General features: G+C 68.8%; 50 protein-coding genes, 1 tRNA gene and 1 other RNA gene (1 of these 52 only partly in view). 29 read left to right on the forward strand and 23 right to left on the reverse strand.

Going from position 1 to position 57,027, the window contains the following annotated elements; genetic code table 11:
* Positions 1 to 30 precede the first annotated feature (30 nt).
* From NNI01S_RS07490 to NNI01S_RS07510, 5 genes are all read left to right on the forward strand, one after another.
* Positions 31 to 1,803 carry a hydroxysqualene dehydroxylase gene (locus tag NNI01S_RS07490; protein ID WP_063018906.1) on the forward strand — a complete coding sequence of 591 codons (1,773 nt, stop codon included), beginning with the start codon at positions 31 to 33 and terminating at the stop codon, positions 1,801 to 1,803.
* A 76-nt stretch (positions 1,804 to 1,879) separates the two neighbouring features.
* Positions 1,880 to 2,521, forward strand: coding sequence for a pyridoxamine 5'-phosphate oxidase family protein (locus NNI01S_RS07495; RefSeq protein ID WP_063018908.1), 642 nt, complete (start codon positions 1,880 to 1,882; stop codon positions 2,519 to 2,521).
* A 65-nt stretch (positions 2,522 to 2,586) separates the two neighbouring features.
* Positions 2,587 to 3,825: a MurT ligase domain-containing protein gene (locus NNI01S_RS07500; protein WP_063018910.1), complete on the forward strand. Its 1,239-nt coding sequence runs from the start codon at positions 2,587 to 2,589 to the stop codon at positions 3,823 to 3,825.
* Positions 3,822 to 4,532 carry a type 1 glutamine amidotransferase gene (locus NNI01S_RS07505; RefSeq protein WP_063018912.1) on the forward strand — a complete coding sequence of 237 codons (711 nt, stop codon included), beginning with the start codon at positions 3,822 to 3,824 and terminating at the stop codon, positions 4,530 to 4,532. The genes NNI01S_RS07500 and NNI01S_RS07505 overlap by 4 nt, the downstream gene beginning before the upstream one ends.
* Positions 4,533 to 4,722: 190 nt before the next feature.
* Positions 4,723 to 5,445 (forward strand): HAD family hydrolase, encoded by a 723-nt coding sequence (locus NNI01S_RS07510; RefSeq protein ID WP_218019168.1) that lies wholly within the window; start codon positions 4,723 to 4,725, stop codon positions 5,443 to 5,445.
* Between the two features lie 137 nt (positions 5,446 to 5,582).
* Here NNI01S_RS07510 and NNI01S_RS07515 read toward each other — a convergent pair whose 3' ends face one another.
* A complete protein-coding gene (locus NNI01S_RS07515; RefSeq protein WP_063018914.1) occupies positions 5,583 to 6,521 on the reverse strand; it encodes a transglutaminase family protein in 939 nt (312 codons plus the stop codon).
* Positions 6,518 to 9,328: a circularly permuted type 2 ATP-grasp protein gene (locus tag NNI01S_RS07520; RefSeq protein ID WP_063019397.1), complete on the reverse strand. Its 2,811-nt coding sequence runs from the start codon at positions 9,326 to 9,328 to the stop codon at positions 6,518 to 6,520. The genes NNI01S_RS07515 and NNI01S_RS07520 overlap by 4 nt, the downstream gene beginning before the upstream one ends.
* 292 nt (positions 9,329 to 9,620) lie before the next feature.
* Here NNI01S_RS07520 and NNI01S_RS07525 point away from each other — a divergent pair, with 292 nt between their 5' ends.
* Positions 9,621 to 9,827: a hypothetical protein gene (locus tag NNI01S_RS07525; protein WP_063018916.1), complete on the forward strand. Its 207-nt coding sequence runs from the start codon at positions 9,621 to 9,623 to the stop codon at positions 9,825 to 9,827.
* Between the two features lie 22 nt (positions 9,828 to 9,849).
* Positions 9,850 to 10,494: a hypothetical protein gene (locus tag NNI01S_RS07530; RefSeq protein ID WP_063018918.1), complete on the forward strand. Its 645-nt coding sequence runs from the start codon at positions 9,850 to 9,852 to the stop codon at positions 10,492 to 10,494.
* Between the two features lie 6 nt (positions 10,495 to 10,500).
* On the opposite strand, the gene NNI01S_RS07535 is transcribed toward NNI01S_RS07530, so the two are convergent.
* The 3 genes from NNI01S_RS07535 to NNI01S_RS07545 all read right to left on the reverse strand — a co-directional run bounded on the left by NNI01S_RS07535 (position 10,501) and on the right by NNI01S_RS07545 (position 12,136).
* Positions 10,501 to 11,118: a LysE family translocator gene (locus NNI01S_RS07535; RefSeq protein ID WP_063018920.1), complete on the reverse strand. Its 618-nt coding sequence runs from the start codon at positions 11,116 to 11,118 to the stop codon at positions 10,501 to 10,503.
* Between the two features lie 63 nt (positions 11,119 to 11,181).
* Positions 11,182 to 11,790, reverse strand: a complete 609-nt coding sequence (gene recR, locus NNI01S_RS07540) for a recombination mediator RecR (RefSeq protein ID WP_063018922.1) — start codon at positions 11,788 to 11,790, stop codon at positions 11,182 to 11,184.
* 13 nt (positions 11,791 to 11,803) lie between these two features.
* Positions 11,804 to 12,136 carry a YbaB/EbfC family nucleoid-associated protein gene (locus NNI01S_RS07545; RefSeq protein ID WP_084488609.1) on the reverse strand — a complete coding sequence of 111 codons (333 nt, stop codon included), beginning with the start codon at positions 12,134 to 12,136 and terminating at the stop codon, positions 11,804 to 11,806.
* Between the two features lie 193 nt (positions 12,137 to 12,329).
* On the opposite strand from NNI01S_RS07545, the gene NNI01S_RS07550 reads away from it, so the two are divergent.
* The 3 genes from NNI01S_RS07550 to NNI01S_RS07560 are packed head-to-tail and all read left to right on the forward strand — an operon-like array spanning position 12,330 to position 14,198.
* A complete protein-coding gene (locus NNI01S_RS07550; RefSeq protein WP_063018926.1) occupies positions 12,330 to 12,974 on the forward strand; it encodes a hypothetical protein in 645 nt (214 codons plus the stop codon).
* Positions 12,975 to 13,025: 51 nt separating this feature from the next.
* A complete protein-coding gene (locus tag NNI01S_RS07555; protein ID WP_063018928.1) occupies positions 13,026 to 13,838 on the forward strand; it encodes a MerR family transcriptional regulator in 813 nt (270 codons plus the stop codon).
* Between the two features lie 12 nt (positions 13,839 to 13,850).
* Positions 13,851 to 14,198 (forward strand): VOC family protein, encoded by a 348-nt coding sequence (locus NNI01S_RS07560; protein ID WP_063018930.1) that lies wholly within the window; start codon positions 13,851 to 13,853, stop codon positions 14,196 to 14,198.
* A 53-nt stretch (positions 14,199 to 14,251) separates the two neighbouring features.
* Here the strand turns inward: NNI01S_RS07560 and NNI01S_RS07565 are convergent, their stop codons facing one another.
* Entirely contained in the window at positions 14,252 to 14,686 is a 435-nt protein-coding gene (locus tag NNI01S_RS07565) for an SRPBCC family protein (protein ID WP_063018932.1), read from the reverse strand.
* Between the two features lie 199 nt (positions 14,687 to 14,885).
* Here NNI01S_RS07565 and NNI01S_RS07570 point away from each other — a divergent pair, with 199 nt between their 5' ends.
* The gene (locus NNI01S_RS07570) at positions 14,886 to 16,328 is read left to right on the forward strand and encodes an FAD-binding oxidoreductase (RefSeq protein WP_063018934.1); all 1,443 of its coding nucleotides are present in this window, start codon (positions 14,886 to 14,888) and stop codon (positions 16,326 to 16,328) included.
* Entirely contained in the window at positions 16,325 to 17,641 is a 1,317-nt protein-coding gene (locus NNI01S_RS07575) for a class I SAM-dependent methyltransferase (RefSeq protein ID WP_063018937.1), read from the forward strand. Before NNI01S_RS07570 ends, NNI01S_RS07575 begins: the two co-directional genes overlap by 4 nt.
* Before the next feature lie 10 nt (positions 17,642 to 17,651).
* Here the strand turns inward: NNI01S_RS07575 and NNI01S_RS07580 are convergent, their stop codons facing one another.
* Complete coding sequence (locus NNI01S_RS07580) at positions 17,652 to 21,230, reverse strand: serine/threonine-protein kinase (protein ID WP_063018939.1); 3,579 nt, start codon at positions 21,228 to 21,230, stop codon at positions 17,652 to 17,654.
* Between the two features lie 398 nt (positions 21,231 to 21,628).
* Between NNI01S_RS07580 and NNI01S_RS07585 the strand changes: the two genes are divergently transcribed.
* Positions 21,629 to 22,111: a MarR family winged helix-turn-helix transcriptional regulator gene (locus NNI01S_RS07585; RefSeq protein ID WP_084488610.1), complete on the forward strand. Its 483-nt coding sequence runs from the start codon at positions 21,629 to 21,631 to the stop codon at positions 22,109 to 22,111.
* Here the strand turns inward: NNI01S_RS07585 and NNI01S_RS07590 are convergent.
* The 4 genes from NNI01S_RS07590 to NNI01S_RS36655 all read right to left on the reverse strand — a co-directional run bounded on the left by NNI01S_RS07590 (position 22,108) and on the right by NNI01S_RS36655 (position 30,080).
* Positions 22,108 to 23,205 (reverse strand): esterase-like activity of phytase family protein, encoded by a 1,098-nt coding sequence (locus NNI01S_RS07590; protein WP_063018941.1) that lies wholly within the window; start codon positions 23,203 to 23,205, stop codon positions 22,108 to 22,110. The genes NNI01S_RS07585 and NNI01S_RS07590 overlap by 4 nt on opposite strands.
* A gap of 114 nt (positions 23,206 to 23,319) precedes the next feature.
* Positions 23,320 to 25,470, reverse strand: a complete 2,151-nt coding sequence (locus NNI01S_RS07595; protein WP_063018944.1) for a 3-hydroxyacyl-CoA dehydrogenase NAD-binding domain-containing protein — start codon at positions 25,468 to 25,470, stop codon at positions 23,320 to 23,322.
* Positions 25,471 to 25,510: 40 nt separating this feature from the next.
* Positions 25,511 to 26,725 carry an acetyl-CoA C-acetyltransferase gene (locus tag NNI01S_RS07600; protein ID WP_063018946.1) on the reverse strand — a complete coding sequence of 405 codons (1,215 nt, stop codon included), beginning with the start codon at positions 26,723 to 26,725 and terminating at the stop codon, positions 25,511 to 25,513.
* Positions 26,726 to 27,014: 289 nt separating this feature from the next.
* Positions 27,015 to 30,080, reverse strand: a complete 3,066-nt coding sequence (locus NNI01S_RS36655; RefSeq protein ID WP_084488611.1) for a DNA polymerase III subunit gamma and tau — start codon at positions 30,078 to 30,080, stop codon at positions 27,015 to 27,017.
* A 451-nt stretch (positions 30,081 to 30,531) separates the two neighbouring features.
* Between NNI01S_RS36655 and NNI01S_RS07610 the strand changes: the two genes are divergently transcribed.
* From NNI01S_RS07610 to NNI01S_RS07625, 4 genes are all read left to right on the forward strand, one after another.
* Complete coding sequence (locus NNI01S_RS07610; protein ID WP_063018948.1) at positions 30,532 to 31,350, forward strand: hypothetical protein; 819 nt, start codon at positions 30,532 to 30,534, stop codon at positions 31,348 to 31,350.
* 80 nt (positions 31,351 to 31,430) lie between these two features.
* The gene (locus NNI01S_RS07615) at positions 31,431 to 33,677 is read left to right on the forward strand and encodes an MMPL family transporter (RefSeq protein WP_063018950.1); all 2,247 of its coding nucleotides are present in this window, start codon (positions 31,431 to 31,433) and stop codon (positions 33,675 to 33,677) included.
* Positions 33,674 to 34,363 (forward strand): TetR/AcrR family transcriptional regulator, encoded by a 690-nt coding sequence (locus NNI01S_RS07620; RefSeq protein ID WP_063018952.1) that lies wholly within the window; start codon positions 33,674 to 33,676, stop codon positions 34,361 to 34,363. Before NNI01S_RS07615 ends, NNI01S_RS07620 begins: the two co-directional genes overlap by 4 nt.
* Before the next feature lie 85 nt (positions 34,364 to 34,448).
* Positions 34,449 to 35,762: an ammonium transporter gene (locus NNI01S_RS07625; RefSeq protein WP_063018954.1), complete on the forward strand. Its 1,314-nt coding sequence runs from the start codon at positions 34,449 to 34,451 to the stop codon at positions 35,760 to 35,762.
* A gap of 139 nt (positions 35,763 to 35,901) precedes the next feature.
* On the opposite strand, the gene NNI01S_RS07630 is transcribed toward NNI01S_RS07625, so the two are convergent.
* On the reverse strand, positions 35,902 to 37,029 hold the full coding sequence (locus NNI01S_RS07630; protein ID WP_245676016.1) for a neutral zinc metallopeptidase: 1,128 nt from the start codon (positions 37,027 to 37,029) through the stop codon (positions 35,902 to 35,904).
* A gap of 76 nt (positions 37,030 to 37,105) precedes the next feature.
* Here NNI01S_RS07630 and NNI01S_RS07635 point away from each other — a divergent pair, with 76 nt between their 5' ends.
* Positions 37,106 to 38,737, forward strand: coding sequence for a DUF2207 family protein (locus tag NNI01S_RS07635; protein WP_063018958.1), 1,632 nt, complete (start codon positions 37,106 to 37,108; stop codon positions 38,735 to 38,737).
* 59 nt (positions 38,738 to 38,796) lie between these two features.
* Here the strand turns inward: NNI01S_RS07635 and NNI01S_RS07640 are convergent, their stop codons facing one another.
* The 3 genes from NNI01S_RS07640 to NNI01S_RS07650 all read right to left on the reverse strand — a co-directional run bounded on the left by NNI01S_RS07640 (position 38,797) and on the right by NNI01S_RS07650 (position 41,823).
* A complete protein-coding gene (locus tag NNI01S_RS07640; protein WP_063018960.1) occupies positions 38,797 to 40,071 on the reverse strand; it encodes an ROK family transcriptional regulator in 1,275 nt (424 codons plus the stop codon).
* A 340-nt stretch (positions 40,072 to 40,411) separates the two neighbouring features.
* Positions 40,412 to 41,122, reverse strand: a complete 711-nt coding sequence (locus tag NNI01S_RS07645; RefSeq protein ID WP_063018963.1) for a DUF8020 domain-containing protein — start codon at positions 41,120 to 41,122, stop codon at positions 40,412 to 40,414.
* A gap of 125 nt (positions 41,123 to 41,247) precedes the next feature.
* Entirely contained in the window at positions 41,248 to 41,823 is a 576-nt protein-coding gene (locus NNI01S_RS07650; RefSeq protein ID WP_063018965.1) for an HhH-GPD-type base excision DNA repair protein, read from the reverse strand.
* 228 nt (positions 41,824 to 42,051) lie between these two features.
* Here NNI01S_RS07650 and NNI01S_RS07655 point away from each other — a divergent pair, with 228 nt between their 5' ends.
* Positions 42,052 to 42,858 (forward strand): methyltransferase domain-containing protein, encoded by an 807-nt coding sequence (locus tag NNI01S_RS07655; RefSeq protein WP_063018967.1) that lies wholly within the window; start codon positions 42,052 to 42,054, stop codon positions 42,856 to 42,858.
* An 8-nt stretch (positions 42,859 to 42,866) separates the two neighbouring features.
* The gene (locus NNI01S_RS07660) at positions 42,867 to 43,307 is read left to right on the forward strand and encodes an SRPBCC family protein (RefSeq protein ID WP_063018969.1); all 441 of its coding nucleotides are present in this window, start codon (positions 42,867 to 42,869) and stop codon (positions 43,305 to 43,307) included.
* Between the two features lie 87 nt (positions 43,308 to 43,394).
* Here NNI01S_RS07660 and NNI01S_RS07665 read toward each other — a convergent pair whose 3' ends face one another.
* On the reverse strand, positions 43,395 to 44,684 hold the full coding sequence (locus NNI01S_RS07665) for an aspartate aminotransferase type Ic (protein WP_063018971.1): 1,290 nt from the start codon (positions 44,682 to 44,684) through the stop codon (positions 43,395 to 43,397).
* 224 nt (positions 44,685 to 44,908) lie between these two features.
* Positions 44,909 to 45,003, reverse strand: an RNA gene (gene ffs, locus NNI01S_RS07670) — signal recognition particle sRNA small type.
* A 127-nt stretch (positions 45,004 to 45,130) separates the two neighbouring features.
* Between ffs and NNI01S_RS07675 the strand changes: the two genes are divergently transcribed.
* A tRNA-Ser gene (locus NNI01S_RS07675) sits at positions 45,131 to 45,218 on the forward strand.
* Between the two features lie 104 nt (positions 45,219 to 45,322).
* Here NNI01S_RS07675 and NNI01S_RS07680 read toward each other — a convergent pair.
* Complete coding sequence (locus NNI01S_RS07680; RefSeq protein WP_063018973.1) at positions 45,323 to 45,946, reverse strand: hypothetical protein; 624 nt, start codon at positions 45,944 to 45,946, stop codon at positions 45,323 to 45,325.
* 117 nt (positions 45,947 to 46,063) lie between these two features.
* Between NNI01S_RS07680 and NNI01S_RS07685 the strand changes: the two genes are divergently transcribed.
* Both NNI01S_RS07685 and NNI01S_RS07690 read left to right on the forward strand, forming a co-directional pair.
* Complete coding sequence (locus NNI01S_RS07685) at positions 46,064 to 46,399, forward strand: hypothetical protein (RefSeq protein WP_245676018.1); 336 nt, start codon at positions 46,064 to 46,066, stop codon at positions 46,397 to 46,399.
* A gap of 100 nt (positions 46,400 to 46,499) precedes the next feature.
* On the forward strand, positions 46,500 to 47,138 hold the full coding sequence (locus tag NNI01S_RS07690; RefSeq protein WP_157114641.1) for a hypothetical protein: 639 nt from the start codon (positions 46,500 to 46,502) through the stop codon (positions 47,136 to 47,138).
* Between the two features lie 4 nt (positions 47,139 to 47,142).
* Here the strand turns inward: NNI01S_RS07690 and NNI01S_RS07695 are convergent, their stop codons facing one another.
* The gene (locus NNI01S_RS07695) at positions 47,143 to 48,864 is read right to left on the reverse strand and encodes a WS/DGAT/MGAT family O-acyltransferase (protein ID WP_157114642.1); all 1,722 of its coding nucleotides are present in this window, start codon (positions 48,862 to 48,864) and stop codon (positions 47,143 to 47,145) included.
* A gap of 163 nt (positions 48,865 to 49,027) precedes the next feature.
* Between NNI01S_RS07695 and qcrB the strand changes: the two genes are divergently transcribed.
* Positions 49,028 to 50,668 carry a cytochrome bc1 complex cytochrome b subunit gene (gene qcrB, locus NNI01S_RS07700; protein ID WP_063018981.1) on the forward strand — a complete coding sequence of 547 codons (1,641 nt, stop codon included), beginning with the start codon at positions 49,028 to 49,030 and terminating at the stop codon, positions 50,666 to 50,668.
* Between the two features lie 95 nt (positions 50,669 to 50,763).
* On the opposite strand, the gene NNI01S_RS33300 is transcribed toward qcrB, so the two are convergent.
* Positions 50,764 to 50,973 carry a DUF397 domain-containing protein gene (locus NNI01S_RS33300; protein ID WP_084488613.1) on the reverse strand — a complete coding sequence of 70 codons (210 nt, stop codon included), beginning with the start codon at positions 50,971 to 50,973 and terminating at the stop codon, positions 50,764 to 50,766.
* Positions 50,974 to 51,396: 423 nt separating this feature from the next.
* Between NNI01S_RS33300 and NNI01S_RS07705 the strand changes: the two genes are divergently transcribed.
* Genes NNI01S_RS07705 through NNI01S_RS07715 form a run of 3 tightly spaced genes read left to right on the forward strand, consistent with a single transcriptional unit; the run spans position 51,397 to position 53,582 of the window.
* A complete protein-coding gene (locus NNI01S_RS07705; RefSeq protein WP_063018983.1) occupies positions 51,397 to 51,879 on the forward strand; it encodes a DUF309 domain-containing protein in 483 nt (160 codons plus the stop codon).
* Positions 51,880 to 51,934: 55 nt separating this feature from the next.
* A complete protein-coding gene (gene gluQRS, locus NNI01S_RS07710; RefSeq protein ID WP_063018984.1) occupies positions 51,935 to 52,852 on the forward strand; it encodes a tRNA glutamyl-Q(34) synthetase GluQRS in 918 nt (305 codons plus the stop codon).
* Positions 52,853 to 52,898: 46 nt separating this feature from the next.
* On the forward strand, positions 52,899 to 53,582 hold the full coding sequence (locus NNI01S_RS07715) for an RDD family protein (protein ID WP_063018985.1): 684 nt from the start codon (positions 52,899 to 52,901) through the stop codon (positions 53,580 to 53,582).
* Between the two features lie 75 nt (positions 53,583 to 53,657).
* Here the strand turns inward: NNI01S_RS07715 and NNI01S_RS07720 are convergent, their stop codons facing one another.
* Complete coding sequence (locus NNI01S_RS07720; RefSeq protein WP_063018986.1) at positions 53,658 to 54,176, reverse strand: DUF4190 domain-containing protein; 519 nt, start codon at positions 54,174 to 54,176, stop codon at positions 53,658 to 53,660.
* A 29-nt stretch (positions 54,177 to 54,205) separates the two neighbouring features.
* Here NNI01S_RS07720 and NNI01S_RS07725 point away from each other — a divergent pair, with 29 nt between their 5' ends.
* Positions 54,206 to 54,985 carry a queuosine precursor transporter gene (locus NNI01S_RS07725; protein ID WP_157114643.1) on the forward strand — a complete coding sequence of 260 codons (780 nt, stop codon included), beginning with the start codon at positions 54,206 to 54,208 and terminating at the stop codon, positions 54,983 to 54,985.
* A gap of 115 nt (positions 54,986 to 55,100) precedes the next feature.
* On the opposite strand, the gene tgt is transcribed toward NNI01S_RS07725, so the two are convergent.
* Together tgt and NNI01S_RS07735 are read right to left on the reverse strand one after the other, a co-directional pair.
* Positions 55,101 to 56,336 (reverse strand): tRNA guanosine(34) transglycosylase Tgt, encoded by a 1,236-nt coding sequence (gene tgt / locus NNI01S_RS07730; RefSeq protein ID WP_063018987.1) that lies wholly within the window; start codon positions 56,334 to 56,336, stop codon positions 55,101 to 55,103.
* Between the two features lie 69 nt (positions 56,337 to 56,405).
* Complete coding sequence (locus tag NNI01S_RS07735; RefSeq protein WP_063018989.1) at positions 56,406 to 56,873, reverse strand: MarR family winged helix-turn-helix transcriptional regulator; 468 nt, start codon at positions 56,871 to 56,873, stop codon at positions 56,406 to 56,408.
* A 62-nt stretch (positions 56,874 to 56,935) separates the two neighbouring features.
* Here NNI01S_RS07735 and NNI01S_RS07740 point away from each other — a divergent pair, with 62 nt between their 5' ends.
* A protein-coding gene (locus NNI01S_RS07740) for an SgcJ/EcaC family oxidoreductase (RefSeq protein ID WP_063018991.1) crosses the window boundary here: on the forward strand, positions 56,936 to 57,027 show its start. It continues 415 nt past the right edge of the window; only the first 92 of its 507 coding nucleotides appear in the window; the start codon lies at positions 56,936 to 56,938; its stop codon lies off the right edge, out of view.

Below are 57,027 nucleotides of genomic sequence, written 5' to 3' on the forward strand. Positions count from 1 at the left end.
TGGTCCCGGTTCTAGGCGGCAGAGCGGCGCATGGCAGAAAATCGATGGACCGTATCGCGAAGAGCACTGCTTCGTAACACGGTCGCGGCAGGGGTGGCAGCGGGAGCGCTGACGGCGGGCGCGTTACGACCGACGCAGGCCGCGGCGAATCCCGGCGGGAGACGGGTCGCGGTACTCGGCGGCGGCGTCGCCGGACTCACGGCCGCGCATGAGCTCGCGGAACGCGGATTCCAGGTCACCGTCTACGAGAAGCGCGCGTGGGGCGGCAAAGCACGCAGCGTCGGCGTGCCGGGCACCGGAGCGGGAGGACGACCGGACCTGCCCGGCGAACACGGCTTCCGCTTCTTCCCCGGCTTCTACCAGCACGTGCCGGACACCATGCGCCGAATCCCGTTCCTGGGCAACGCGAACGGAGTGTGGGACAACCTGGTGGCGGTGCCGGAAGCCCGCTTCGCCCGGCGCGGCGGCGACGACTTCCGCGTTCCACTCGGTCCGCGCGCACGCTCCGAATTCTCCGCAGCCAGTTTCCGCGAGACGCTCGGCGCGGCGCTGTCCACCGCGCTGAAGATGCCCCCGGACGAGGGGATCTACTTCGCCGAGCGCCTGCTCGTCTTCAACACCAGCTGCGACGCCCGCCGCCTCGGCCAGTGGGAGCGCACCTCCTGGCACGACTACGTCGGCGGTCACGCCCGCTCACACGAGTTCCGCGCCCTGCTCTCGCGCACGCTGACCAGCATCATGGTCGCCGCCAAGGAGAACGTGGCGAGCGTGCGCACCATCGGCACGATGGGCGAGCAGTTCCTCGGCAATCCGATGGAGATCGGCAACGACGGCGGCCTGGACCGCGTGCTCAACGGCCCGACCAACGCGGTATGGATCGAGCCGTGGTTGCGGCGCATCCGCGAACTCGGAGCGGAATTCGTGCTCGGCGCCGAAGTGCGCGAACTGGAGGTACGCGACCGCAGGATCGTCGCGGCCCGCGTCGTGGACGAGACCGGCGCGCAGCGCATGGTCGAGGCGGACTATTTCGTGGTCGCGCTGCCCGCCGAACGGGCGCGCACCCTGTGGTCGCCGCAAGTCCTCGCCGTACAGCCCGAACTGGCGGGGATGGACCACCTCGTCACCGACTGGATGAACGGCATCCAGTTCTATCTGCGCAGGCCGGCCGACATCTCGCGCGGCCACACCGCATATATCGACGCGCCATGGTCGCTCACCTCGATCAGCCAGAACCAGCTGTGGCGGCGCAAGCTGACCGAGTTCGGGGACGGCGGGGTGCAGGACTGCCTGTCGGTGGACATCTCCGACTGGAACACCCCGGGCATCGTGTTCGGCAAGCCGGCCAAGGAGTGCACCCACGAGGAGATCGCGCGCGAGGCGTGGGCGCAGATCCGGGCGCACCTCGACGATCGCGGCGAGGTGCTGGGCGACGCCGACCTGCATTCCTGGTTCCTCGACCCGGGCATCACCTGGCAGGAGGGACAGCGGCGCAATGCCAACGCCGACCCGCTGCTGATCAACACCGCCGGGTCGTGGGAGTACCGTCCGCAGGCGCACGGAGCGCTGGAGAACCTCTTTCTGGCGGGCGATTACGTACGCACGAACATCGATCTGGCCACCATGGAGGGCGCCAACGAGTCCGCGCGGGCCGCGGTGAACGCGCTGCTGGACGTGGCTGGCTCGAACGCCGAGCGCTGCCGCACGTACACCCTCTACCGCGCCCCCGAACTCGAACCGCTGCGCCGGCTCGATGCCGACCGGTACGCGGCCGGGCAGCCGAATATGTTCGACGTACCGGTCTGAACGAATGTGATCGATCTCCTCTCGCCCGAACGGAATTCGATCGTCATCCCAGCGGGCGCGGTGCTTGAATCGAATCATGGGCGAGCGCACCACTCCGAACGTGATCACGGACCCGGCAGATCTGCGGGCATTGCTCGGCGAGGTGGCGCCCCGCGTCGCCACCAAAGAGCGCGCCGCGCTGCACGCCCGGGACCGGGAGTGGATCGCCACCTCCCCGTTCCTGGTGATGAGCACCAGCGACGCGCACGGAAACTGCGACGCCTCCCCGAAGGGCGATCCGGCGGGCTTCGTGCGGGTGCTCGACGACACCACCCTCGCCATCCCGGAGCGCCCCGGTAACCGGCGCGCCGACGGCTACCTCAACATCCTGGCCAACCCGCACATCGGCCTGTTGTTCGTGATCCCGGGCCGGCGCGAAACGCTGCGGATCAACGGCCGCGCGCGGCTGGTGCGCGACGCGCCGTACTTCGACGACATGGTGGTGCGCGGGCACCGCCCGATCCTCGCCGTCGAGGTGGACATCGACCAGATCTTCTTCCACTGCGCCAAGGCGTTCATGCGCAGCCACCTCTGGGAGCCCGACCAGTGGCCGGAGGATGCTTTGCCGAGCCCTGCCCGCCTGGTCAAAGAGGTGCAGACGAACGTCACCGAGACGGTGGAGGAGCTCGAGCGCTACTACGCGCCGGAGAACTACGCGGCCAAGCTCTACCAGGGGTGAGCCGCGTGGCCCACGCCACCCGACCGCGGCGCGCCGCGATCGCGGCGCGAACATAGACTCGCGACGTGGCAGACATATCGGTGCGCGGACGGCTCGCGCTGGCGGCGGCGGCCGCGGCGTCCTGGGCCTCGCAGAAGGCGGGCCGCGGCAAAGGCTCGATGATCGGCGGCCTGATCGCGTTGAAGATCGATCCGACCGTCATGGATCAACTGGGACGGCAGCGGCGCACCGTGCTGGTGACCGGCACGAACGGCAAGTCGACCACCACGCGGATGACCACCGCGGCGCTCAGCACCCTGGGCACGGTGGCGACCCAGGCCGACGGCGCGAACATGGACGCGGGCATCGTCGCCGCGCTCAACGCGCACCGGCGCGCGCCGCTGGCCGCGATCGAGGTCGACGAACTGCACCTGCCGCACGTCACCGATTCGCTGAACCCCTCGGCGGTGGTGCTGCTGAACCTCAGCCGCGACCAGCTCGACCGGGTGGGCGAGATCAACATGATCGAGCGCAAGCTGCGCGCGGGCCTGGCGAAGCACCCGGCTACCGTCGTGGTCGCCAACTGTGACGACGTGCTGGTCACCTCGATCGCCTACGACCACCCGAACGTGGTGTGGGTGGCCGCGGGCAGCGGCTGGGCGATGGACGCGACCAGCTGCCCGCGCAGTGGTGAGCCGATCGTCTGGGAGGGCGCGCACTGGCGCAGCACCGGTACGGACTTCCAGCGTCCGGAACCGGATTGGTGGCTCGACGGCGACGATCTGGTCGGTCCGGAGGGCAAGCGTTTCCCGCTGCGGCTCGCGCTGCCGGGCCGGGCCAATCGCGGCAACGCCGCACAGGCCGTGGCCGCCGCCGTCGCGCTGGGCGCCGACGCGGAGCAGGCCGTCGCGGCCGCGGGAACGGTCCGCGAGATCGCGGGTCGCTACCGCACCGTGCAGGTCGGGGAGCACGACGCGCGGCTGCTGCTGGCGAAGAATCCGGCCGGGTGGCAGGAGGCGCTGTCGATGATCGAGCCGACCTCCGCGGGCCTGGTGATCGCCGTGAACGGCCAGGTGCCCGACGGCGAGGACCTGTCCTGGCTGTGGGACGTGCGGTTCGAGCACTTCGAAGGCGTGCAGGTGGTGGCCGCGGGCGAGCGCGCCACCGACCTGGCGGTGCGGCTGACCTACGCGGGCGTGGAGCACACCCTGGTGCCAGACCCGGTACGGGCCATCGCGTCGTGCCCCGCGGGCCACGTGGAAGTGCTGGCGAACTACACCGCGTTCCGTGATCTCAACCGTGACCTGGAGGAGCGGGCATCATGAGCGAGTCGACCTTCCGCATCGGCCTGGTGCTGCCGGACGTGATGGGCACCTACGGCGACGGAGGCAACGCCCTCGTGCTGCGCCAGCGGCTGCGCATGCGCGGCTACGACGCCGAGATCGTCGAGATCACGCTGGCCGAACCGGTGCCGGATTCCCTGGACGTCTACACCCTCGGCGGCGCGGAGGACTCCGCCCAGCGCTTGGCCACCCGGCACCTGCAGCGCTACCCCGGCCTGCAGCGCGCCGCGGGCCGCGGCGCCCCGGTGCTGGCGATCTGCGCGGCCATCCAGGTGCTCGGCCAGTGGTACGAGACGTCGGCGGGCGAGCGGGTGGACGGCGTCGGCCTGCTCGATGTCACGACGTCGCCGCAGCAGAAGCGCGCCATCGGCGAGGTGACCACCACACCCCTGCTCGACGGGCTCACCGCGGCGCTCACCGGCTTCGAGAACCACCGGGGCGGAACGAAACTCGGTGGAGAAGCGCACGGCCTCGCTCGCGTCACCCGGGGCGTGGGCAACGGCGTCGGCGACGGGCTGGAGGGCGTCGTCCAGGGCTCGGTCATCGGCACCTACATGCACGGCCCGGTGCTGGCCCGCAACCCCGAGCTCGCCGACTTGCTGTTGCTGCGCGCCCTCGGCGTCACCGAGCTGGCCCCCCTCGACCTGCCCGAGGTAGACCAGCTCCGGCGGGAGCGCCTGCGCGCCTGATCAGCGGCCGAGGCCGGCCGGCGAGCGGTGGGTGACGAACCCACCGCGCGCGAGCCCGTAGGGTGCGACGGCGTCGATCCTGCCGTGGACGTCGGGGCGCCCCAAGGGGTTTCACGCGCGAACCGACTGATCCGGCAGGTCTTCCGATCTGCATCCGGCCCCCGCGCCTTACCCGATAGCCTCGACCTTCATGCCATCCAACGGTTCGTACTCCTATGACATCCGAGCGGTCGTCTTCGATTGGCGCGGCACACTCGTCTCGGAACTCTCCCCGCAGCAGTGGACTCGAGAAGCCCTGCGGCGGACGGGCCGCAGACACGATGACGACGCTGCCAGTGCGCTCCTGCGGGAGATCCGGGCGGCCGCCGGGCAACCGAACCGTTTGCAATCACCACAGGGCAACACCAGCGCCGCCCGGCACAGGGAGACTTTCTACGCGGTGTTCGCGGATGCCGGTCTCGACGCCGACCTCGCCGAGGAACTTTTCGAAGTGGATTCCGATCCGGCTTACAACCATTTCGCCGTCGATGCCGCCGCCACTCTCACCGCGCTCTCCGAAAGCGGTTACAAGGTCGGTGTTCTCAGCAACATTCACTTCGATATCCGCCCGTGTTTCGCCGAAGCGCGGCTGCTGGATTCGATCGAGACCTTCGTGCTGTCCAACGAGCACGGCATCCAGAAACCCGATCCCGCCATATTCCGCCTGGCGCTCGCGGAACTCGGCACCAGCGCCGAGCAAACCCTGATGGTAGGAGACCGGCCCTCGCGCGACGGAGCCGCCGTAGAAGTCGGGATGCCGACTTTGCTCGTTCCTTCGCTGACCGATCCCCGGCGACGCCAACTGCACCTCGTCACGAACGCCATCGGCGGGGGTCTGCGACCGCTGGCCCGGGAACAGAGCGCGGCGGTATAGGGCCCGCCTACGTTCCCGCGGACCGCGCGGCCCCGCCCCGCGCGACGGCGGCACGACGGACTCAGGTGCGTCTGATCGCGCGTTCGAGCGCACCGAGTCCGGCGTCGATCGCGGTGGGCTGTGCCCGGTGGCACAGCTCATCGACGAGATCGCGCACCGTGGGATGGTCCGGCGCCGACCTCGGTGACGTCGACGGAGACGGTGACCGTGCTGTCCTTCGCGTCGGTGTAGATGATGCCGCGCAGCGGGGGGACGTCGGCGTAGTCCCGGCCCCAGGCAGTGGTGATGTATCGCTCGTCACCGAACTGGTCGTTGGTGGGGTCGAGGTCGATCCACCGGCCGGTGCGGTCGTGTCGGTCCGCGCCGCCCACCCATACGGCCGCCCAGGCATGCGTAGCGTCGGCGCCGACCATCCGCCGCTTCCCCGGTGGCGGATCGGTGGCCAGGTAACCGGACACGTACCTGGCCGCGAGACCGTGCGACCGCAGGCAGGCGACAGCAAGGCGGGCGAAGTCCTGACAGACGCCGGCGCGCGCCGCGAACACGTCGGCCACGCGCGTGGACACCGTCGTCGCGCCGGACCGGTAGGCGAAATCGGTGTAGATGCGAGTGGTCAACTCCCCCACCGCATCCAGCAGCGGTCGGCCGGGCTGCAGGGATTCAGCGGCATACGCGATGATTTCCGGCGTGATCTCCGGCGGGTGCAGGTCGAGGGCGAACTCCACGGCCAACGGCCCGTTCGCGCTGCTCGGCCGCGCTCTCTCCCACGGTTCGCCGGCCGTGCCGGAGCGGCCGTGATCCGGTGCGTCGACCTCGACCAGCGATTCGCCGACGACCGTCAGCGCGCGATGCTCGGTGGTGACATGGAAATAGGAGGTGATGTTGCCGTACACGTCCGCGCCGACCGACCGGTCCGAAGGCGCGGGATCGATCCGGATGTCGTGGGCGAGCAGTCGCTGGCCGGATAGGTCGCGCGGGGTCAGATAGGCGCGCCCGTAGGAGTTGGTGACCTCGCCGGAGTACGAGTACTTGGTGCGGTGCTCCACCCGGTAGCGCCGCAGCGCGGGGCCGGTCATTCGACGGCCTGCGCACTACCCCACAGCGGCTGGATGCCGACCGGCACCGACAGCGTGCTGGTCTCGAAGGACTCGGACATCTTGCGCAGGCGCAGATGCACGCCCTCGAGCAACTCCGCCAGTTCCGTGCGCCGGTCATCCGCGTCGGTCACCGCCAAGTCGTCGGGGTCCAGACGGCGCAGCATGCGGCGCGCGTCCGCGAGCAGCCGCTGTGGACGCGAGGATCCGGACGCACCGGGCAGCGCGTGGAAATCGCCGTGCAACCGGTCCAGCTGATAGGCCAGCGATCGCGGATTGGCCGTGTCGAACAGGAGGAGTTCGGCGATGTCCGCTATCCGGACCGAATCCTGGTGCCGCCGACGATAACTCACCGAGGACTCGGTGGCCCGCAGCACCCATTCGGTGACCTCACGCTCGGTCTGCTCCGGATACTGCCGGGTCAGCGCGGCCGACAGCAATGCGGTCAGGGCGAGACCGCGCTCGATTCGCTTGCCGATGTCCCTGACGTGCCAGCCGGTGTCGCGGATCAGCGATTCCCCGTCGATGCCGGACAGCGCGAGCAGCCCCGCCAAACTGCGCGCGTGCACGTCCGAGAGTTCCGCCTCCTGGTCGTCCGCCGCCGCCGGATAGCCGGCCAGCGCGCGGTCCACCGCGCCGAGGATCATCCAGGTGTCCGCCGGCAACTGGTCGCGCACGGCCCGCGCGGCGTTGCCGTAGCGATCGATCGCGAAGGCCAGCGAACCAGGCAACTCCCGGTCGATCGTCAGCGCGACGAGATAGTCGTGGCCCGAACGGGACCCGCCGGGGTCCCGATGCGCCTGCGCGGTGGTGACCTGCGCCGCATCGGTGGCGTCCTGGCTGTCCGGTCGCTCCGCGACGGCTTCCACGCCTGCCGTGATCGGTGGCTCCACACCGGCGTGGGCCACGGCTTCGTTCCGGGACGCGGCCGCGGGGTCTTCCTTCTGACCCGAATCAGCCTGCCGCCGCGACGTCTTCGACGTTTCTCGCGCCTCGGGACCGAACGCCCCTTCGGCTGGAGCCGCGGTCGCGGTGGTCCGCCCGAGCGCGGCCATGAGGATCGGCAGCGCCTCCGCGCCTTCCAGCCAGGGGCGATAGCGGAAGTCCTGGTAACGCTCGTGGGTGGCGATCAGCAGACGGGCGGTGTCCTCCGCACGCTCACCGTAGCGGCCCATCCAGAACAGGTCGTTGAGCACCCGGGGGGAGCTGATGGGTTCGACGGTCGGCGCGGTGCGTCGTTCGCGGGACGGCTCGGTGCTGACCGCGGCGGCGGCCGTCGGCGCGGCCCGCACCCAGACGTCCTTGGCGGCCACCTCGCGCGCGGCCCGTTCGGTCGTGCGCAGGCGCAGCCGGCCGAGACCACCGGACAGCACGGTGTAGCCGCCCCGGTGGGCGAGGGAGAACAAGCGCATACCGACCGGGGCCGCGCCGAGACCGCCGTGATCGCGGATGGCGGGCGCGACGGAGAATTGCGCCGGTTCCTGGCCCACCCACTGCCACCCGTGCGCCTCGATCCTCGCCGTCATTTCCGCCCGCTGCTCCCGGCTCAGTTCGGGGCCGATCAGCGTGGACCCGTCGACCGCGGAGCGCAGGATCAGCTTGTCCAGGTTCGCGATCAGATGCTTGCGCTCCTGCTCGCTACCGCCCCAGTACGACGGCGCGCTCTGCAGCAGCAGATCCTCGCCGAGCAGTGCGCGCGAGAGAGCGGGCAGAAAGCCGGCCAGCGCGGGATTCTCCAGCAACCCGCTGCCCAGGGTGTTCACCACCGTCACCGCGCCGCGCCGCAGCACCTCGACCAGCCCCACCACACCCAGTCGCGAATCCGGCCGCAGGTCGAGTGGATCGGAGAACTCGGCGTCCACCCGGCGCAGCACCACGTCCACCCGTTTCAGCGTGCCGAGCGACCGCATCCACAGCGCGCCCTCGCGCACCACCAGATCCGCGCTCTCCACCAACGGAAACCCCAGCGTGGAGGCGAGATAGGCCTGATCGAACGCCGTCTCGGAGTGCACCCCGGGGCTGAGCACCACGACCACCGGCTCGTCGTCGTCGGCGGGCGCCGATTCGATCAGCATCAAGCGCATCGCCCTCGCGAAGGGCGTCAGCGGACGTGGATTGGCGTGCTCGAACGACTCCGGGATAGCGGTCGCCACGACCCTGCGGTCCGCGAGCGCGTACCCGGCGCCGGAGGGCGCTTGGGTCCGGTCGGCGAACACCCGGAATTCTCCATCGGCCCAACGGCTGAGATCACAGGCGTGCAGGAACAACTGATGCCGCCCCGGCACGGTGATGCCGTGCGCGGCCCGGACGTAGCCACGGTTGCCGAACACGGCCTCCGGCGCCAGCAACCGGGAACCGAGCGTCCTGCGCGGCCCGTAGACATCGGTGAGCACCTCGTCGAATACCCGGGAGCGCTGTTCCAGCCCGGCCTCCAGCCGGGTCCAGTCCTCCGCGGCGACCAGCAAGGGAATCGGATCCAGGCGCCAGGGCGCCGTGGTGTCGGCCGAGGCGCTTGCTTCGTGGTAGGCGATGCCGTCGTCGTCGATCAGCCTGCGCACCCGGCTGTCGAGCCTGCGCAGCCCATCCCCGCCGAGTTGGGCGAAGTCGGCCGCCAGCTCCGACCAAGTCCGGCGCACCGTGCCGTCCACGTCGACCAGTTCGTCGTAGTAGCCCGCGACGGGCGCGCCGCATTCGTCGTAGGCGGCCGTTGCGGCGCCTTCCGAGCGGTAGCGCGTGAACTGTTCGCGCACAGCGACGCCCGTGGCGGTCGCCCGCCGCTCCTCGCGCAACGTCACCGCGCCGACCTCACTTCCGCCGCCTGCCTTGCCCAATGGTCGCCAGACCCGCTCCGCCCGAACCGTTCGATGGTGCGGGCAACAACCCATCCTCGGGATGTGTGACTATTTTCGCATGTAGCAGCACATGTATCGGGCAAACCGGCAGGATGCCAGCGGTCGAGACATCCGATTGCTGTTCAGTTGCACGCACATCGGACACGGCGACACACGGGCCTGGGTCCCACCGCGACGACCGGACCGGTGGTATCACCGAACGACGACAACGATCTCGTCAGGAGGTCATATGCGTACAACCGATTGTTCATCGTGCGAATCCGCGTTCGACCACTGCCACGGAACCCTGATCGTGCACGCGAGCCGGATCGCCGAATGCACCGACGAGCACTGCCTTGAACTCAGCCACGCCCGGCACGCCTTCGTCCTCGACTGCCGGGACCTCGCGGGCGGCTGCCGGTGCACCGAGGAAGATACGGCTCGCCGCCGGGCCTGAACGGTTCCGTACCCTGGCCCGGGTGAGCTATGACCACGTGTTGTTGCCGTCCGGAGTCGCGTCGTCGATCGCGGAGGTCGACGCCTACCTGAGCACCCAGCAGGGCGTCCCCGAGTCGGGTGCGGTCGCGCAGATCGCGGCCGAACTCAACAGACGCAACGCGGAACTGCCCGAGGAGGACAGTTTTCTCAGCACCGTCCCGGTCGGCGGCGCGGCCACCGGCGCGGTGCTGCACGTGCCGTGTCCCTACGACGCGATCGGCTTCGTCCGCCACTTGCTGTTCCAACTCGCCACGCCACTGAACTACGCCGTCTACGACCCGCAGCTGGCCTGGCTGATCGATCCCGCCGGGCGCGTCGAGGCCATCGTCACCCACGGCGGCGCGGGCGAGTTCCCGTATCTGACCGAAATGCTTGTCCAGCAGTGGGTTCCGGAGCTGAGCGCGCCGAACCCGTACCTCGTCGTCGAACGCGGCGAGCAGTTCTACATCCAGACCTATCGCGGGAACACCGGCGCGTACACCGTGGAATACCGGGACGGCACCCCCGACCAGCATTTCGGTACCACCGTCTCCGACCCCGCCACCGTGGCCGCTCTCATCTGGGGCTGGGCCAACGACGACCGCAGCCGCTTTCCCGGCCTCCCCTGGTCCCGCGTCGACCTCTGAACCCGGTCACTGGTTCTGGGCGGCCAACCGGCCGGCCAGCGCCAGGAACGAGGCGCCGAAGACCCGCCGCGTCCAAGTCACCACGGCGGGCCGGGAGACGACCTGGTCGCGCACCGCGGCGGCGCACGCGCCGTACACCGCGAACACCACCAGGGTGGCGAGCATGAAGACGCCGCTCAGCGCGAGCATGCGCGCCAGCGCGTTCGGCGCCGCGCTGGGTACGAACTGTGGGAGGAACGCGAAGAAGAAGATGGTCAGCTTGGGGTTGAGGAGGTTGAGCAGCACCGCAGAGGTGATCACGTTCCGCGCCGAGGGCGCGGTGTGCCCGGCCTGCTCCGGCACGGCGAGTGCGCCCTCGTCCCGGAACGTACTCCAGGCCATGTACACCAGATAGGCGACGCCGAGGTACTTCAGCGTCTGGAACGCGACCGCGCTCGCATTCAGCAGCGCGGCCACACCCGTGATCGCCGCGATCAGGTGCGGGACGGTGCCGAGCGTACAACCGAAGGCCGCGATCACCGCGGCCCGCACGCCCCGGGACAGCCCGGCCGCCAGCGTGAACAGCACGCCGGTACCGGGAGTGGCGACGATGACGAGCGTCGTCAGCAGGAATTCGATGCTCATCCCCGACACGGTAACCCACGCCGGGCACGGCGCAATCGCTCTCGCGAAAGGCGATTTCGCCGCTTACAGGGCGCGTCGGCCGGACAGCGCGCGGCCCAGGGTCAGCTCGTCGGCGAACTCGAGGTCGCCACCCATCGGCAGGCCCGAGGCCAGCCTGGTCACGCTCAGGCCGGGGAAATCGCGCAGCATCCGGACCAGGTAGGTGGCGGTGGCCTCGCCCTCGGTATTCGGGTCGGTCGCGATGATCACCTCGCTGACGTCGACGCCGTCCTCCTGGTTTCCGATGCGCGCCAGCAGTTCCCGGATCCGCAGCTGGTCGGGGCCGACCCCGCTGAGCGGGTCGAGCGCGCCGCCGAGTACGTGGTAGCGACCGCGGAACTCCCGGGTGCGCTCGATCGCCTGCACGTCCTTGGGTTCCTCGACCACGCAGATCATGGTCCGGTCCCGGCGCGGGTCGGCACAGATGCGGCACAGCTCGCCGTCGGAGACCGTCCCGCACGTGACGCAGAACTGCACACCGTCGCGCACCTTCTGCAGCGCGGCCTGCAACCGATCGATCTCCGGCGGCTCCACCTGCAGCAGGTGGAAAGCGATGCGCTGCGCGCTCTTCGGACCGACGCCGGGCAGCTTGCCCAACTCGTCGATCAGATCCTGGACCGGACCTTCGTACACCCGCTGCCTCGGCTCAGAAACCGGGCAGCGAACCGCCGCCGATGCCGCCGGACAGTGGGCCGAGCCGTTCCGCGGCGACGCGCTGCGCGTTGGCCATCGCGTCGTTGACCGCACCGATGACCAGGTCCTGCAAAGTCTCGACGTCGTCGGGATCCACGGCCTTGGGATCGATGGTCAGCGACACCACCTCGCCGCTGGCCTTGATGGTGACCTTGACCAGGCCACCGCCCGCCGCGCCCTCCACCTCGGTCGCCGCGATCTCGGCCTGGGCTTCCATCACCGCCTGCTGCATCTGCTGCGCCTGGGCGAGCAACTGTTGCATGTCGAACTGGCCACCTGGCTGCACGGGAGGGTCCTCTCTGGAGAAGGTGTCACCGGCCAGCCTAGTCCTGTCGCACCGTGTTCCCGGCGCGGCCCGACGGTCTCGAGCCGCGCGGCGCATGGTGGATAACAGGTTGGGTAGTTCCGGTGGAGACCGACCGAGCGCCCTTTACCATCGACACCGGATCGGCGACCGGTGTGCAAATCTGGAGACAAAGATGATCGCAGTTCGTGCACGTTTCCTGAGCACTCTGGTGCTCACGCTCGGTGTTCCCGGCATCTTTCTCGGAGTCGCGGGTCCCGCGGCGTCGGCGGATACGGAGATCATCGATGCGACCGAGGTCCTCGAGTCCCAAAAGGGCATTCAAGAGAGCATCGAAGCCGAAACCACTCCGGCGGTAGCCGACTACGGCGGCGGCTGTGTCCTCTACCCGGACGACAAGGCCGCGACGCTCGATTCGCTGCGCTTCCGGTGCTCGGCCGAGCAGCAGGACGCCATCTTCCGCGCCGCGCCGCTGGGCTCCGTCCCGACGGGTGTGAAGTCGGGCTGGGTCACTCGTCCGCCGGTTATGCAGGCCGTGGCGCCTCCGCTGTGGATCGGCAAGACCTTCTACACCGGCCCGGACGGCGGCTACCTGATGAACCGCCTCACCGGCGCCGGCATCGAGGGCTGGCACGCCGACGTCTACGCGGCGCCCGCCCTGACCGACGGGCAGCCGGCCTGGGCGCTGAACTACGCGCCGTCGCCGACGCCGCCGGTCTACGACGAGATCCGGGAGGTCACCCCCGGCGTGTGGTTCGGCTACTCGTGGTGGCGCGGCGCGTTCCAGACCACCCTGCTGCTGACCTTCGCGCTCGCCTGAACACCGGGCGCCGTTTGACCCTCCGGTTACTGGAGGGTGTTGGCTGGTGCCATGACGGCAACCGTCCCTATCGGGGAATTCTCCAGGCTGAGCAATCTCAGTGTGAAGACGTTGCGCTACTACCACGAGATCGGCCTGCTCGCTCCGGCGGACATCGACGCCGGCTCGGGCTATCGACGGTACGCGACGGCGCAGGTGACGCAGGCGCAGTTGATCCGGCGGCTGCGCGAGCTGGACATGCCGGTCCCGGAGATCCGCGCGGTGCTCGCCGCGCCGGACGAGAACGCCCGTGACGCCACGCTGCGTGCGCATCTGGAGCGCATGGAGGCGGAGCTGGCCCGCACCCGCGCGGTCGTGGCCTCGCTGCGCGCGCTGCTGACGCCCTCGGCTCCGATCACCGTGGAGTACCGCACGGTTGCCGCGTTCCCGGCGGCGGCGATCGGCGCGACGGTGGAGCGCGAACACATCGACGAGTGGTGCGCTGCGACGTTCCAGGCGTTGTACGAGGCGCTGGCCGCCGCGGGCATCACGCCCGCGGGCGTCGGCGGCGCCACCTACGGCACCGATTTCTTCGAACAGGACGAGGGCGCGGTCGTCGCCTTCGTCCCACTCGCGGACGCCGCGGTCGCACTGCCCCCGGAGCTTTCGGCGATCGAGCTACCCGCGCACCGTTTCGCCGTCGCCGTGCACGAGGGTCCGTTCGAGGATTTCGACCGAACCTACGGCGCGCTGGGCAGCCATGTCGCCGAACACGACGTCGCGCTATCCGAGCCGATCCGCGAGATGTACCTGGTCGGACCGGACGTGTCCGACGATCCCGCCACCTACCGGACCGAAGTGTGCTGGCCCATCGCCCAGCCTTGAAAAGGAGATACCATGACGCTCTCGATCGCCCACGTCACCATCGATTGTGCGAATGCGGGCGACCTCGCCGAATTCTGGTCGCGGTTGCTGGAGACGCCCGTCGATCCCGACCCGACCCCGGAGTTCGCCACCGTCGGCCGGTCCACGGGAGCCGCGCCCGTGCTGATGTTCACCCGAGTGCCCGACAAGAACCCGGGCAAGAACGTGATCCACCTGGACCTGCACGCGTCGGGCCGGGGCGAGATCGCGCGCGCGATCGATCTCGGCGCGAAGCACGTGGCCGACTTCGACGAGTGGGGCCTGAAGTGGACTACGCTGGCCGATCCCGAGGGGAACCTCTTCGACATCGAGTCCGAGTAGCCCCCGGGCAGTTCGCGACGACGGCCCGAACGGACCGTCGTCGCGTCTGCGGATCAGGCCAGCTCGCGCTGCAGGTTCCCGAGCACCTCGGCCTGGATCTTCTTCAGGCCCAGCGGCGCGAAGATGCCCTCGAAGATGCCCGCGATGCCGCCCGCGCCCTTCCAGGTGGTGCGCAGCGTGACCCGCGCGCCCGTGCCCTCGGGGGTGACGGTCCAGGTGTTCACCAACGTCGAATTCGAGTCGCGCTCGGTGACAATCGAATCGGACACCGAGACGACCGCGTGCACGTTCCGCGAGCGCTTCTCGGTGGCCTGCAACGTCCATTCCGCGACGGTGCCCGCGCCTTTGCCGCCTTCGACCACCTTGTAGTCGCGGTAGTGCGACGAGAGAATGCGCGGACGTACCGTGTCGTAGTCGGCGATGGCCTCCAGCGCGCGCTGCGGATCCGCCGCCACGTCGATCGAACTACTGGCGCTGACCTGTCCCACAATGAGCTCCTTGTCCGGATGCGGTGTCTCGACCGATCTCCATCCTGCCCTGCCTGCGCCGGAGGAATGCGGCGAGGGTGCGGCGAACCACTCCGGACAATTCGGTATTCCACTTCGCAACATGTGCGTGACATTTCTCCGCCACCGTGGCCGTACGGTAGCCGCGCGGTGGGGTCCGTACTAGCGTCGAGGGGTGGCAGTGAGTCTGTTGGGGAAGGCCGGACACGCACCGGCCGCACGCGAATCAGGATTTGCCGCGCATCGAGCGGGCGTGGACCGCCTATTGGCGAGTTACCGCGCGATACCCGAGCACGCCAATGTCCGTTTGGCGAAGAAGACCTCGAACCTTTTCCGCGCCAGGGCCAAGAACACCGCGCCCGGCCTCGACGTCTCCGGGCTGACCCGGGTCATCGCGGTGGACCCGGCCGCCAAGACCGCCGACGTCGCCGGCATGACCACCTACGAGGAGCTGGTCGCCGCCACCCTCCAGTACGGCCTCGCGCCGCTGGTCGTCCCGCAGCTCAAGACGATCACGCTGGGCGGCGCGGTCACCGGTCTAGGCATCGAGTCCACGTCCTTCCGCAGCGGTCTGCCGCACGAGTCGGTGCTGGAGATGGACGTGCTGACCGGTGCGGGCGAGATCCTCACCGCCACGCCGGACAACGAGCACGCCGATCTGTTCCGCGGCTTCCCGAACTCCTACGGCACGCTGGGCTATACGGTCCGGTTGAAGATCGAGCTGGAGGAAGTTCAGCCGTACGTCGCGCTGCGGCACGTGCGTTTCCGTGACGTGCGCGAGCTGGAGGCCACCCTCGCGACGATCGTCACCGACCGGATCTACCAGGGCGAGACCGTCGACTACCTCGACGGCGTCGTGTTCTCCGCCGAGGAGAGCTACCTGACGCTGGGCCGCCGGACCGACGAACCGGGCACGGTGAGCGACTACACCGGCATGGACGTCTACTACCGGTCCCTCCAGCACGACGGCGACGCGCCCAAGCGCGACCGCCTGACCATCCACGACTACCTGTGGCGCTGGGACACCGACTGGTTCTGGTGCTCGCGCGCGTTCGGCGCGCAGAACCCGAAGATCCGCCGATTCTGGCCGAAACGCTACCGGCGCAGCAGCTTCTACTGGAAGCTGGTGGCGCTGGACCACAAGTACGCCATCGCGGACAGGCTGGAGGCCCGCAAGGGCAATCCCCCGCGCGAGCGGGTCGTGCAGGACATCGAGGTGCCCGTGGAACGCACCGCCGACTTCGTAGAGTGGTTCCTGCGCGAGATTCCGATCGAGCCGATCTGGCTGTGCCCGCTGCGCTTGCGCGCGACCGGCGGCCCGGATCGGCCGGGCGGACGCACCTGGCCGCTGTATCCCCTGGAGCCGGACCGGACCTACGTGAATGTCGGATTCTGGTCGGCCGTGCCCACCACCCCCGGGCAGCAGGAGGGCGCGGCCAACCGCGCCATCGAGCGCACGGTGACCGAGTTCGACGGTCATAAGTCGCTGTACTCGGATTCCTTCTACGACGAGGATGAATTCGCCGCGCTCTACGGCGGAAACACTTATACCGAACTCAAGAAACGCTACGACCCGGACCAGCGCCTGCTGGATCTGTATTCGAAGGCGGTGCAACGCAAATGACGACATTCAAGGACCGTTCCGATGTCTTCGCGGACCTCGGAACCAAACTCAGCATTGCCGAAATCTTCGAGACCCTCGTCGAGGGTGAAGTCCCGATCCGGCTGACGGCCTACGACGGCAGCGCGACCGGACCGCAGGATTCGGAGTTCGCGCTGGACATCCGGACCCCGCGCGGCATCAACTATCTGGCGACGGCCCCCGGCGACCTGGGCATGGCCCGCGCCTACATCGCAGGTGACATGACCGCCAGCGGCGTGCACCCCGGGGATCCGTACGCGATCCTGAAGGCGATGGAGCAGTTGAAGTTCCGCCGTCCGTCCGCGCTGGCCCTGGTGACCATCGCGCGTTCGCTGGGCTGGGAGCGGCTCAAGCCGGTCGCCCCGCCGCCGCAGGAGACCTTGCCGCGCTGGCGGCGGATCGCCTTCGAGGGCCTGCGGCACTCCAAGATCCGCGACGCCGAAGCCATCCACCACCACTACGACGTCTCGAACGCCTTCTACGAGTACGTGCTCGGTCCGTCGATGACCTACACCTGCGCGGCTTACGGCGACGAGAACTGGACGCTGGAGCAGGCGCAGGAGAACAAGTACCGCCTGGTGTTCGAGAAGCTGCGGTTGAAGGAGGGCGATCGGCTGCTCGACATCGGCTGCGGATGGGGCGGCATGGTGCGCTACGCGGCCAAGCGCGGCGTCAAGGTGATCGGCGCGACGCTCTCGGCCGAGCAGGCGGACTGGGCGCGGAAGAAGATCGCCGAGGAAGGCCTGGCCGATCTGGCCGAAGTGCGCCACTCCGACTATCGCGACGTGCCGGAAGGCGAGTTCGACGCGGTCTCCTCGATCGGGCTCACCGAGCACATCGGGGTGCACAACTATCCGTTCTACTTCGAGTACATCAAGAACAAGCTGCGCGACGGCGGCCTGTTCCTGAATCACTGCATCACCCGTCCGGACAACACCCGCACCACCAAGGCGGGCGATTTCATCGACCGCTACGTGTTCCCCGACGGCGAACTGATCGGTTCCGGCCGGATCATCTCCGAGATCCAGAACATCGGCCTCGAAGTGCTGCACGAGGAGAACCTGCGCGAGCACTACGCGCTGACCCTGCACGAATGGTGCAAGAACCTGGTCGCCAACTGGGACGCCTGCGTCGCGGAGGTCGGCGAGGGCACCGCGAAGGTGTGGGGCCTGTACATGGCCGGCTGCAGGCTCGGCTTCCAGCGCAACGTGGTTCAGCTGCACCAAGTGCTCGGGGTCAAGGTGCCCCCCGACGGCGACTGGACCGTGCCGCTGCGCCCGTGGTGGCAGCCGTAACCCGGTTCGTTCAATAGGCCCTGCTGCCCGCCCCGTTCAGGAGTTCGTCGAGGAACGGGGCGGGCAGTTCGATGTCGCCGAGCTGCGCCGAGGCGGGCAGGTCGGTCCGCAGGACGCGCAGGATGCCGACCACACCGGGGCCCGCGTCCAGCAGCGGCCTGGTCCAGCCGAGGCCTGCGCAGGTCGCGACGGCGGGCAACAGCAGATTGGTGGCCTCGCCCACCCAGCCCGCGGCGGCCAGGCATTCCGCGAGCAGCACCGCGGCGTCCAATTGCGCGCGCGGACGGTGCTTCTGCAGGGTGTGGTCGTACAGCGCGCGAGCGCGGCGGACCGCTCGGTCATCGGAGCCGGGCCGGTGTTCGGCCAGCAATGCGCGAATCGCGGCGAGTTCCTCGGCTTCGGCGGTGAGCAAGGCGCCGCCGGTCAGCCGATGCGCTGCCTGCAACGGCGTCGATTCGCTGAGATCGGTGTACCGGCGTTCGCCCGGCTCCAGCGGCAGGCCAAGGCGGAGCCGTTCGGCGCGGATGTGCGCGGCCAACCGGGCCAGGCGGTTGTCGGCGGCGATGCGCGCGCCCTCGTCCAGCCGCGTGGCCGCGGTGAGCAGGTCCCCGCCGACCGCCTTGACCCGGGCGCCGACGACGAAAGTGGAGATCAGGAAGTCCACCGGTCCGACCCGGGTGACCAGCTCGTGACTCTCGTCGAGCAGCCGGTCGGCGGTGGCCAGATCGCCGCGGCGGTAGCTCATCTCGCCGAGTAGCGCGGCGGCCACGCGCACCGCGTGCGAACGTGGTCCGGAACGCTCGCGAGCGGCGTCCCACGCCTGCTGGAAGCAGCGAGTGGCGGTGGCGACGTCGAGTTGCTCGTAGGCGGCAGCGCCTCGGCCGCAGCGGCCGAACACCAGGCCGAGCGGATCCTTCGAGCGCTGGTGGTACTCCTCGGCCCACTCCTGCATCTTCCCGGCGCCCTCGAAGTCGAACCCGCACAGGCGCACGAAGGTGGTCAGGTTCGCCGCCGTCGAGACGGTCCACGCCGGGAGATCGTCCGGTTCCCGCAGGCAATCGGCGACCCGGTCCAGCACGCCTTCGGTGCGGTCGCGCGCGATCTGGTCGGAAGCCGCCAGCACCGCCGCCTGGCAGCGCTGTACGCGCACGTCGGCGTCGCTCGTGGAGCCGCGGGCCAGGATGTTGGACAGCCTGCCCAGGGCATTGCGCGCCGCGCCGGACTGCTGCAGGTTGACATTCGCCCTGGCCACCGCCATCAGCAACTTCGAGCGCGACGCCACCTGCTGCATCGGCAGTTTCGACACGCTGCCGAGTAGGGTGGCCAGCCGGGAACCGTCGATGAGGTCCATACCGCCGCCCTCGAGCAGGTCCAGCGCCATCTTCAGGTCGGTCGCGGCGAGTGCGTGGTCGACCGATTTGCGCAGCAACTGGTGTTCGGCGTACCAGCGCGAAGCCTTGCGGTGCAGCGACTTCGACTTGCCCGGATGCACGCGCTCGAGCCGGGTCCGCAGATGCTCGGCGAACAGCGGCTGCATCCGGAACCACTCCGGGTCGTGCTCGATGCGCCGCAGGAACAACTCACGCTGCTCGGCCTGCTCGAGCAGGTGTTCGGCGTCCGGCTCCTCGGACAGCGCCGCGGCCAGCGAGCCGCACACCCGCTCGGTCACGGCGATAGACATCAAGAACTCGAGCATTCTCGGTTCCAGTGTGTCCAGCACGTTCTCGGCGAGGTATTCGCGGATGCCGTGGTTGCCCTCGGAGAGGGTGGCGATCAGCTGAGCCGGGTCGGCGTTGCCGCGCAGCGACAGTCCGACCAGCTGGATGGCCGCGGGCCAGCCGTCGGTGGCGGTGTGGATCTCGGTGACCTGCTCGGGAGTGAGGTCGAATCCATTGCGCTCTACCAGGATCTGCCTGGTTTCCGCTTCGGTGAGGCGCAACGCGGCCGAGCCGATCTCGACCAGCTCGTCGTACACCCGCATCCGGCTGGTCGGCAGACCGGACTGCTCCCGGCTGGTCACGACGAAACGCAGGTGGTGGCAGCCGTTGTCCAGCAGGGCCTCCATCGCCCGATGCGCGCCCGCGTCGGTGATCCGCTGCCAGTCCTCGACGATCACCACGACCGTTTTGCCCGCCGCGTGGATCTCGTCGATGAGCGTGGGGATCACGAACGCGGCGGCGTCGGCGGGCCGCTCCTCCAGCACCTGCTCCAGACCGGCGCCGACGTCCGGGTGCACCCGGCGGATGGCCTGGATGAGGTGGGCCAGCAGCCAGATCTCGTTGTCGTCGTCACGGTCGATCCCGATCCAGGCGACGGCGGCGTCACCTTCGGTGAGTTCGGCGCGCCATTGCGCGGCCAGCGTGCTCTTGCCGAATCCGGCGGGAGCGTGGATCACCGCGAGCCTGCGCCGCCCGCCCCCGCGCAAGACGTCCAGCAGACGCGGCCGGGGTATCGGGGCCCGGGTGGGCGTGGGGGGACGAAATTTGGTCACGGCCGTCGGCGGTGTCGTCGCGGACGCGGAATGCTGCGAGACGGCGGGGCGCAGGGTCAACGGCCAGCTGCGCCGGGCGGTGACCGCGGGGCGCGAGCCGGTCCAGGCCACGGTCGGTTCACCGATCGCGGTCGGCGCGGCCGGATCGGCCTCCGGTGTGGTGTCCAGCAGCGCCATCTCGTCCGGCAATTGGTCGTGGCCGCGCTGCACCGCGCGCAGCATCTCGCCGAACTCGTAGGCACTGGCCGGGCGATCACGGGGGCTGGGCGCCATCGCGTGCTCGATGACGGTGGCCACATCCGGCGGAATGTCCTGTTCACGCAGGTCGGGCACCGGTTGGGTGGTGATCCGCAGGAACTGCGCGACCACCCGCTCGCCCGCCTGCCGCTCGAAGGCGGCGTGCCCGGTGAGCAAGGCGAACAGTGTGGAGCCGAGCCCGTAGACGTCGGAGCGGATGGTCGGCTCGTCGCCTTTGAGCACCTCCGGCGCGGTGAACGCGGGTGAGCCGGTGATCAGGCTGCTGGAGGTGCGGAACCCGCCGGGTATGCGGGCGATGCCGAAATCCGTCAGCTGCGGCTCGCCGTAGCCGCTGAGCAGGACGTTGGCCGGTTTCACGTCGCGATGCAGGATGTGGGCGCGGTGCGCGCTCTCGATGGCGCCCGCCAGCTTGACACCGGCGCGCAGGGAGTCCGCCCAGGTCAGCGGGCCTTGATCGCGGATCAGCTGCTCCAGCGACCCGTGCGTGCAGTACGGCATGACGATCAGCGGCATGCCGGATTCGGTCACGGCCACCTGGAGGATGTCGACGATGTTCGGATGGCCGGACAGCCTGCCCATCGCCTGTTCCTCGCGCAGGAATCGTTCTCGGCTCTCCTGGTCGATCTCCGAGGGAAGCACCTTCACGGCGACCACGCGATCCAACGCGGTCTGGACACAGCGGTAGACCACACCGAACCCGCCGCGACCGATCTCCACCGCTCCGGACAAACCCATCGCCTCGAGTTCGTCGGCGATGCCGGCGCGCGTCTGCCGCTGCGTCTTCGTCTCGGCCGCAGTCGATTCGGGGCGCACCCGGCCCGAACGCGTCTGTGGATTCATGTGATCACCTCGAACTCACATCGAATCGGCGACATCGGCGACCAACTCCGCGCCGACCTCCGGACGCCGTGTCCGATATGTCTGCGCATCTTCCAACGTAGCGCGGTGCGGTATCACGCGGGTGACGTTTCCCAACAGGTCGGGTGTGTCTCGATTCCGCGTGTTTCACGGCGCGCGGCTGGGGGGATCGAGGGTCTTCGCAGACGTCGTCTCGGCTCATGATCACACCGCCACATCGGGTCCACCACAACGGTTACCCAAGGAGGATCGCGTCAAGCAGACGTACTCCCGGAGCTCCGAATCGGGACCATCCGGCCGTGATAATTTGCTTCATCACGGAGTTTTCTTCGTTGGAGAAGCCTGTTTCTATCGGTAGAAGTTGGACTAGGAGGAATTGGATGGCTACGCCTGGTCCCGACGACGATTCCGCGGCACGCGGGCTACCACCGGACGCGGGTTCGGTCTATCGGCGCTACCTGAGCGCGGTCATGCTGCACGGACAAGCCGGCGCGCGAGCCGTCGACCTGGGCGCTACCGACCTCTACGCGCTCAACATCCTCGAGCTGGCAGGACCGATGACACCGGGCGAACTCGGCGCACGCAGCGGCCTGACCACCGGCCCGACCACCCGGCTGATCGACCGCCTGGAAGACGCGGGCTACGTCCGCCGCGCGCCGGTCCCGGGCGACCGGCGCAAGGTGATCGTCGAATTGGTCGGCAAGCCCGCCGATCTCGACGAGGTCCTCGCCCCCGCGCGGCAGCGCATCGGCGAGATCATCCGCGGTTACCCCCCCGAACAGCGCGACGTGCTGTTCGACTACTTCACCAGGGCGGCCGCCGCGTACCAGGCGGCCGCCGAGGAGTTGCGTCCCGCGGACTAGGCGACGGCGAGGGCGATGAGCTGGGTGATCTGACGGCTGTCGAAATTGTCGTCGCTGACCAGGACCAGGGTCCGTTCGCCGGAAGGCAGGCGCGGGCCCCAGGTCATGCCCTCCACGTTGTCGACGGCGGAGAGCCCGACGTCGTCGAGGTCGATCAGCAGCCGCTTGGTCGCCGGACGCGCGGTGCCGATCGGGGCGTCGAGGATGTTGGTCGCCGCGCTCAGGTCCGCCTCGTAGACGCGAATCTTGTTGGGCATGCCCGGCGAGTAGGACCGCTCCAGCACAAGGAGTTTCGTGGGATCCAGCGGATCGGCGGCGAGGATGGACGCGATCCCGGTCTCGCCGCGGCCGGGCTCGGGCCGCGACTCGGCGAAGATCGGTTCCACCGGATACGCGTACTGGGCCAGCAGCGGACCGGATCGAGCCTGGATGGTGATGCGCGTGAGCGCTCCGCTGGCCCGGGTCGCGGCGGGGCCATCCGGCAGGAGCGGCCCCTCCATCGACGTCGCGAACAACGTGCCGCCGGCGAGGAAGGTCGCCCCCTCCAGCGTCGCGTTCCGCCGGGGACCGGAGTCGGGACGCATCCGTTCGTTGTCGGGAATCGGCAGCTCACCGGCGTAGGAGCCGTCCGGGTGCGTGATCCGCACAGACGGGTCGTCCAGCACGGAGCCGGCCCGCTCGCCTTCTTGGGTCCAGTAGTAGTCGCCGGTCCACGGGTCCACCCGGATCTCCTCCGGATCCACCGACATCGGCGGGTAGACGGCGCCCGTCGCGGTCGCCAACGGTCGCGTGCCGGTGAGGGCCACCGGTCCGACACCGCCTTCGCCGACCTCGATGCGCGCGGTGTAGTACCGCGCCGGGTTCTTGCTCGACCGATCGTCGCTGATCAGCACGAATTCACCGGTGCGCGGCGAGTAATCGATTCCGGAGAGACCACCGACGACGGTGCCCTCGAAATCCGAGTTCGATGCGATCGTCTGCTCGCCGAGCAAGCGCACCGAGGGGGCCGCCACCGGGGCGGCGGCCGCGACCGGGGCCGAGGCGAGCGCAAGGGCGCAACCGGCGATCAGAACAGGGCGACTACGTCTCGACACGACTGCCAACCTATCCGGCCGGACGGACGCGGAGATGAACGGGCCGGAAAACGACGGAAGCCCGCCACCGCGAAAAGCGGTGGCGGGCTTCGTCGCCCGCGTTCCGGCGCGAGACTACTTGCGCAGCGAGGCCGGGACCTCGAAGCGCTCGCCGTAGGTCTTGGCGAGGTAGTCGGCCCGTTCCACGAAGGCCTCCTGGCCGCCGGGGTAACCGACGATGAACTGGTGCACACCACCGGTCCAGGCCGGGAAGCCGATGCCGAAGATCGAGCCGATGTTGGCGTCGGCGGTGGAGGTGAGCACGCCCTCGTCGAAGCACTTCTGGGTCTCGATCGCCTCCGCGAACAGCATGCGGTCGATCAGATCCTGCAGCGGGACGCCGAAGTCCGCCGTGGTCTTGAAGTGCTCGCGCAGGCCCGGCCACAGACCGGTGCGCTTGCCGTTCTCGTCGTACTCGTAGAAGCCCGCCTTCTCCAGGCGGCCCGGACGACCCTCGGACACCATGTAGTCGATGACGTCCTGCGCCGGGTGCCGCTTGACGCCAAGGGTGGTGTCACCCGCCTGCGCGGCTTCCAAGGTCTCCTTGGCGATCTTCTGCATGAGCTTCATGTTCAGCTCGTCCGACAGCTGCAGCGGCGCGGCCGGGTAGCCCGCCTGCAGACCGGCCTGCTCGATGGTCGCGGGCTCGATGCCCTCGTTGAGCATGGCGATCGCCTCGTTGACGAAGGTGCCGATCACGCGCGAGGTGAAGAAGCCGCGGCTGTCGTTGACGACGATCGGGGTCTTCTTGATCGCGAGGGTGTAGTCGAACACCCGGGCCAGCGCCTCGTCCGAGGTCTTCTCACCCCGGATGATCTCCACCAGCGGCATCTTGTCGACCGGCGAGAAGAAGTGGATGCCGATGAAGTCCTCCTGGCGCTTCACGCCGGTCGCCAGACCGGTGATCGGCAGGGTGGAGGTGTTCGAGCCGAGCAGCGCGTCGGGGGTGACGACGTCCTCGATCTCCTGGAACACCTTGTGCTTCAGCTCGGTGTTCTCGAAGACGGCCTCGATCACGAAGTCGACGCCGGCGAAGTCGGCCGCGTCCGCGGTCGGCTTGATCCGGTCCAGCAGCGCCTTGGACTTCTCCTCGGTGGTCTTGCCCCGGGACAGCGCCTTGGCCTCGATCTTCTCGGAGTAGTTCTTGCCGCGCTCGGCCGCCTCGATGGAGACGTCCTTCAGCACGACCTCGTAGCCCGCCTTCGCGGAGACGTACGCGATGCCCGCGCCCATCATGCCCGCGCCGAGCACGCCGACCTTCTTGATCTCCTTCTTCGGCACGTCCTTCGGACGCGAACCGCCGTTGTTGATCGTCTGCAGGTCGAAGAAGAACGCCTGGATCATGTTCTTCGCGACCGGACCGGTGAGCAGGTGCACGAAGTAGCGGGACTCGATCAGCGACGCGTTGTCGATGTCGACCTGCGAGCCCTCGACCGCGGCCGACATGATGGCGCGCGGCGCGGGCATGTTCGCACCCTTGAGCTGCTTGCGCAGGTTCGCCGGGAACGCGGGCAGGTTGGCCGCGAAGGCGGGCGAGGACGGGGTGCCGCCGGGGATCTTGAAGCCCTTCTTGTCCCACGGCTGCACGCCGGCCTCGGGGTTGGCCTTGATCCACGCCTTGGCGGCGGGAACCAGCTCCTCGATCGAACCGACCAGCTCGTCGACCAGGCCGATCTCCTTGGCCTTGGCCGGCCGGTTGCGCTGGCCCTGCAGCAGCACCTGCATCAGGGCGTTCTGCAGGCCGAGCATGCGCACGGTGCGGATGATGCCGCCGCCCGCGGGCAGCAGGCCGAGGGTGGCCTCCGGCAGACCGATCTGCGAACCCGGCACGTCCGCCGCGATGCGGTGGTGGGTGGCCAGCGCGATCTCCAGGCCGCCGCCCAGCGCCGCGCCGTTGATGGCGGCGACGACCGGCTTGCCCAGCTGCTCCAGGCGACGCAGGGCGCTCTTGATCTCGCCGAGCTCCTCCATCAGCGCCTGGGCGTCGTCCGGGCCGACCTTCATCATGTTCTTCAGGTCGCCGCCGGCGAAGAAGGTCTTCTTCGCGGAGGTCAGGACGACACCGGTGATGTTGTCCTTCTCCGCCTCGAGCCGATCGACGGTGGCCGTCATCGACTTCTTGTACAGCTCGTTCATGGTGTTGGCGCCCTGGTTCGGGTCGTCCATCGTCAGCACGACGATGCCGTCCGAATCCTGCTCCCAACCGATCATGTTGGTTTCGCTCACAGCTCTGTGTCTCCTTGAATCTTCAGCTGTCGGTTGGGGCTCAGACCCGCTCGATGATGGTGGCCACGCCCATGCCGCCGCCGATGCACAGGGTGATCAGCGCGTAACGGCCGTTGCGGCGCTCCAGCTCGTCGACCATGGTGCCGGTGATCATCGCGCCGGTCGCGCCCAGCGGGTGGCCCATCGCGATCGCGCCGCCGTTGACGTTCAGCTTCTCGTCCGGGACGTTCAGGTCCTTCTGGAACTTCAGCACCACGGAGGCGAACGCCTCGTTGATCTCGACCAGGTCGATGTCGTCGAGGGTCAGGCCCGCCTTGGCCAGCACCTTCTTGGCGGCCGGGGTCGGGCCGGTGAGCATGATGGTGGAGTCGGCGCCGCTGGTGGCGGTCGCGACGACGCGCGCACGCGGGGTCAGGCCGGAAGCCTTGCCCGCCTCTTCAGTGCCGACGAGCACGAGCGCGGCGCCGTCGACGATGCCGGAGCTGTTGCCGCCGTGGTGCACGTGGTTGATCTTCTCGACGAAGTGGAACTTCTGCAGCGCCACCGCGTCGAAGCCACCCATCTCACCGATCACGGCGAAGGAGGGCTGCAGCTTGGCCAGGTCCTCGGCGGTGGTGCCGGGACGCATGTGCTCGTCCTTGTCCAGCACGACGATGCCGTTCTGGTCCTTCACCGGAACGATCGACTTGGCGAAGTAACCGCCGGTGGTGGCCTTGGCGGCCAGCTCCTGCGAGCGCACCGCGTAGGCGTCGACGTCGTCGCGGCTGAAGCCCTCGATGGTGGCGATCAGGTCGGCGGAGACACCCTGCGGGACGAAGTAGGTGTCGTAGTTGGTGGCCGGGTCCAGGGCCCACGCGCCGCCGTCGGAACCCATCGGCACGCGCGACATGGACTCGACGCCACCGGCGATGACCAGGTCGTCGAAGCCCGAGCGGACCTTCTGGGCGGCGAGGTTGACCGCCTCGAGGCCGGAGGCGCAGAAACGGTTGAGCTGGAAGCCGCCGACGGTGTCGGGCAGGCCGGCCACGGTGACCGCGGTACGGGCGATGTCCGCGCCCTGGTCGCCGACGGGCGCCACCACGCCGAGGATCAGGTCGGAGATCCGGTCCTCGTCGAGGTTCGGGAAGCGACCGCGCAGCTCCTGGATCAGACCAACAGTCAGATCGATCGGCTTGACCGAGTGCAGCGAGCCGTTCTTCTTGCCACGGCCGCGCGGGGTGCGGATGGCCTCGTAAATGTAGGCCTCTGTGGTCATGGAGTGTTCCTTCCTCAATGTGCTGCGGCCGGACGTTCGTCCGTCCGAGCGCGGGTGTGCGGCGACACCGCGGGTGCGGCGTGGCTGCGGCTGACCTCGCCGACCGGCCTTGCGGCCGACCGTTCCTAACGCTGTACAAAACCAGGCAGGCAACAGCGGACGCACGACCCGGTCGCCCGTACGCCTGGGCATACCATAGAACGTCGGCGTACCGAAGCTCCCGGCTACCCGCCCATACTACCGTGGAGTGCGAACTCCGGTTAACTTAACGTCGTGAGAACGGTGGTTGTCAACCATCCAGCCGTGTGGCACCCAGCTCACTCTTCAGCAATTCGAGGGCGACCTCGTCCGGGTCGCGCCGGTCTCCGGGAGCCACCGGATCGGCCGCGGCGGCCATCATCTCCTGCTCCTCTTCCGGCGTGGAGGCGGGAACGGCCCCGGCCCGGTCCCAGCCGCGCTCGGCAGGCGCGTCGTTCGCGCTCGACCCCGCGTCGAACCGCGCATAGTCCGCGGGACCCGGGTCGTCCGGTAGATCCGGGTAGTCGGGCGGCGGGATGTCGTCGTCCGCGGGATACGGACGCGGGTCGGCGCCGCTCGCCCGCGAACGTCCGGCATCACCCGGCTTCTCGGCATTCGCGTTCCTGGCTTGGCTCGGGCGGGAGAACCGCGGCGGGGCGGCAGCGCCCGAAGCCCGGCCTGTCGCGTTGCCGGATTCACGTCCCGGCTGATTTCCCGCCTGGTTCCGGGGACGGTTACCCGAACCGCCCGCCCGCGGCGCCGCCGTGGGCCGTGGCGCCGCGCCGCCGGCTTCCCAGCGCACCTCGTGGTCGCGTCCGAGCACCGCCCGCACCGCCGACCGGACCGCGTCCAGATTCCGCGGATCGGACAGGCGCTGAGCCAACGGCGCGTGCTGATGCGCGAAGACGATGACCTCGCCCTCCACCCGGGCGACCGACGCACCGGCGAGCATCGCCTGCACGGCCGCGCCGAACTCCCGCACTTTCGCGCGGATGTCCGCCCAGGCGGCTTCCACCTCACGCAGCAGGTCACCGCTCGGCGCCGAGGAAGAACCGGCGGGCTCCGGTGAGGACGAGTGGGAGGCCTGCGCGTCGGCCCTGTCCCGAGCGCCCTCCCCGACAGCAGAGCTACTCGTGGCAGCCGAGTCGGCGGCCTCGGGATCAGATCCGGCAGCAGAACTTCGCGTGCCGGTCTGGTCGATGCCACCGTGACCGCGCCCAGCGCTCGGGTCGGCCACCCCCTGATCACGCCCAGCACCCCGCGCGGCACCCGGGTCAGCCACCCCCTGATCACGCCCAGCACCCCGCGCGGCACCCGGGTCGGCCACCCCGCGATCGGGCCCAGCTCCGGACACCGCGATACCCGGATCATCCTCAGCACTCCGCGCAGCGCTCCGGTCCACGCCTCCGCGCTCAGGCCCAGCACCACGCACAGCACTCGAGTCCGCGCCACCGTCAGGCGCACCGGATGGATCGACGGCGGGCGACACCGTCTGCGCGCCCGACGCCGCAGCACCCGACGCCCGCGCCGACGGTGCGGATCCTCGCGCTGTGCCATCGCTACCACCTTGCGCAGCAGGGGATTCGGAGGAGACCTGCCCCGCTGCGACTTCTCCACCGCGCGCGGCGTCATCGGCCTGCCCGGGCGTCACAGGTGTGGCCCCGGAAGCTCCGGCCTGCGGAGCACTCATCTCGGCGACCGCATTCGACTCTCCCGCCGGCCCACTACCGGACAGAGCAATGGAGTCCGGTTCGGCCACCGGCGCGGAAGGATTCGCGCCGCCTCCCGCCCTCGCGGCCGACGCCATCGAGTCCGAGGCCGACTCATCACCGGCGGGCGTCGGCCGACGCTCGCCACCCGCGGATTCCCCGCCACCACGCGGCGCGGCGGAAGCTGCCGCACCGGAAGACGGATCTGTCCCCCGCTCGCTACCGGCCGGAGCTGGGCGATCGGCGATTTGCGCGTCAGCGGACACACCTGCGGCGGGCACCACTCGCTCCGGGCCATCGGTCCGCACCGGACCAGCACCACCGGCGTCGGCAGCGGAGTTTCCACGGTTCTCCCGCATAGCGGCCAGCGCCTCGGCGCCCCGGCGACGAGGCGGGCCCGACGGCGACCCGGCCGCAGCAGCCGGGGTGGCAGCAGGCGGCGCGGTCACGGCGGGAGCCGAACCAACGGGGCCACCGGCCAGTCCGCGCTCCAGCCGTTCCAACCGCTGCAGCGTGGCGGATTCCGCATCGGACACGGAGGGCAGCAGCATGCGCGCGCAGACCACTTCGAGCAGCAGTCGCGGCGCCGTCGCGCCGCGCATCTCCCCGAGCCCCTCGTGCAGCAGCTCGGCGTAACGGGTCAGGGTGGCCGAGCCCAAACGCGCCGCCTGGTCGCGCATCCGGTCGAGCACGTCACCGGGGCCGGTGACCAGAGCGCGTTCGATGGCGTCGGGCACCGCTCGCAACAGGATCAGGTCGCGGAAGCGATCGAGCAGGTCGACGGCGAAACGCCGGGGGTCGTGACCCGCCTCCATCACCCCGTCGACAGTGCCGAACAGCGTGGCGCCGTCATCGGCGGCCAGCGCCTCGACCGCGTCGTCGATCAGCGCGACGTCGGTGACGCCGAGCAGCGAGACCGCGCGGGCATAGGTGACGCCCTCGGGTCCCGCGCCCGCCAGCAGCTGGTCGAGCACGCTGAGGCTGTCGCGCGGCGAACCGCCGCCCGCGCGAATCACCAAGGGGTACACCGCTTCTTCGACCGGCACGTGTTCCTGCTCGCAGATCCGCCCGAGCAGTCCGCGCATGGTGGCGGGCGGCAGCAGCCGGAACGGGTAGTGATGCGTACGCGAGCGGATGGTGGGCAGCACCTTGTCCGGCTCGGTGGTCGCGAAGATGAAGATCAGGTGCGCCGGCGGCTCCTCGACGATCTTGAGCAGCGCGTTGAACCCCGCGGTGGTCACCATGTGCGCCTCGTCGACGATGAACACCCGATACCTGGACTCGGCCGGCGCGTAGAAGGCGCGGTCACGCAGTTCCCTGGTGTCGTCGACGCCGCCGTGGCTCGCGGCGTCGAGTTCGATGACGTCCAGGTTGCCCGGACCGCCCGGACCCAGCGCCACACAGGACGGGCAGGTGCCGCAGGGTGTCGAGGTGGGCCCTTCCACGCAGTTCAGCGAACGGGCGAGAATACGCGCCGAGGACGTCTTGCCGCAGCCGCGCGGACCGGAGAACAGATAGGCATGACTGATCCGCCCCGTGTCGAGCGCGGTACTCAGCGGGTCGGTGACGTGCTCCTGACCCACCACCTCAGCGAACGTTGCCGGTCGGTACTTCCGGTACAGAGCCACGGCCAGAGGTTACCGGCGACCGCCGACAAAGGACATTCCCGCCCGCCGCGCGAGCGACCGCCCCACCCGAGGAAATTACTGTGATCCACATCACAACATGCCCGCCGCCTTCTTCGAAGGCCGACCAGCATGTGCGTAATAGCAACCTCAGAGCTATCGCTCATGCTGCATGAGAGATGTCCGGACTTGCCCGGCGCGGCCTCCCGCCCGCGCCGGAAAATATGGACTCCCACCCCGATTTACCACGACTTTTTGGAGATAACGAAACCGTCACCATGGGTGACATCGATGCAATCCGCTGGCTAACGTGGCACTCGGCAACTTCGGTAGCCAAACCTTCATCAGGTTGGTGACCCCGGCCGGTCCCTCATCCCGACCGGGGCACAACCTACCGAACTCAGCCCACGGGTGAACAGCGTCAATCCCCACTTCCACCGGAGGACCGCCCACCGTGTCGTGTGACGACATCGCCGCCGCCTGGCTGTCCAGCACCGATTTCGCAGGCGACCACTCCGCCGTCGCCCTCTTGAGCCGCGCCATCAGCCCGCAGGAATTCGCGATCAAGCGCGACTCACTGCCGGTGACCGCGGCCGCCGATCCGACCACCGCCGCGGCCATCCTCGAACTCCTCGAACGCGGCCAGGTGCCCACCATGGCCGCGATCCGCACCCTGACCGCGCAGAACGAGATGCGCCGCGAGGCCGAACGCATCGAACGACTCGGCCGCCGCGCTCAGCGCAGCATCGACGACTTCGGCAGGGTGCTCGCCAAGCTGGCGGACGCGCACTGGACCGCGCACGGTTACGGACCCACCCGCCGCGACGTGCTGTGCACCGAGCAGATCATGACACTGATCCGCACCCGCGTCGGCAATATCGCGCCGTCGGCGGTCAAGCATCTCTGGCTGATCGAGCGGGCCCAACGTGCGGGGTGGATCGCCTCCAACGCCAATCCGCGGTCGTTGTGCGCCGCGCGGCGCTTCTACGCCGCCCAGTACGGCAACCGGGTCTCGTTGCGCCCGGTGAACACGATCGGCACCGCGATCGCGACTTATCTGGCGGACTACCAGGCCGAGCACGGCCGCCCGCCGCGCTGGTCGGTGGTCGCGCAAGAACTGCGCGACGACCGGGGCCGCCGCATCTTCCACAACACCGCCGACGCCCGCGCCCAGCAGCTGTGGTTGACCACAGCGGAGTGGGTGGAGATGTGCGACGACCTGCCCGTGCCCGGGCGGCGCGGATTGCGCGCCATCCGTAGATCTCGCGGTTGAACCGGAGCCGGTCATGCTGGCTCGACACCATAGGTTAACGGCGTTACTCTAACGCCGTTAACCTAACGAGCGGAGCCGCGATGCTGACCCGGATGGCCCGATTCATCACCCGATCTCCGCGCGCGGTGCTGACCGCGGCACTGCTCGTCGCCGTCCTGTGCGGCGTCTTCGGCGCCACCGCGCCAGCGCACCTGAAGTCCGGCGGATTCACGTCGAACGACGCGGAGTCCGCGCGCGTCGCGGAGTTGATCGCCGACAACTTCGCCGGGGCCGCGCCCAACTTCGTCCTGCTGGTCGGCTCGGACGCGGGCGCGGACGATCCGGCCACCAAGGCGGCGGGCATCGGGCTGGCCGACGCGCTGAAGAACCGTGGTGACGTGCAGGGCGTCCAGTCCTACTGGACCACGCCGCAGCCGCTGGCCAACGCGTTGCGCAGCACCGACGGCAAGAGCGCCTTGGTCGTCGCCTACATCGACGGCGACGAGACGCAGGTCCAGCAGACCGCGAGCGAATTGGAACGGCAGTTCGCGGGCGTCTCCAATGGCATCACGGTGCGTCAAGGCGGCATCGCCGCGATCTACCACGACGTCACCGAGCAGACCACCCGCGATCTCACCCTGGCCGAGGGCGTCGCGGTGCCGCTGTCGATGATCGTGCTGGTCCTGGTGTTCGGCAGCCTGGTCGCCGCGGCCCTCCCGCTGACCATCGGCGTGTTCGCCATCCTGGCGACGCTGGCGCTGCTGCGCCTGTGCACGCTGTTCACCGACGTCTCGATCTACGCGCTGAACATGACGACGGCGATGGGTCTGGCGCTGGCCATCGATTCCAGCCTGTTCATCGTCAGCCGCTTCCGGGAGGAACTGGCGCGTGGCTTGGATCCGGCCGCGGCCACCATCCGGTCGGTGCAGACCGCGGGGCGCACCGTGTTGTTCTCCGCGCTCACCGTCGCACTCTCGCTGGCCGTGCTCAGCGTGTTCGACCTGTACTTCCTGAAGAGTTTCGCCTACGCCGGCGTCGCGGTCGTCGCCGCGGCGGCGGCCGCGTCGATCGTCGTGCTGCCCGCCGCGCTGGTCCTGCTCGGGCACCGGGTGAACTCCCTCGACCTGCGGGCTCCGTTGCGCCGCCTGTTCCGCCGCGACGCACCCGCGCCGGGCCCGCACGCCCCCGAGGACAGCGGTTGGTATCGCCTGGCGGGCGTGGTGATGCGGCACGCGGCTCCGGTCGCGATCGTGATCATCGCGCTGCTGCTGGCGCTCGGCGCACCGTTCCTGTCGGTGAAGTTCGGCTATCCCGACGACCGGGTGCTGCCGGAGACCGCGTCCAGCCGCCAGGTCGGCGACGCCATGCGCACCCAGTTCCCGCAGGCCGACCCGGTCGCCAGCACCACGATCGTGCTGGATGGCTATCGCGGCGACCTCGCGGCGCTGGGCGGATACGCGGCCGAACTGTCGAAGGTCGAGGGCGTGCCCGCGGTCCTTTCCGCCGCCGGGATCTACACGACCGGCGCGCGAGTCGCGCCCGCGCCGCCCGGGATGATCAACGACACCGGCACCTACCTGAATGTCGCGACGAAGCTCGATCCGTTCTCACCCGCCGGTGACCGTCAGCTGAGCGCGCTCCGGGCGGTCCCATCCCCGGGCGACGCGCTCTACGGCGGCGCGGCGGCGGCCAACGCCGACTCACTGCAGGCACTGGCCGCCCGGCTTCCGCTCGCGGCCGCCCTCATCGCACTCACCACGTTCATCGTGTTGTTCCTGTTCACCGGCAGTGTCGTATTGCCGATCAAAGCGCTCGTGCTGAACACGCTGTCGCTGGCCGCCGCGTTCGGCGCGATGGTCTGGATTTTCCAGGAAGGCCACCTGTCCGGTCTACTCGGTTTCACCGCGGTCGGCTACCTGGTGCCGACCATGCCGATCCTGATGTTCTGCCTGGCCTTCGGCCTGTCCATGGACTATGAGGTGTTCCTGCTGTCGCGAGTGCGCGAAGAGTGGCTGGCCACGCACGACAACAACCGCGCGGTGGCGATCGGCCTGGCCCGCACGGGCCGGATCTTCACCGCGGCCGCGCTGCTGATGGCCATCGTGCTCGGCGCGCTGGTGACCGCCAAGGTGTCGTTCATGCAGTTGCTCGGCCTCGGCCTCACGCTGACCGTGCTCGCCGACGCCACGATCATCCGCGGCCTGCTCGCGCCCGCGCTCATGCGTCTGCTCGGGCCGCTGAACTGGTGGGCGCCCGCACCGCTGGCCCGCCTGCACGCCAAGATCGGACTGACCGAGGGCGAGGAGGACGCCGCCGCACGTCCGCTGGAAACCGCAGGGCGGGCATGATCGGTGGCAGGCGACCGCGATCACCGCGCGGTTCCGGAGCACAGCTGCGCGAGGAGATCCTGCGGGCCACGGCCGAACTGCTCGCCAGGACCGGGCACGCCGACGCCGTCTCCATCCGGGCGGTGAGCAAGCTGGTCGGCGTGAGCGCGCCGTCGATCTACCGGCACTTCGCCGACAAGGACGAACTCATCGAGGCCGTGGTCGCACAGGTCTTCGAAGACCTGGCCGACGCGATGCGGGCGGCCACCGACCCCGCGGCCTCACCGGTGACCCAGCTGCACGAACAAGGCATGGCCTACGTCCGCTTCGCCCTCGCGCATCCCGAGCAGTACCGGCTGGCGACCGCGCCCACCGAGACCGAAGGCGTGGTGGACCAAGTCCTCACCAGCGGGGCCTTCCAGCATTTCGAGGCCACCGTGCGCAAGTGCATGGACGACGGGACGATGGCGCCGCGCGACCCGCGGCCGATCGTGCTGGAACTGTGGTCCGTGGCCCATGGCATCGCCTCCCTGCTGCTGGCCAAACCCTTCCTGCCCTGGGGCGACGCCGAAGCGGTCGCCTCCCGCGTGATGGGCGCGGCGTGCCTGGGTTACGGCGTGCTCGACCTGCTCGGCGCGGACCCGCCGACGCCGGACACGGTCACCACGTGGTTGCGCCACCTGAGGAAGGGCCCGTCCCCGGCCTGACCGCGCTTCGGCAGAGCGGCTGTCAGGCCGTGAGCGACCGTTCGGTAACTTCCTCGCAGCGCACACGCGCGGAAGGAGTGAACCCGTGTCTTCAACCATTGATCCCGCCGCCACCGCCTGGCTGCTGATCAGCACGGCCCTCGTGCTGCTCATGACCCCGGGCCTGGCGATCTTCTACGGCGGGATGGTGCGCTCGACCGGGGTGCTCAACATGCTGATGATGAACTTCATCGCGATTCCCCTGGTGACCGTCACCTGGCTACTGTTCGGCTACAGCCTGGCGTTCGGCGCCGACGCGGGCGGCGGTCTGATCGGCGGCCTCGGCCACCTCGGGATGGCGGGCATCGATCCGGGCTCGGTGCGCGGCTCGGTTCCCGAGCTGTTGTACGCGACGTTCCAGCTCACCTTCGCCGTCCTGACCGCCGCGCTGGTCAGCGGCGCCATCGCCGATCGGGCCAAGTTCAGCGCGTGGATGATCTTCGTGCCGCTGTGGGCGCTGGCGGTATACGCGCCGATCGCGCACTGGGTGTGGGGCCCGGGCGGTTGGCTCGCCTCGTTCGGAGCGCTGGACTACGCGGGTGGGCTGGTGGTGGAGATCGCCTCCGGTGCGTCGGCCTTGGCCCTGGCGCTCGTGCTCGGCCCGCGCATCGGGTTCCGGACCGACGCGATGCGCCCGCACAACCTGCCCTTCGTGCTGCTCGGCGCGGGCCTGCTGTGGTTCGGCTGGTTCGGCTTCAACGCCGGTTCGGCGCTGGCGGCCAACGGCCTGGCGGCGGCCGTCTTCCTGAACACCCTCGTGGCGGGCTGCCTCGGCATGCTCGGCTGGCTCGCGGTGGAGCAGATCCGCGACGGCAGGCCCACCACCTTCGGCGCGGCGTCCGGCGTAGTGGCCGGCCTGGTCGCCATCACTCCTTCCTGCGGGTCGGTCAACACCCTGGGTGCGCTGCTGGTCGGGCTCGCGGCGGGCGTGCTGTGCTCGTTCGCGGTGGGCTGGAAGTTCAAGGCGGGCTACGACGATTCGCTCGACGTGGTCGGCGTCCACTTCGTCGGCGGCATCGTCGGCACCGTGCTGATCGGCCTGCTCGCCACCGAGGTGATGACCGGTGGCGCCGAGGGCCTGTTGTTCGGCGGCGGGCTCACTCAGCTCGGCAAGCAGCTGGTGGCGGTGCTCGTCGTCGCCGCCTACGCGTTCGGCGTCTCGTTCGCGCTCGGCAAGGGCATCGACCGGCTCATCGGGTTCCGGGTCAGCAAGGAGGACGAGACGGCCGGGATCGATTTCGCCCTGCACGCCGAAACGGCGTATGCCGAGGGCGTGCACGGCCATGCCCCCCGCCGCCTCGGCGAGGGGCACTTCGGGCGTCCACTCGGAGATCGCCCGCTCGACGATCAGCTGGACTGATCGCGGCGGATGACAGCCTCGTCACCGGCATCATGACAACCGCGCTCGCACCGGCCGTGAGCCGTAGGCAGCAGCGCGATGCCGAGCAGCGCTTCGCTCGCACGGACCACCGTGCGTGGTCCACCGGCTTGCCGTCGCCTCAGCTCACGGAGCCGGCCGACGCGGTGAACGTATTGCATTGGGCGGCACGATTGTTCTCCAAGCCCGTCTCGAACCACTGCCCGCCGTTCTCCGCGGAGCCGTGGTCGCGCATGTCCCCGGCCTGGTCGCCGCGCCCGTAGGCGTCCTTGCGGGCCAGGGTGAGCTGCGGGTCGCTCAGCGAACCGCCCTTCGACGACGAGGACAGGTACATGCCGTCGAAGCAGTTGGCCTGCAGCTCCACTCGCCGTGACAGTTCCAGCCCCTTGGAGCTGCGCGGTCCCACGTCGGCGCGCTCACTGTTGGCTTTGCGCAGGATGCCGGACATCGCCTGCACGTGGTGGCCGTACTCGTGCGCGAAGACCGACAGGTAGACCACCCAGTTGTCCTTGAAGTAGTCGGTCTGCAACTGGCTGATCGGCATATAGATGGTCTTGTTCGCCGGGCAGTAGAAAGCGGCGAAATTGCTGGTCGAGCCGGTGCACGGCGTGGTGATACCCGCCGTGGTCGCGCTGACGTTCAGCGCAGGCGGCTGGAACGGCAGGTTCGCCTTGCGCAGCACGGGTTTCCACGCCGTCTCCAGGCACGACGCGGCGCTTTCGAAGAATTCGCGGGCGGCGTCCACCTGAGTTCCCCACGGCGAGTAATCGCACCGCGCCGGAAGCAACGTCGCGCTCGGATCGGTCAGCAGCGGGTTGTTGCCGGTCTCCGACGGTCCGGACGAACCGTCCGGCTGGGCGTCGAACGTGAAACTCGGCTGTGGGCCGGACGCGTCGTCGCCGCGACCCACTGAGATCGCATTGCGTACCAGCCCCGCCGCGACCACGAACACGACGACGACCAGCAACACCACCCATCCGCCGCCACCCCGTTTGCGCGGCGGCGGATACGGCGGCCGCCCGGGCGGACCATAGGGCATCGGCGGTGGCACCGGCGGGCCGTAACCCGGTGGCGCGCCATAGGCGGGCGGGGCGTATCCCGGCTGCGGCCGGTAGCCAGGAGGAGGGCCATAACCAGGGGGCGGGCCGTAACCCGGTCGCGGGCCGTAGGGCGCACCGTAGCCGGGCGGCGGCGGAACCGGACGCCCCCCATGCGGGACCGGTCCGTGTCCGTACGGTGGTTGTGTCACGCCCCCGTACCCCCTCGTCTCAGTGATCGCCGACAGCCGCTGACGCAGGATAGCAAGCTGTCTAGAGTAGGCAGCCATGCTGACTTTTCGGGGGGCCGCCCTAGGCGCGCTGCTTCTCGCCATCGCGGGAATGTTCGCGACGGCCCCGGTCGCCCAGGCCCAGCCGGAGCCGGGCGGAGTGACCATCACCGCCGATCTGAAGCTGAACCGCGAGGGCATCCTCGAAGTGGTCGAACAGGTCTCGGTGCCGCCGGACGGCACGTTCCGGATGGCGCTTCCGCTGCGACTGAAGGTGGGCGACGACGCGGAGCGCGTCTTCCGGGTCACCGACGTGGACACCGAGGGCGCGGGCACCGCGACGGTCGCCAACGACCAGTTCACCATCGAGGCCAAGCCCGGCACCTCTACTTTCCGGTACTCCGTGCAGAACACCGTGAGCGACGCGCGGGGCACCCAGGTCTTCCATTGGCTCGGCGTGCCCAACACCGACATCGCGTCCATCAGCGCCTCGCTGATCAGCCCCAGCTTCGAAATGGGCATCGTCGATTGCAAACTCGGCCCGCCCGGCAACACCCGGCCCTGCGCCGACGTCAAGATCGAAAGCGACGGCGTCCTCTTTCTCGAGCAGACCGACCTGCACAAGGGCGACGCGATCGACCTGACGCTGCAGTTGCCGCCCGGCACCGTGCCGAGCAACGCCGACGTGCGCGGCAGCGGTGACGCGGGCCCCTTCGCGATCACCGCCCCGGTGCTCATCGCGTTCGGCGTCCTGCTGCTCGCGCTGGCGGCGCTGATCGCGTTCGTGTTGCGCGCACGTCGTCAGGAAGCGGCGGTCGGCGGCGGTTCGGAGACGATCGACCCGCTGCTGCGTGAGGGCGACCGCGTGCAGTTCACCTCGCCCGAGGGCGCGCTGCCCGGCGAGGCCGGGCTACTGCTGGACGGGCATGTCGATCCGGTCGACGTCGCCGCCACGGTGGTGGACCTCGCGGTGCGCCGATACTTGCGGATCACGCCGCTCAGCGACAGCGACTGGCGGATCACCCGGGTGAACACGCCGGACGATCAGCTGCGCGACTACGAGAAGGCCGTCTACCTGGCGCTGCTCCCCGACGACGCCGACGCGGTGACCCTGGGCGAATTGCGCAGACCGGGGCGAGTCGCCTCCGGTCCGGTGCGCACCGCCATGGTGGCCGACGCCGTCACCCGGGGCAACTTCCTCGATCGCCGTCGTCCCGGCCTGGCGATGTGGCTCGGCGCGGCGCTGGTGGTGGCGGGTGTCGCGGCGACCGTCGCCCTCGCGCTCACCTCGGGGCATGCCTTGGTCGGTGTCGCCATCGCGCTCGGTGGCGTCGCCGCCCTGCTCACGCCGAAGTACCTGCCGGCGCGCACGGCGCGCGGGCTGGAACTCGCCCGGCAGATCCGCGCTCTCCAGCGCGGCCTGGAAACGACTCGGCGCGAACAGATCCCGCCGATCGACCAGGAGACCGTGTTCTCCCGAGCCCTGCCGTTCATGGTGCTAGGCGCACGCGCCGACAACTGGATCCGGGCCTTCCGCGACCTCGATCCGTCGGCCGACGCGCAACCCGGCCTCTACTGGTTCAGCGGCTTCGAACGCGACCGCAACCTGCAGCGCTTCGCCGGGCACTTCCCGTTCTTCATCACCGCGCTGGAAGGGCTTTTCGCCGTCGCGGGCGATCCGCACCGCTAGCGTCACCACATACGAAAAGGGCGGCCGGTCGTGCGACCGGTCGCCCTTCGTCGTATTGCTCAGTCGCTCAACGCGGTTCGCCGGACGGCGGCCAGCGGGTCGGCGTAGAGGACGCTCAGCGAGGTAACGACGGCGGCGTATTCCTGGACCTTGCCGCCGAATCCGCTGATCCGGATGTCGGTGGGCGGAAGCGTCGAGCCCTGGTTGAACGCCCGCGCCACATGCGCGACGGCGGGCCGGTAGCCGGTGAAGGCCTGGCCCCCGAGGATCACCCGATCCGGGTTGAGCATGTCGCGCACCATCGCCACGGTGTGGCCGAGAATGGTGGCCCGTTCTGCGAGCAGCTCGCGCGCGGATTCCGAACCCGCTTCGGCGGCCCGGTACAGGTCGGCGATGGTCGAACCCGCGGTGCCGTTGTGCGCCGGGATGATGCCACGACCGACGGCCCTGGAATGCAGCGACCGATCGCCGACGGTCACCTCCAAGCAGCCGCGCCGTCCGCAGGTGCATTCGACGTCGGAGCCCGTGGGCAGATGCGCGATCGATCCGGGGCCGTTGCTCGGCGTGTGCACCCGCCCGTCCAGAGTCACTGCGACACCGGCGGTTTCACGCACATAGAAGTACAGGCTGCTGCCCCGCTCGACGCGGGCTTGGTCCTTGGGCTCGCCGGTGGGCAGCAACAGCTCGGAACCTGCCATCGCCTCGACGTGCGGCGCCACCGAGACCGGCAGCTCCAGCACCTCGCCGAGTACCGAACCCACCTGCGCCCCACGCCATTCCAGCTTCGGGTGGTCGACGACGCCGGTCAGCGGGTCGACCCGGCCGCCGATCGCGACGCCGGCCCACAACGCCTTGCGCCGGTGCCAGCGCTGCAGGAACGCCTTCGCGCTGCGGGCCACGGTGGTGGTGGCGAACTCCTGACCGGTCTGCGGAGTGGCGATGGCCAGCCCGCCGAGAATGCGGCCGCGCAGGTCGGCGGCGACGATCTTGGTGACCGCGGCGCCGATGTGGATGCCGATGGTCAGATAGGCCTCGTGATCGATTTCGAAGGGGACACGGGGGCGTCCGACCGCACCCGAAGCCGTCAGATCAGGGCGCTCCCGCAGCAGGCCCGCCGCGAGTAGCGCCGAGACCTGGCGGTTGACCGTGGCGATGCTCAAACCGGTTGTGCGCGCGGCATTGTCACGGGAAACGGGCCCGCCGGTGGCAGCCCGCAGAACCGCGGCCGCGGGGTTGTCGCCGATGCGCAGTTCGGGAGCGACGACCGGACGCTGAACGCGGGCACGGCCGGTGGCAACCCTGGAGACGGATCGTTCAAGGGTGGGAATGGACATTGTGCAGATCCTTGCTGAAGTCCCGTAATCCACGGGACATGCCTACATGGGCGGCGAGGCAGCAAACGAGCAGGAAAACCAGCTCAGCTGCAGCAAGAGAGGCGACACAGTTCGCGCGTCAATGGCAGCCGAAGACCCAGCGCGGCGGTCACGTAAGTGACGCGCAGGAGGTTCCATCGACCGGCAGACATGTCATTAAAATTAACACCGATTTCCGCGACGCACCAACCCTCGACGCGCCGTTGTGCGCACACGCACATAGTTTCCCCAGGTCGCGAGCACGCGAAAAAGCCCCGCTCCCCCAGGCGACCGTGGGGCGGGGTCTTTTCACGCGGAAGGTTTACTTCGGGGCGACGAACGGCTGATTGATCGTCGTGAAGTACTGGATCGCGGCGGCGACCGCCACCGGAGCGGTGACCAGCAGCTGGCCCGCGAGGGTGCCCAGCGCGCCGACGGCGACGATGCCGCCGAGGCAGCCGATGGCCGCGGCCGGGATGAACGCGCCGAACAGGCCGACAATCGCCGCCGAGGCGACGGTGGCGCCCGCGATGCCGCCGAGCACGCAGCCCACGGCGCCGCCCGCCAGGCCGCCGACGAGCGTGCCGATAGTGGCACCGGCGGCGATCGTGCTGGTCAAGCGGGTCCAGGCGGCGACCTCACGGTCGTACTCGGTCTTCCACGGCGCCTTGTCCTCGTACGGCAGGGCGACCGGCTTGTAGACCGCGTGCTCCCGGTCGAACAGCGGCGTCAACGTCGCGCTGCGGCCGGAGACCTGTGCGGCGATCGGGAATTCGAAGTCCTCGAGCTGAAACCTCAACGGCTGGGCGGCGAGCACGGTACCGTTGGAGGCCTTCACCTGCAACACCTCGTCCTCGACCGCCAGCGAACCCGCGTCGGTTTCGATGATCGACTGGCTATCCGTCGCGTACGCGGTGAAATTTATTGCGTTTTCGGCGTTTTCTTCCGCCGGTGCGGCGCCGGATGTGCCCGCGGCCACTCCGGTCGCAATGGTCACCAGCGCCGCCACCACGGCGAGCTTCCTCATCCTCATGTCCTGCAATCCCTCATCTCAGGTGGAGCGGTTCCAGGCAAAAGCATCAGGCAACTGCTGTGCGAGAACGAGGAAAAAACGCAGGACGATTTCAAATAGGCAACCGGGGAGTTACACCCGCCGCACTACTGAGCTTTGGCCGCCGCTTTCGCTTGCTTCTTGAATTCCCTTACCTGCGCGAGAGATTCGGCGTCCGTCACGTCGGCAACCGACCGGCGCGAGCCCTCGTCGCCGTACGCGCCCGCCGCGGCGCGCCAGCCGTCCGGCCGCACGCCGCGCTGCTTACCCAAGAGGGCCAGAAAGATCTTCGCCTTCTGCTCGCCGTAACCGGGTAGGTCCTTGAGGCGGCGCAGCACCTCCTTGCCGTCCGGGTCACCCGCGGTCCAGATGTTCTCCGCCTTGCCGTCATAGTGCTCGATGACGTAGCGAGCCAGCTCCTGGGCCCGCCTGGCCATGGACCGGCCGTAGCGGTGGATCGCAGGCGGCGTCGCCGCCAGCTCCTCGAACTCTTGCGGATCGGCCTCGGCGATGCGGTGGATGTCGAACCCGCCCATCCGGTCGGCGATCTTCTTCGGGCCGCGGAAGGCGTGCTCCATCGGGTACTGCTGGTCCAGGAGCATGCCGAGCAGCGTGGCGAAGTGGTCCTCGGTCAGCAGCCTGTCCGCCTCGGCGTCCTGCGCCAGGCACAGCGTGCGCGTCACTGTCCCGCCTCTCCGTATATTCGGGCCGTACCAGTAGGTGCCACTTCTGTTCCGGCGTGCCCGAGTTACCCCTGTACTCAGGAAAGCACCCCGTTCATCTACCATAGTGACTCACCTCACAGCGCCTACGCGCGGGTAGATGAGGTGCCGCGTAGGCTCCAGGCCATGCCTCAGATGACGGCGACACCGACCAAGACGACGGCAACGGCCAGAGATGGACACGGGCCTATGGACACCTACGCATTGCGCCCCGATCGGTTCGACCGAGCAGGTCAGGACCAGCTCGTCGATGTACGCGACCTACAGGCCGCGCTGCCCGGCATCCGCCGGTTGCGCACCTGGGCGCACGAAGCGCTCGCGCTGCGGCCCGGCGAACACGCCGTCGACATCGGCTCCGGCACCGGCTCGGAGGTCATCGCCCTCGCCGAGGCAGTGGGCCCGGACGGCAGCGCGGTCGGCGTCGAGCCGGACCCGCAGCTGCTCGCCTCCGCCGAGCGCCGCGCCGCCCAGGCCGGCTCGGCCGCCAAGTTCCACTCCGGCGACGCCTACGGCGTGCCGTTCGGGGCGGACAGTTTCGACGCCGTCCTGTGCGAGCGCGTCTTCCAGCACCTGACCGCCCCTGCCCGCGCGGCCCGCGAGATCGCGCGCGTGCTCCGCCCGGGCGGCCGGGTCGTCGTGGTCGACAGCGATTGGGGCACCGCGATCATGCACCCCGGTGACCGGCAGGTCGTCCGCGAGGTGATCGACACCCTCGTGTCTGCGACGACCAACCCGCTGTCGGGCCGCAGGCTCCCCGGTCTGCTCACCAAAGCGGGCCTGGTGGTCGACGACATCGGCTCGCAGGCCCTGGTGCAGGACCGCAGCGTGGGCGCGGGCTCGCTGGTGACCAGGATCTCGGCGATGGCGGTGGCGCGCGGGGCGATCACCGAGGCGCAGCGCAAGCAACTGCTCGACGACCTGGAGAGGGCCGCGGCCGACGGCGACATCCATCTCTCGGTGACCATGTTCGCCGTCCTCGCGCACAAGCCGCACTGACCCGGCCGATGGCCGTCGACGTACTGACCGACGTCGCGATCGACCGCTCCCGTGAGCTGGTCGCCACGTACGCGGCCGATCCGGCGCACGCCCCGGCCTGGTACGCGCGCATCCACAGCGTCGCCTGGGAGACCGATCCGCCGCTGCGCGCCGGTTCGCGGATGACCTTCGTCGCCCATTTCCTCGGCAACCGGCTGACCTACACCTATGAGGTGGTCGACTACGACCCCGGCCGACGCCTGGTGATGCGCACCGCGCAGGGGCCGTTTCCGATGGAGACGACGTACACCTGGGCCGATACGCCGGAGGGCGGCACCCGCATGACGCTGCGCAACCGCGGCGAGCCGAGCGGCTTGGGAAGAATCGCCGCGCCGCTCGTGGAGGCGGCGATCCGGCGGGCGAACCGCGCGGATCTGGCGCGGCTGAAGGAACTGTTGGAGACCGGGTAGGGCTGCCACGGCCTTCCGTCGAGCGGAGCGGAAATCGCCCGGCACGAAATGCGTGCCGGGCGATCAGTCGTTCTCCGGGTCCGCCTGCTACTTGCCGAGCATCTTCTCGGTGGCCGCCAGCAGCACGCAAGTGGCCAGGCCGTCCATCGCCTTCTCCAGCTCGGGCAGCTTGGGGAAGCTCGGGGCGATGCGGATGTTCTTGTCTTCCGGGTCGTTCCGGTAGGGGAAGGCGGAACCGGCCGCGGTGAGCGCGATGCCCGCTTCCTTCGCGAGCGCGATCACCCGCGCCGCGGTGCCCTCCAGCACGTCCAGGCTGATGAAGTAGCCGCCCTTCGGCTCGGTCCAGGACGCCACCTTGGACGCGCCGAGGCGATCCTCCAAGATCTTCAGCACCAAGGCGAACTTCGGCTCCAGGATGGCGCGGTGCTTCTGCATGTGCGCGCGCACGCCGTCCGCATCGCGGAAGAAACGCAGGTGGCGCAGCTGATTGATCTTGTCCGGACCGATGCTCTTCTTGGAGGCGTGGCTCAGGTACCACTCCAGGTTCGCGGTAGAACCGCCGATGAAGCTGACGCCCGCGCCCGCGAAGGTGATCTTCGAGGTCGAGGCGAATACCAACGGGCGGTTCGGATGCCCGGCCGCCGCGGCCAGGCCGAGCACATCGATCACCGGGGCGGCGGTGTCGGTGAGCGGGTGCACCGCGTACGCGTTGTCCCAGAACAGCCGGAAGTCCGGCGCTGCGGCGGGCATCGAAACGAGCTCGCGGACAACGTCTTCGGAGAAGACGACACCGGTCGGATTGGAGTAGTTCGGCACGGCCCACAAACCCTTGATCTGCGGGTCGTTCGCCAGTAGCTCGGCGATGGCGTGGGTGTCCGGGCCGTCGTGGCGCATCGGGATCGGAATCATCTCGAAGCCGAGCGCCTCGGTGATCGCGAAGTGCCGGTCGTAACCGGGCGCCGGACACAGGAACTTCAGGGTGTCCTCGGCCGCCCAGCGCCGCTCGGAATCGTTGGTGCCGTACAGCATCGCGAAGCTGATCACGTCGTGCATCAGCTCCAGGCTGGCGTTGTTGCCCGCGAGCAGGTTGTCCACCGGGATGCCGAGCAGCTCGCCGAAGATCGCGCGCAGTTCCGGGAGACCGTGCAGGCCACCGTAGTTACGGCAGTCGGTGCCGGTGCCGTCGCGGAAATCCCCGTCGCCGGGCAGGTGCAGCAGCGCGGCGGACAGGTCGAGTTGTTCCGGCGAAGGTTTCCCCCGGGTCAGGTCCAGCGTGAGCTTCTCGGTCTTGAGCGTCGCGTAGTTCGCGGTCTGGGTATCGTGCTCGAGCACGAGCTCCTCATGGCTCATCAAACCGATCTGCGTTTGCCGGGGCATCCTGGGCAGCCTTTCAAGCAGCGAGGGGACGATGGTCTGGCCGGACCGAAGGTCGGCGGCCGAACTGTTGTCCGTGCAGACGCACGTGCATCCGCGGACGGTGTTCACGTTACCCGTGCGGTGGCCGGAATTGGAGGCGTTATCCGAGGGCGGGAAGCGACCGGACCGGTCCCCTCAACGGCCCGCACCGGCCGGGGGAAGCGAGACACCCGCGCGAACCTTTGATAAGGGGACCCCGCGCACCCGGCAGAGCCCGTTGACCCTTGCTGCCTTCCGGCCCTGGGGGAGTTCACAGGATGCGCGCCGCGCGGGATCCGTCGGCCAGTGTAGCGGCTCCCGCCCGCAACGCCATCCTCCGGGTCCACGACACTCCTCGACCAGGCACTTCACCCCTTCTGCCGGACCTATTTGGCGACGGGCCGGGGGCTACCGGTATGCTGCTCCACGGAGGATTCGCCTAGTGGCCTATGGCGCTCGCCTGGAACGCGGGTTGGGTTAACGCCCTCAGGGGTTCAAATCCCCTATCCTCCGCCACGAAAGGCCGGGTCCGGAGCAGTTCGCCGCTCCGGACCCAGCCTTTTGACAACAACGGGTTGCCGTCCGAACCCGCGCGGTCCGGACGGCGATGATGTCCCGGTCTACATCTCCAGCTTTTCCAGCATCCAACTGCCGAGGGCGTACATGTCGTCAGCGGGAATGGCGCGCGTGTAGTGCAGCGGTGGGGTTACCCAGCGGATCCGACGCCAACCGATGGATGCACGGATGACCCATCCACCGTATTCGCGGCGAGAATTCCACTGGAGTTTCCTGGTGTAGCCGGGCGGGCGGGAGATACTCCGGAATCGGAGGTACACGGTTTGCCGCAACCAGAGCCAGCGAGTCGACCATGTGACAGGGCCGCTACTGATATAGAGCAGCTTCACGGCGTCAACCCAGCACGGGACGATGGTGGGCGCGGTGTCCTTACGGACCTCGTTCGCCCCGGTGTCCCAGGTAGCCCGCATGACGATCTTGCCCTGCCACATGCCGGGGACGCAGTCCAACGCCATCGTGGCGACGTGAAGCGTCGGTTTGGGGATCTGGGTGACAACGACGTGGTCACCCTTCGGCTTCGGGTTGCTGGTGCCCGACCGATGCCATAACTGCAACTCGATGCGGAACTCGACCGGGGCGGGGTCGAATTGCGGGAGCGGATGCGGCCGCTCGTTGCCGCGACAGCATAGGAGCACATCTGCATGGTGCGTATCGGCGTCACCGGGCATATGAATATCACAGAAGCCACAGCACCGTTGGTGTACGAGGCGGTGCGAGCGCTGCTGGACGAGCACGCTCCGAGCGAACTGGTCGGAGTGAGTTGTATTGCGCGCGGTTCCGATTCGGTGTTCGCGCGGGCGGTGCTCGACGCCGGTGGGCGGCTGGAAGTGATGTTGCCGTCCCGGGACTACCGCGAGCGGAAGGTGAAACCGGATCACGCCGAACTGTTCGACGAGCTCGTGAAGAACGCGGCCGAGGTGCGTGTGATGGATTTCGACGACGCGGACCGTGCAGCGTACGAAGCAGCCAACGATGCCGTGGTGGGGTCGGTCGATCGACTGATCGCCGTGTGGGATGGCGATGCCGGGCAGAAGGCGGGCACCGGGACGGTAGTCGAACTCGCACGTGCACGTGGTGTGCCGGTCGATGTCGTATGGCCGGAAGGCGCCGCACGGGACTGACGCCGGTCCACCGTTCGGAATGCCTCTCGAGTAGCCGGAGGAGCCGGATTCGCCCGATCTAGACTGTGCGACTTCCCATTCCGATGGAATGATCGTCCCCGTGACTCAGTGGCTCCCGCTCATCGGTTCTCTTGTCGTCGGCATTGCGGTATTGGTCGGCGCGCTGGTCAACAACCGCGCCAATCGGGCGGCGGTGACCGCCGCGGATGAGCGGAATCGGGTCACGTTGGACGCGGCGCAGCGCAACGTGGAGTTGACGAACGCGGCGGCGGAGCGGCGGGAGCTCGACAAGTGGCGGCGGGAATCGGTGCTGGCGGCGGTCTCGGCGGTGCTGGCCATCTCGAGCGACGTCCGCCGGGAGTTGTTGCACTGCGATCGCTGGGAAGCGGAAGAACTGGATGAACTCGAGGCGGAGGTCAGGCATGCCGTCACCGGCTCGCGGGATTTCATCAGCACCTTGCGCGTCGTGGCGCACCGCAAGATCCCCAATCGCTGCGAGGACCTGATGCGGACGCTCACCGCGGCGCTGAACATCAGCCTGCAACGCCGCCGGATCGAACTCGACGGCGAGGCCACCGCCGAAGAGATCACCGAGATCCAGGCGCTGTGGTCGCGGGCGATCGAGAACACCGTCGAGGAGGAACGCTCGGTCATCGCCGTCACCCGGCTCGAACTGGAGATCAAGATCTCCGCCGAGGTCCATCAGTCCACGCCGCAGCCGGCCCTCGTCCGCGCGTGACCCGTCACGCCGGAGCGGAGCCGAGCCCTGCGCGCCGCGCTTCGAGCAGCGCGGCTCGGAGGTGTGCGGCGTAGGCGTCGAGGTCCGGCAGGACCGCGGGATCGGCGTGCAAAGAGATAGTGACGGTGTCGCCCAGGCCGTGCACCCCGTGGGTGAGATGCATGACGGAGCCGAGAGCGGGGAACCCGGCGGTGAAGCGCACGGCGCCGCCGCCGAAGGACAGGTCGGCCGGTCCGCGGTCGACGCTGGAGACGACGGTGTGCCCCGCGATCGAGTCGGGCACGGTGTCGAGGGGATAGCGGTCCACGTCCCGGCGCAGCATGAAGGCGGGAACCGTCGCCGTGACCCGGTCCTGCGCCGACAGCAGCGGATGCCGCGCGCGGACGCGCCGGTCGGCGAGCGCGGCGGCGATCTTGTCGGCGCGCAGGCGAAGATCGGGTTCGTCGACGAAGAGGTCGACGCCGAGGCTGCGATAGTTGTTGCGGGGACCGGTTGCCTGGGCAAGGGCCATCGGGACCTGCGCACCGAGACGCCCCACCGGCTCGCCCCGGTCGGCCAGGTAGCGGGCGAGCGCCAGCGACACCGCGGTCAGGACGACGACCGTGACCGTCCGACCGGGCACGCGCAAGTCGTCGGCCGCGAACACCAGCATCCGGGCTTCGTGCCGCGAAATCGCCTGCTCCGCTCCTCGATTCAGCACGCTCGGCGGGAAACCAGGTCCGGGCGGCGGCAATTCGCCTGCCTCCGTCAACGCCGCCAGCCGCTGTTGAGCTCGGAACGCCTGGTAGCCACGCAGCACGGTCGTGGCCAGCCGAGCCGGAACGCGAAGGAGACCGACAGCCGAATCGACCAGCACTCTCGCCGCGGGCGCGCTCCCGCACATCGCATCCGCGAGGGTCCGCAAACGCATTGCCGCCGCGCCGACCCGCCCCCGCACCGACGACACACTCGCCGGCATCGCATCACCGACGGCGCCCCTGCCTACTAACGCCGAACCGTTGCGCACTTCGGCCGACGACCCGCTCGCCGACACCGTGTCCCCCTCTCGGGCAACTGCGGTCCAGCCGCCCCCTTGCGGATCAGCGATTTCCCCTGGCGCGGATACCACCGCAACCGTTCGATCACTCGGCGCGCTCCGCGCTCTGCCACCCGAACTCGCAGCACCAACGGCATCGGTGGTGTGGTCACCTCCAGCCGGTACCTCACCGGAGACCGCCCACCCAGCACGGCCTTCCTCCTCGACCCGGTGATTCCCCGTCCCGCCGAACAACGCACGCGCGATCGCCGAGGCCCGTCGCCCATCCGCCAGCGCATGGGATATCTGGAGCACCACCACCAGCGCAGGTTCACCTCCCTGCCCTGGCGCATCGGCGATCGCGCGGAAGACGTGCAGCCGCCATGGGTGTACGGCGGCGTCGACGCCGGTGCCGAGCAGATCGCCCAGCACGTGCAGCAGATGGGCCCAATTACGCTCTGCCAGTCCATGTTCCACGAATTGCTCGGCAATGAATTCACCGCGTACCCAGCGCGGGTAATCGATGTCCGCGGGCAGTTCGCGCAGCCGGACCCGTAGGTCCGCGATCCGCGCGCTGCGTTCGGCGACGGCGGCGCGCAGTTCCTCGGTGGGCACTCCGCGATCGGCGAAGCAATACAGCAGAAAAAGGTCGTTGCGCGTGCGTTCGGACAGCCAATACATCGTCGCGTCCTGCGGTGCCATCGCGCTCACAAGTAAAACGATATCGACTCGGATTCGTCGGTGCCCGACGAGCCCTGGGCAATGTGAATGATCTTGTTCCACATATCACCGGAAAACGGCATCGATTCCGGCACCTAGCTCTGCTACCGTCTGTAGTAGAACGGATTCCACTCACCCAGGCGGGGTGTCGGCCATGGCTATAGATCTAGCACGCACAATTGCCAACCAAGCCGATGAGGCGGACGAACGGTATAAGGCCGCGGCGTTCGTGAAGCGGTCGATCAACAAGGTCTTCCCGACGCACTGGTCGTTCCTGCTCGGCGAGATCGCGCTCTACAGCTTCATCATCCTGCTGCTGTCGGGCGTCTACCTGACCCTGTTCTTCGACCCCTCCATGACGGAGGTCGTCTACGACGGCGCCTACCAGCCGCTGCGCGGGGTGACCATGTCGCGAGCGTACGAGACGGCGCTCGATCTGTCGTTCGAAGTGCGGGGCGGCCTGTTCGTGCGACAGGTGCACCACTGGGCGGCGCTGCTGTTCGCGGCGTCGATCATCATCCACCTGTTCCGGATCTTCTTCACCGGCGCGTTCCGCAAGCCGCGTGAGGCGAACTGGGTGATCGGCTCGCTGCTGCTGATCCTGGCGATGTTCGAAGGCTTCTTCGGCTACTCGCTGCCCGACGACCTGCTCTCCGGCACCGGCCTGCGGGCCGCGTTCTCGGGCATCACGATCTCCATCCCGATCATCGGCACCTGGATGCACTGGCTGATGTTCGGCGGCGACTTCCCGGGCGAGATCATCATCCCCCGCTTGTATGTGGCGCACGTGTTGCTGTTCCCAGGCATCATCCTGGCATTGATCGCCGCGCACGTGGCGCTGGTGTGGTACCAGAAGCACACCCAGTTCCCCGGCCCCGGCCGCACGGAGAACAACGTGGTGGGCGCGCGCATCGTGCCGGTGTTCGCCGCCGACCAGGGCGCGTTCTTCGCCTTCACCCTCGGCATCGTGGGCATCATGGGCGGTCTCTTCCAGATCAACCCGATCTGGAACCTGGGTCCGTACAACCCGTCGCAGGTGTCGGCGGGTTCGCAGCCGGACATGTACATGATGTGGACCGACGGCATGGCCCGGTTGATGCCGCCGTGGGAGCTGTACCTGGGCCGCTACACCGTGCCCGCGGTGTTCTGGGTCGCCGTGATCATGGGATTGGTCTTCGCCCTGCTCATCGCCTACCCGTGGATCGAGAAACGGCTCACCGGTGACCGAAGCGCACACCACAACCTGCTGCAACGCCCTCGCGACGTGCCCGTACGCACGGCGATCGGCGCGATGGCGATCGCGTTCTACGTGGTGCTGACGCTGTCGTGCGTCAACGACATCATCGCGTACAAGTTCGACATCTCGCTGAACGCGACGACCTGGGCGGGCCGCATCGGCATCCTGGTCGCGCCACCGCTGGCCTACTTCCTGGCCTACCGCATCTGCCTGGGTCTGCAGCGCAGCGACCGCTCGGTGCTCGAGCACGGCGTGGAGACCGGCGTGATCAAGCGCTTGCCGCACGGTGAGTACATCGAGGTGCACCAGCCGCTCGGCCCGGTGGACGCGCATGGCCACCCCCTCCCGCTGGAGTACCAGGGCGCCCCCGTGCCGAAGAAGATGAGCAAGCTGGGTGCGGCGGGCAAGCCGGGCACCGGCAGCTTCCTGCGCGCGGATCCGCGCGAGGAGAGCGTGCGGCACTTCGAGATCGAGCACGAAGAGGAACGCAGGCAGCTCACCGTGCTGCGCAAGGTCCAGAACCGGGCGAACGGCAACGGAAACGGCTCCGCCCACTGAGGATTCGCCGGGCACCCCGTCCGGAAAACCGCGAAGGCCCCGAGTCCGTGCGACCCGGGGCCCGCTTTGCCTTGTTCAGGCGAATCCGGAGCGGTTCAGCCGCGCCGGAACTCTCCCGTCGAGACCCCCACTAGGAATGCATCCCACTCGCCCGGCGCAAACGCCAAGACCGGGCCACTCCCACTGTCCTTGGTGTCACGAACCGCGACATTGCCGTCGACGAGAAAAGCGACTTCCACACAGGCTCCATCCGGACCGCTGTATGTGCTCTTGCGCCATACAGCGCCCGTCCAATCAACCTCCACGGCACTAGCTCCTTTGCTGCGTCGGAAGCGAGATTTCTCCTGACATCGTTCCAGCTAGCATCGGCACCCGACTGGTAAGCCGAATCCCGTGATGCACCCCTCACCGGAGCACACTTTCCCGGTGCGTCGATATCGCACATCGAGTTCGAGAGGAAATTAACCTCGCGCGGGGCCTGTCCCCGCGCGGTAACACTAGCAGGTCCTTCGAAAGTTTGCCTGCCTCTTGCCTATTCAATCATCGCAAACACACACGTTTGTGAAGCAAGGGAGTTGCGGGAGCATTGCCAGCCCTCGGCATTCATTCCACACACTGGCGTACCACAATGTTTTTAACGGATGTGATTGCTCTGTTATCAGCCGACAATTCACATCCCGCGGCAGGCCGCGTCGACGGCCGCGCAGCCGCCGTGCATGATGGAACCTATGGTCGAACGCGATCGCGACGATGCAGGTCGCGCCCGTAATGCCCGTCCGCGCGACCGCCTCGGGCGCCCGCTGCCTCCCGGCAGCACCGGAGTTGCCCGAATTCCGGACGATCTCGATCTTCCACCCCAGCAAACCTTGACCTTCGCCCAGCAACTGCTGGACGACGGACTTGCATTCAATGCGCACGAGGTTTTAGAGGCCGCATGGAAGAACGGGCCGTTCGCCGAGCGGATGCTGTGGCAGGCGCTCGCACAGTTCGCTGTCGGGCTGACCCACATACAACGCGGAAATCCGAAGGGTGCGCGTACACTGCTCGGCCGCGCGGTGTCGCGGTTGACGGCATTCCGGCCGGCGGACGGACGGGCGCCCTACGATATCGACCTCCCCGGATTGGTCGCCCATGCCGAGGCGCTGCTGGCCACCCTGGACGCGGGCGCCGAACCGGCGGAGGCCGCGCTGCGGCCACGTCTGCGCCGTTGACGTCCCGCTTCTACCATGGCCGACGTGCGCACCTCATCGTCCTTCAGCCGAGCCCGTGCCTGAGCCGGGTGCGGGCCGGTACGCGCCGAGCCCGTCCGGGGACCTGCACCTGGGTAATCTCCGCACGGCGCTGCTGGCCTGGGCCTTCGCTCGCTCCACCGGCCGCGGATTCCGGCTCCGGATCGACGATCTGGACCGGGTGCGTCCCGGCGCCGAGCAGCGGCAGCTGAACGACCTGGCAGCGATCGGCGTGCACTGGGACGAACCCGTGGTGCGCCAATCCGATCGGCTGCCGCGGTACGAGGCGGCCATCGAACGCCTCACCGCGGCCGGGCGCACGTACGAATGCTTCTGCACTCGAAGGGAAATACAGAAAGCCGCGACGGCGCCGCACGGGCCGATGGGCGCCTACCCCGGCACCTGCCGCGCACTGAGCGACGCCCAGCGGGCCCGGCTGCGCGCCGAGGGCCGCCCGGCCGCGTTGCGCCTGCGCGCCACGACCACCGAATTCGAGGTGCACGACGAGCTGCACGGGCGCTACCGGGGCCCGGTCGACGACGTCGTGCTGCGCCGTGGCGACGGCATCCCCGCCTACAACCTCGCCGTCGTGGTGGACGACGCGGCACAGGGCGTCGACCAGGTGGTGCGCGGCGACGACCTGCTGCCCTCGACCCCACGGCAGGCATACCTGGCCACGCTGCTCGGTCTGCCGGTACCGCACTACGCCCACGTGCCGCTGGTGCTCAACGCGCAGGGGCGCCGACTGGCGAAACGGGATGGGGCGGTGACACTCCGCGAACAATTGGCTCTCGGCAACACGCCGGAGGAAGTAGTCTCGGCACTGGCCGCTTCGCTCGGCTTCACCGCGACATCGTCGTCCGAGCTACTCGCGCGTTTCGACGCCCGGCGGCTGCCCCGCGAACCGTGGATACTCGACGTCCATGGGTTGTTGCGAAGCAGCCCATGTCCGTAACGTACGCATCGTCCAACTACTGATCAATCGACGAGGACAAACAACTATGACAAGCGGTGGGTACGACCCCAACCAGTATCCTCAGGGCGGGCAGCCGTACGGGCAGCCGTACCCGCAGGGGGGCGACCAGTACGGGCAGCAGCCCCAGTACGGCCAGCAGGCTCAGTACGGGCAGCAGCCGCAATACGGCCAGCAGCAGCAGCCCCAGTACGGGCAGCAGCCGCAATACGGCCAGCAGCAGCAGCCCCAGTACGGGCAGGATCCCTACGGTCAGTACCCGCAGCAGCCCGGGTTCAACAACTACGGCGGCCAGCCGGGTGACCTCGGCACCCGCATCGGCGCCCGCGTCATCGACGCGATCATCCTGTACATCCCCTACTTCATCCTGTACATCCTGGTCGACAACTCGCTGGGCCTGACCATCGGTCTCGGCCTGGTGTGGACCTTGGTGCAGCTCGGTTACTTCGTCGGCATGGAGACCTCGCAGGGCACCACGCTCGGCAAGAAGATCCTCGGCCTGAAGGTGCTCGCCCCCGGCGGCGCCGCCAAGATCGACCCGGTCACCTCGCTGAAGCGCAACATCTTCATCGCGGCGAGCATCATCCCGTGCGTCGGCGGCCTCATCTCGCTGGTCCTGGCGATCTACATCATGGTCACCATCTCGCAGGACCCGAACAAGCAGGGCTGGCACGACAAGTTCGCCGGCGGCACACAGGTCGTCAAGGCCTGATCGCCAAGGCGGCACCAACGCGCAGGGGGCGCACCCGAATCGGGTGCGCCCCCTGTTGGTTTCCCGGCCGGGCCGCTACGCGCTGGTCGCCCCCGCGATGATCACGACGACGAACCACAGGATGCCGAGCACGATCGCGCCGACGCCGATCCAGATGCCGGCGAGCGCCATGCCGCGCCCTTCCTGGCCACTCTGCTTGATCTGGTTGAGGGCGACCGCGCCGAGGATGATGCCGACGATCGAGCCGAGCCCGCATGTGACGAACCCGACCAGCGACGAGATCAGCGCACCGATCGCCATGCCGTTGGTGCCCTGCGCCGGGACCCCGTAGGGCTGATACGGAGTCTGGTAGCCGTAACTCGGCTGGGGATACGGCTGCGCCGGCTGTTGATAGGACGGGTACTGCGGCTGCGGAGGCGGCGTCATCGGCTGCGAGGGCGGCTGGACCGGGTATTGCGGCGCCGACGGGTAGCCCGACGGCTGCTGCTCCGGGCTCGGATACTGCGGGACCGAACTCTGGCCACCGGACTCCGGCGACACGCCTTGGCCGCCGTACTGCTTCCACCACTCGTCGGAATCGCCGGGATTCGTCATTGCTACAGCGTATTCCACAACCTGGTTGGATGATGCGGGTGAGTGAGTCGAAAACCACGCAAGAGCACGGCGGGCCTGGACGCCCCGCGGACCATGCGGCATTTGCCCAGGTCGCGCGGGGGTACTACGCACCGATCGTGGCCCTGTTCACTGCGACATTGATCATTTCCAACATCTGCGCCACCAAGGGGGTGGAGTTCCTCGGCGATCGGTCGGTGTCGCTGGGACCGCTGCAAGTCCTGCCGATCGCCACCGATGGCGCCTTCTTCCTGTTCCCCCTGGCCTACATCCTCGGCGACGTACTGAGCGAGGTGTACGGCTTCCGCGCCACTCGCCGCGCCATCTACTACGGCTTCGCCGCGCTGCTGCTCACGGTGGCGTGCTTCGCCATCGCGATCCGGCTGCCCTCCGCGAGCTTCTACGAGAACCAGGAGGCGTTCCGAACCGTCCTCGGGACGACGCCGCGGCTGGTCCTCGCGGGCCTGGCCGGGTACTTCGTGGGCCAGCTGCTGAATTCCGCGACGCTGGTGCTGATCAAGGAGCGGACGAAGGAAAAATACCTGTGGGCCAGGCTCATCGGATCGACCATCGTCGGCGAGTTCGCCGACACCCTCATCTTCTGCTCGATCGCCGCGGGCGCCATCGGCATCGACACCTGGCAGCAGTTCGTCAACTACGTGATCATCGGCTTCCTCTGGAAGACCCTCTGCGAGGTGGTCGTGCTCCCGATCACCTACCGGGTGATCGCGTGGCTCAAGAAGCACGAACCCAGTTACGCGCCGACCGGAGCGGATCCGCTGCGCGCCTGACGAAGTTCCCGACGAAGCCGCGGAGGGCGCGGGCCACGGAAGAAGACCGAAGACGCTGTTGCGGCCACCGGTCGTCCGTACGGCCCGCGCCCTCCGTCGTCCGGTACCGGCAGAATCAGACAGAGTTCTTCCAGCGCCCCAGGGTCTCGGCTTTGTGCTCGTCGAAGTAGCCGCCTTCGATGCTGTCGCGGATGCGATCGACCAGGCGGACCGTGAATCGCTCGTTGTGAATCGTGCACAGCGTGGCGGCGAGCATCTCCTTGGCCTTGAACAGGTGATGCAGGTAGGCACGGGTGTAGTTGGCGCAGGTGTAGCAGTCGCAGTGCTCGTCGATGGGGGTGAAGTCGCGACGGAAACGGCTGGTGTTGATGTTGAACCGGCCGGTGTCGACGTAGATGGCGGCGTTGCGCGCGACCCGCGACGGGTTCACGCAGTCGAAGGTGTCCGCGCCGTTCTCGATGGCGCTGAAGACGTCCTCCGGCTCACTGATGCCGAGCATGTGCCGCGGTTTGTCCTCGGGCAGCTCATCACAGCACCAGCCGACGATGGCGCCCAGGTTGTGCTTCTCCAGCGCGCCGCCGATGCCGTAGCCGTCGAATCCCGTTCCCGCGCTTCCGCGTATCGATTCGAGCCCGCGGCATGCCTTCCGGCGCAGGTCCTCGTACTGGGCGCCCTGGATGACGGCGAACAGCGCCTGGTACGGACGGTGCGCGCGGGCGGTGGTCAGCCGCTCGTGCTCGTCGATGCAGCGCTGCGCCCACTCGTGTGTGCGCTGGACCGATCGCTCCTGGTAGGAACGGGTGTTGAGCAGCGTGGTGAGCTCGTCGAAGGCGAACATGATGTCGGCGCCGAGCTGGTGCTGGATGCCCATGGACACCTCGGGCGTGAACCGGTGCGTGGAGCCGTCGAGGTGGGAGCGGAACGTCACGCCGTCGTCGTCCACGGTGGCCAGCCGCTCCTTGCCGGGCGCGATCACGTCGTCGCTGCGTACGTCGACCGCCTCCATCGCCAGCACCTTCTTGAACCCGACGCCCAGTGACATCACCTGGAATCCGCCGCTGTCGGTGAAGGTCGGCCCACGCCAGTTCATGAACGCGCCGAGCCCGCCTGCCTCGTCCACGATGTCGGCGCCGGGCTGCAGGTAGAGGTGGTAGGCGTTGGCCAGCAGCGCCTGGGCGCCGAGTTCCCGCATGGTCTCCGGCAGCACCGCCTTGACCGTCGCCTTGGTGCCCACCGGGATGAACGCGGGCGTGGCGATCGGCCCGTGCGGCGTGGCGATCACACCGGACCGGCCGTGCCGCCCGTCCAGGCGAGTACCGACGGTGAAGGAGAACGATTCGGGACCGGACACCCCGCTATCCTCGCAGTTCGGCGCCCGCCGCCCGAACCAGGCCACCGCTCGCCGGTCCCGAAGGCGCGGTCATCCAGGTTTCCCGGCGCGCGACACCCGCTCGGTTTCGGCTTGGTGCACCGCCAGCGCGGTGCGCAAGAAGTCGAGCGCGGTGCGCAGTTCGACGGTGTCGAAACGCAGGAGAGCCTGGGCCCCGGCCACCCCCACCGGCTCGAAGATCTCTCGCGCGACTTCCCTCGCTCGCGTGGTGCCTTCGATCAGTATCCGCCGCCGATTGCCGGGATCTTGCGCCCGAGTGACGAAACCGGCTCGCACCAGCCGGTCGACGACAGTAGTGGTGGCGGCGGGGCTCAGTCGCAGCGCGGCACTGAGCTCCCCCGCCGCCAGCGGCCCACGCGCCAGCACGATGTCCAGGCAGCGCAGGTCGGTGCGGTTCAAGCCCAGGCGCACGGCGGCGGCCTCGTCGAACGCGTCGAAGCTCTGCTGCAGCAGCCGCAATTGCTGGGCGATCTCGGCGATCAGCTCATCTTTCGACATTCGAAACTTTCTGCTATCGTATATTTCGACAATCGAATCATAGCATCGGAAGGTACTCAGCCATGAACGCGACGCTCGATCAGCACCGCACCGACGAGAGCGCCCTGCGCAGCCTGTTCGACGACCTCATGCGGACCTGGACCGCCAACGACGC

This window comes from Nocardia niwae NBRC 108934 = DSM 45340 (assembly GCF_001613465.1).
In the GTDB taxonomy this organism is placed as follows: domain Bacteria; phylum Actinomycetota; class Actinomycetes; order Mycobacteriales; family Mycobacteriaceae; genus Nocardia; species Nocardia niwae.

Bases quoted from the DNA above. Each gene is read 5' to 3' on its own strand.
- NNI01S_RS07490 (WP_063018906.1), top strand. From the start codon at position 31: ATGGCAGAAAATCGATGGACCGTATCGCGAAGAGCACTGCTTCGTAAC.
- NNI01S_RS07495 (WP_063018908.1), top strand. From the start codon at position 1,880: ATGGGCGAGCGCACCACTCCGAACGTGATCACGGACCCGGCAGATCTG.
- NNI01S_RS07505 (WP_063018912.1), top strand. From the start codon at position 3,822: ATGAGCGAGTCGACCTTCCGCATCGGCCTGGTGCTGCCGGACGTGATG.
- NNI01S_RS07510 (WP_218019168.1), top strand. From the start codon at position 4,723: ATGCCATCCAACGGTTCGTACTCCTATGACATCCGAGCGGTCGTCTTC.
- NNI01S_RS07515 (WP_063018914.1), bottom strand. From the start codon at position 6,521: ATGACCGGCCCCGCGCTGCGGCGCTACCGGGTGGAGCACCGCACCAAG.
- NNI01S_RS07525 (WP_063018916.1), top strand. From the start codon at position 9,621: ATGCGTACAACCGATTGTTCATCGTGCGAATCCGCGTTCGACCACTGC.
- NNI01S_RS07535 (WP_063018920.1), bottom strand. From the start codon at position 11,118: ATGAGCATCGAATTCCTGCTGACGACGCTCGTCATCGTCGCCACTCCC.
- NNI01S_RS07550 (WP_063018926.1), top strand. From the start codon at position 12,330: ATGATCGCAGTTCGTGCACGTTTCCTGAGCACTCTGGTGCTCACGCTC.
- NNI01S_RS07555 (WP_063018928.1), top strand. From the start codon at position 13,026: ATGACGGCAACCGTCCCTATCGGGGAATTCTCCAGGCTGAGCAATCTC.
- NNI01S_RS07560 (WP_063018930.1), top strand. From the start codon at position 13,851: ATGACGCTCTCGATCGCCCACGTCACCATCGATTGTGCGAATGCGGGC.
- NNI01S_RS07575 (WP_063018937.1), top strand. From the start codon at position 16,325: ATGACGACATTCAAGGACCGTTCCGATGTCTTCGCGGACCTCGGAACC.
- NNI01S_RS07580 (WP_063018939.1), bottom strand. From the start codon at position 21,230: ATGAATCCACAGACGCGTTCGGGCCGGGTGCGCCCCGAATCGACTGCG.
- NNI01S_RS07585 (WP_084488610.1), top strand. From the start codon at position 21,629: ATGGCTACGCCTGGTCCCGACGACGATTCCGCGGCACGCGGGCTACCA.
- NNI01S_RS07600 (WP_063018946.1), bottom strand. From the start codon at position 26,725: ATGACCACAGAGGCCTACATTTACGAGGCCATCCGCACCCCGCGCGGC.
- NNI01S_RS07615 (WP_063018950.1), top strand. From the start codon at position 31,431: ATGCTGACCCGGATGGCCCGATTCATCACCCGATCTCCGCGCGCGGTG.
- NNI01S_RS07620 (WP_063018952.1), top strand. From the start codon at position 33,674: ATGATCGGTGGCAGGCGACCGCGATCACCGCGCGGTTCCGGAGCACAG.
- NNI01S_RS07635 (WP_063018958.1), top strand. From the start codon at position 37,106: ATGCTGACTTTTCGGGGGGCCGCCCTAGGCGCGCTGCTTCTCGCCATC.
- NNI01S_RS07640 (WP_063018960.1), bottom strand. From the start codon at position 40,071: ATGTCCATTCCCACCCTTGAACGATCCGTCTCCAGGGTTGCCACCGGC.
- NNI01S_RS07645 (WP_063018963.1), bottom strand. From the start codon at position 41,122: ATGAGGATGAGGAAGCTCGCCGTGGTGGCGGCGCTGGTGACCATTGCG.
- NNI01S_RS07655 (WP_063018967.1), top strand. From the start codon at position 42,052: ATGGACACCTACGCATTGCGCCCCGATCGGTTCGACCGAGCAGGTCAG.
- NNI01S_RS07660 (WP_063018969.1), top strand. From the start codon at position 42,867: ATGGCCGTCGACGTACTGACCGACGTCGCGATCGACCGCTCCCGTGAG.
- NNI01S_RS07665 (WP_063018971.1), bottom strand. From the start codon at position 44,684: ATGCCCCGGCAAACGCAGATCGGTTTGATGAGCCATGAGGAGCTCGTG.
- NNI01S_RS07680 (WP_063018973.1), bottom strand. From the start codon at position 45,946: ATGCCCGGTGACGCCGATACGCACCATGCAGATGTGCTCCTATGCTGT.
- qcrB (WP_063018981.1), top strand. From the start codon at position 49,028: ATGGCTATAGATCTAGCACGCACAATTGCCAACCAAGCCGATGAGGCG.
- NNI01S_RS07705 (WP_063018983.1), top strand. From the start codon at position 51,397: ATGGTCGAACGCGATCGCGACGATGCAGGTCGCGCCCGTAATGCCCGT.
- NNI01S_RS07715 (WP_063018985.1), top strand. From the start codon at position 52,899: ATGACAAGCGGTGGGTACGACCCCAACCAGTATCCTCAGGGCGGGCAG.
- NNI01S_RS07720 (WP_063018986.1), bottom strand. From the start codon at position 54,176: ATGACGAATCCCGGCGATTCCGACGAGTGGTGGAAGCAGTACGGCGGC.
- NNI01S_RS07725 (WP_157114643.1), top strand. From the start codon at position 54,206: ATGATGCGGGTGAGTGAGTCGAAAACCACGCAAGAGCACGGCGGGCCT.
- NNI01S_RS07735 (WP_063018989.1), bottom strand. From the start codon at position 56,873: ATGTCGAAAGATGAGCTGATCGCCGAGATCGCCCAGCAATTGCGGCTG.